68 protein-coding genes and 2 pseudogenes (1 of these 70 only partly in view) are annotated in these 53982 nt (G+C 46.6%); 16 read left to right on the top strand and 54 right to left on the bottom strand.

Going from position 1 to position 53982, the window contains the following annotated elements; translation table 11 throughout:
* From ACS5NO_RS32335 to ACS5NO_RS32310, 6 genes are all read right to left on the bottom strand, one after another.
* Positions 1–1653: the 5' portion of a TraG family conjugative transposon ATPase gene (locus ACS5NO_RS32335; RefSeq protein WP_439418938.1), read on the bottom strand. The gene continues 867 nt to the left of window position 1, outside the view; the window shows 1653 of its 2520 coding nt (coding positions 1–1653); its start codon is at positions 1651–1653; its stop codon lies off the left edge, out of view.
* Positions 1650–1952, bottom strand: coding sequence for a DUF4133 domain-containing protein (locus tag ACS5NO_RS32330; protein WP_439418937.1), 303 nt, complete (start codon positions 1950–1952; stop codon positions 1650–1652). The genes ACS5NO_RS32335 and ACS5NO_RS32330 overlap by 4 nt, the downstream gene beginning before the upstream one ends.
* Positions 1952–2365, bottom strand: a complete 414-nt coding sequence (locus tag ACS5NO_RS32325) for a hypothetical protein (protein WP_439418936.1) — start codon at positions 2363–2365, stop codon at positions 1952–1954. Before ACS5NO_RS32325 ends, ACS5NO_RS32330 begins: the two co-directional genes overlap by 1 nt.
* A gap of 3 nt (positions 2366–2368) precedes the next feature.
* The gene (locus ACS5NO_RS32320) at positions 2369–2695 is read right to left on the bottom strand and encodes a DUF4134 family protein (protein ID WP_439418935.1); all 327 of its coding nucleotides are present in this window, start codon (positions 2693–2695) and stop codon (positions 2369–2371) included.
* Positions 2696–2754: 59 nt separating this feature from the next.
* A complete protein-coding gene (locus ACS5NO_RS32315; RefSeq protein WP_439418934.1) occupies positions 2755–3066 on the bottom strand; it encodes a DUF4134 family protein in 312 nt (103 codons plus the stop codon).
* A 641-nt stretch (positions 3067–3707) separates the two neighbouring features.
* Complete coding sequence (locus tag ACS5NO_RS32310; protein WP_439418933.1) at positions 3708–3893, bottom strand: hypothetical protein; 186 nt, start codon at positions 3891–3893, stop codon at positions 3708–3710.
* A gap of 375 nt (positions 3894–4268) precedes the next feature.
* On the opposite strand from ACS5NO_RS32310, the gene ACS5NO_RS32305 reads away from it, so the two are divergent.
* The gene (locus ACS5NO_RS32305; protein WP_439418932.1) at positions 4269–5966 is read left to right on the top strand and encodes a type IV secretory system conjugative DNA transfer family protein; all 1698 of its coding nucleotides are present in this window, start codon (positions 4269–4271) and stop codon (positions 5964–5966) included.
* On the opposite strand, the gene ACS5NO_RS32300 is transcribed toward ACS5NO_RS32305, so the two are convergent.
* The 5 genes from ACS5NO_RS32300 to ACS5NO_RS32280 are packed head-to-tail and all read right to left on the bottom strand — an operon-like array spanning position 5949 to position 8392.
* On the bottom strand, positions 5949–6317 hold the full coding sequence (locus tag ACS5NO_RS32300; RefSeq protein ID WP_439418931.1) for a hypothetical protein: 369 nt from the start codon (positions 6315–6317) through the stop codon (positions 5949–5951). The two genes, ACS5NO_RS32305 and ACS5NO_RS32300, sit on opposite strands and share 18 nt — an antisense overlap.
* Positions 6292–6822 carry a M23 family metallopeptidase gene (locus ACS5NO_RS32295; RefSeq protein ID WP_439418930.1) on the bottom strand — a complete coding sequence of 177 codons (531 nt, stop codon included), beginning with the start codon at positions 6820–6822 and terminating at the stop codon, positions 6292–6294. The genes ACS5NO_RS32300 and ACS5NO_RS32295 overlap by 26 nt, the downstream gene beginning before the upstream one ends.
* Positions 6819–7013: a hypothetical protein gene (locus ACS5NO_RS32290; RefSeq protein ID WP_439418929.1), complete on the bottom strand. Its 195-nt coding sequence runs from the start codon at positions 7011–7013 to the stop codon at positions 6819–6821. Before ACS5NO_RS32290 ends, ACS5NO_RS32295 begins: the two co-directional genes overlap by 4 nt.
* On the bottom strand, positions 7010–8035 hold the full coding sequence (locus tag ACS5NO_RS32285) for a relaxase/mobilization nuclease domain-containing protein (protein WP_439418928.1): 1026 nt from the start codon (positions 8033–8035) through the stop codon (positions 7010–7012). Before ACS5NO_RS32285 ends, ACS5NO_RS32290 begins: the two co-directional genes overlap by 4 nt.
* The gene (locus tag ACS5NO_RS32280) at positions 8036–8392 is read right to left on the bottom strand and encodes a plasmid mobilization protein (protein WP_439418927.1); all 357 of its coding nucleotides are present in this window, start codon (positions 8390–8392) and stop codon (positions 8036–8038) included.
* Between the two features lie 310 nt (positions 8393–8702).
* Here ACS5NO_RS32280 and ACS5NO_RS32275 point away from each other — a divergent pair, with 310 nt between their 5' ends.
* From ACS5NO_RS32275 to ACS5NO_RS32260, 4 genes are all read left to right on the top strand, one after another.
* Positions 8703–9116, top strand: a complete 414-nt coding sequence (locus tag ACS5NO_RS32275; RefSeq protein ID WP_439418926.1) for a hypothetical protein — start codon at positions 8703–8705, stop codon at positions 9114–9116.
* Positions 9117–9188: 72 nt separating this feature from the next.
* Complete coding sequence (locus tag ACS5NO_RS32270; RefSeq protein ID WP_439418925.1) at positions 9189–9893, top strand: P-loop NTPase family protein; 705 nt, start codon at positions 9189–9191, stop codon at positions 9891–9893.
* Positions 9890–10342, top strand: coding sequence for a hypothetical protein (locus ACS5NO_RS32265; RefSeq protein WP_439418924.1), 453 nt, complete (start codon positions 9890–9892; stop codon positions 10340–10342). Before ACS5NO_RS32270 ends, ACS5NO_RS32265 begins: the two co-directional genes overlap by 4 nt.
* Positions 10343–11131: 789 nt before the next feature.
* Positions 11132–12217, top strand: a complete 1086-nt coding sequence (locus tag ACS5NO_RS32260; RefSeq protein ID WP_439418923.1) for a replication initiation protein — start codon at positions 11132–11134, stop codon at positions 12215–12217.
* Positions 12218–12897: 680 nt separating this feature from the next.
* Here ACS5NO_RS32260 and ACS5NO_RS32255 read toward each other — a convergent pair.
* From ACS5NO_RS32255 to ACS5NO_RS32225, 7 genes are all read right to left on the bottom strand, one after another.
* Positions 12898–13182 (bottom strand): hypothetical protein, encoded by a 285-nt coding sequence (locus tag ACS5NO_RS32255; protein ID WP_439418922.1) that lies wholly within the window; start codon positions 13180–13182, stop codon positions 12898–12900.
* Between the two features lie 158 nt (positions 13183–13340).
* Positions 13341–14024, bottom strand: a complete 684-nt coding sequence (locus tag ACS5NO_RS32250) for a hypothetical protein (RefSeq protein WP_439418921.1) — start codon at positions 14022–14024, stop codon at positions 13341–13343.
* Between the two features lie 24 nt (positions 14025–14048).
* Positions 14049–15071, bottom strand: coding sequence for a minor capsid protein (locus ACS5NO_RS32245; RefSeq protein ID WP_439418920.1), 1023 nt, complete (start codon positions 15069–15071; stop codon positions 14049–14051).
* Positions 15059–15259, bottom strand: a complete 201-nt coding sequence (locus ACS5NO_RS32240; RefSeq protein WP_439418919.1) for a hypothetical protein — start codon at positions 15257–15259, stop codon at positions 15059–15061. The genes ACS5NO_RS32245 and ACS5NO_RS32240 overlap by 13 nt, the downstream gene beginning before the upstream one ends.
* Positions 15259–15996 carry a DUF4055 domain-containing protein gene (locus tag ACS5NO_RS32235; RefSeq protein WP_439418918.1) on the bottom strand — a complete coding sequence of 246 codons (738 nt, stop codon included), beginning with the start codon at positions 15994–15996 and terminating at the stop codon, positions 15259–15261. The genes ACS5NO_RS32240 and ACS5NO_RS32235 overlap by 1 nt, the downstream gene beginning before the upstream one ends.
* Before the next feature lie 338 nt (positions 15997–16334).
* A complete protein-coding gene (locus ACS5NO_RS32230) occupies positions 16335–16688 on the bottom strand; it encodes a hypothetical protein (RefSeq protein ID WP_439418917.1) in 354 nt (117 codons plus the stop codon).
* Positions 16689–16703: 15 nt separating this feature from the next.
* A complete protein-coding gene (locus tag ACS5NO_RS32225; RefSeq protein WP_439418916.1) occupies positions 16704–17261 on the bottom strand; it encodes a hypothetical protein in 558 nt (185 codons plus the stop codon).
* Positions 17262–17572: 311 nt separating this feature from the next.
* Here ACS5NO_RS32225 and ACS5NO_RS32220 point away from each other — a divergent pair, with 311 nt between their 5' ends.
* Positions 17573–18007 (top strand): hypothetical protein, encoded by a 435-nt coding sequence (locus ACS5NO_RS32220; protein WP_439418915.1) that lies wholly within the window; start codon positions 17573–17575, stop codon positions 18005–18007.
* A gap of 355 nt (positions 18008–18362) precedes the next feature.
* On the opposite strand, the gene ACS5NO_RS32215 is transcribed toward ACS5NO_RS32220, so the two are convergent.
* Positions 18363–19640, bottom strand: a complete 1278-nt coding sequence (locus ACS5NO_RS32215; RefSeq protein WP_439418914.1) for a terminase large subunit domain-containing protein — start codon at positions 19638–19640, stop codon at positions 18363–18365.
* Positions 19627–20121 (bottom strand): annotated as a pseudogene (locus tag ACS5NO_RS32210) (terminase small subunit); the annotation flags it as partial. The gene ACS5NO_RS32215 and the pseudogene ACS5NO_RS32210, both read right to left, overlap by 14 nt.
* A 292-nt stretch (positions 20122–20413) precedes the next feature.
* On the opposite strand from ACS5NO_RS32210, the gene ACS5NO_RS32205 reads away from it, so the two are divergent.
* A complete protein-coding gene (locus ACS5NO_RS32205) occupies positions 20414–20953 on the top strand; it encodes a hypothetical protein (RefSeq protein WP_439418913.1) in 540 nt (179 codons plus the stop codon).
* A gap of 14 nt (positions 20954–20967) precedes the next feature.
* Here the strand turns inward: ACS5NO_RS32205 and ACS5NO_RS32200 are convergent, their stop codons facing one another.
* The 5 genes from ACS5NO_RS32200 to ACS5NO_RS32180 all read right to left on the bottom strand — a co-directional run bounded on the left by ACS5NO_RS32200 (position 20968) and on the right by ACS5NO_RS32180 (position 23606).
* On the bottom strand, positions 20968–21453 hold the full coding sequence (locus tag ACS5NO_RS32200; protein ID WP_439418912.1) for a hypothetical protein: 486 nt from the start codon (positions 21451–21453) through the stop codon (positions 20968–20970).
* A complete protein-coding gene (locus ACS5NO_RS32195; RefSeq protein WP_439418911.1) occupies positions 21450–21719 on the bottom strand; it encodes a hypothetical protein in 270 nt (89 codons plus the stop codon). The genes ACS5NO_RS32200 and ACS5NO_RS32195 overlap by 4 nt, the downstream gene beginning before the upstream one ends.
* The gene (locus tag ACS5NO_RS32190; protein ID WP_439418910.1) at positions 21670–22671 is read right to left on the bottom strand and encodes a YdaU family protein; all 1002 of its coding nucleotides are present in this window, start codon (positions 22669–22671) and stop codon (positions 21670–21672) included. The genes ACS5NO_RS32195 and ACS5NO_RS32190 overlap by 50 nt, the downstream gene beginning before the upstream one ends.
* A complete protein-coding gene (locus ACS5NO_RS32185) occupies positions 22668–23249 on the bottom strand; it encodes a hypothetical protein (RefSeq protein ID WP_439418909.1) in 582 nt (193 codons plus the stop codon). Before ACS5NO_RS32185 ends, ACS5NO_RS32190 begins: the two co-directional genes overlap by 4 nt.
* Before the next feature lie 123 nt (positions 23250–23372).
* A complete protein-coding gene (locus tag ACS5NO_RS32180; protein ID WP_439418908.1) occupies positions 23373–23606 on the bottom strand; it encodes a hypothetical protein in 234 nt (77 codons plus the stop codon).
* A gap of 312 nt (positions 23607–23918) precedes the next feature.
* Between ACS5NO_RS32180 and ACS5NO_RS32175 the strand changes: the two genes are divergently transcribed.
* Together ACS5NO_RS32175 and ACS5NO_RS32170 are read left to right on the top strand one after the other, a co-directional pair.
* Positions 23919–24392: a winged helix-turn-helix domain-containing protein gene (locus tag ACS5NO_RS32175; protein ID WP_439418907.1), complete on the top strand. Its 474-nt coding sequence runs from the start codon at positions 23919–23921 to the stop codon at positions 24390–24392.
* A 19-nt stretch (positions 24393–24411) separates the two neighbouring features.
* Positions 24412–24927 carry an IS630 family transposase gene (locus ACS5NO_RS32170; protein WP_439418906.1) on the top strand — a complete coding sequence of 172 codons (516 nt, stop codon included), beginning with the start codon at positions 24412–24414 and terminating at the stop codon, positions 24925–24927.
* Here ACS5NO_RS32170 and ACS5NO_RS32165 read toward each other — a convergent pair.
* From ACS5NO_RS32165 to ACS5NO_RS32150, 4 genes are all read right to left on the bottom strand, one after another.
* Positions 24917–25201, bottom strand: coding sequence for a hypothetical protein (locus tag ACS5NO_RS32165; RefSeq protein WP_439418905.1), 285 nt, complete (start codon positions 25199–25201; stop codon positions 24917–24919). The genes ACS5NO_RS32170 and ACS5NO_RS32165 overlap by 11 nt on opposite strands.
* Before the next feature lie 115 nt (positions 25202–25316).
* Positions 25317–25814 carry a hypothetical protein gene (locus ACS5NO_RS32160; protein ID WP_439418904.1) on the bottom strand — a complete coding sequence of 166 codons (498 nt, stop codon included), beginning with the start codon at positions 25812–25814 and terminating at the stop codon, positions 25317–25319.
* The gene (locus ACS5NO_RS32155; RefSeq protein ID WP_439418903.1) at positions 25801–26004 is read right to left on the bottom strand and encodes a hypothetical protein; all 204 of its coding nucleotides are present in this window, start codon (positions 26002–26004) and stop codon (positions 25801–25803) included. Before ACS5NO_RS32155 ends, ACS5NO_RS32160 begins: the two co-directional genes overlap by 14 nt.
* Positions 26005–26211: 207 nt before the next feature.
* Positions 26212–26889 (bottom strand): hypothetical protein, encoded by a 678-nt coding sequence (locus tag ACS5NO_RS32150; RefSeq protein WP_439418902.1) that lies wholly within the window; start codon positions 26887–26889, stop codon positions 26212–26214.
* A 257-nt stretch (positions 26890–27146) separates the two neighbouring features.
* Between ACS5NO_RS32150 and ACS5NO_RS32145 the strand changes: the two genes are divergently transcribed.
* Positions 27147–27713: a DNA polymerase III subunit beta family protein gene (locus ACS5NO_RS32145; protein ID WP_439418901.1), complete on the top strand. Its 567-nt coding sequence runs from the start codon at positions 27147–27149 to the stop codon at positions 27711–27713.
* Positions 27714–27877: 164 nt separating this feature from the next.
* Positions 27878–28450, top strand: coding sequence for a lambda exonuclease family protein (locus ACS5NO_RS32140; RefSeq protein WP_439418900.1), 573 nt, complete (start codon positions 27878–27880; stop codon positions 28448–28450).
* A gap of 7 nt (positions 28451–28457) precedes the next feature.
* On the opposite strand, the gene ACS5NO_RS32135 is transcribed toward ACS5NO_RS32140, so the two are convergent.
* From ACS5NO_RS32135 to ACS5NO_RS32045, 19 genes are all read right to left on the bottom strand, one after another.
* Positions 28458–29360 carry an IS3 family transposase gene (locus ACS5NO_RS32135; protein WP_439418899.1) on the bottom strand — a complete coding sequence of 301 codons (903 nt, stop codon included), beginning with the start codon at positions 29358–29360 and terminating at the stop codon, positions 28458–28460.
* 23 nt (positions 29361–29383) lie between these two features.
* Positions 29384–29713: a hypothetical protein gene (locus ACS5NO_RS32130; protein WP_439418898.1), complete on the bottom strand. Its 330-nt coding sequence runs from the start codon at positions 29711–29713 to the stop codon at positions 29384–29386.
* A 392-nt stretch (positions 29714–30105) separates the two neighbouring features.
* A complete protein-coding gene (locus ACS5NO_RS32125; protein WP_439418897.1) occupies positions 30106–30768 on the bottom strand; it encodes a recombinase family protein in 663 nt (220 codons plus the stop codon).
* A 538-nt stretch (positions 30769–31306) separates the two neighbouring features.
* Positions 31307–31609 carry a hypothetical protein gene (locus tag ACS5NO_RS32120; protein ID WP_439418896.1) on the bottom strand — a complete coding sequence of 101 codons (303 nt, stop codon included), beginning with the start codon at positions 31607–31609 and terminating at the stop codon, positions 31307–31309.
* The gene (locus ACS5NO_RS32115; RefSeq protein ID WP_439418895.1) at positions 31578–32243 is read right to left on the bottom strand and encodes an AAA family ATPase; all 666 of its coding nucleotides are present in this window, start codon (positions 32241–32243) and stop codon (positions 31578–31580) included. Before ACS5NO_RS32115 ends, ACS5NO_RS32120 begins: the two co-directional genes overlap by 32 nt.
* Before the next feature lie 1274 nt (positions 32244–33517).
* The gene (locus ACS5NO_RS32110) at positions 33518–34375 is read right to left on the bottom strand and encodes a zeta toxin family protein (RefSeq protein ID WP_439418894.1); all 858 of its coding nucleotides are present in this window, start codon (positions 34373–34375) and stop codon (positions 33518–33520) included.
* Positions 34375–34686, bottom strand: a complete 312-nt coding sequence (locus ACS5NO_RS32105; RefSeq protein WP_439418893.1) for a hypothetical protein — start codon at positions 34684–34686, stop codon at positions 34375–34377. The genes ACS5NO_RS32110 and ACS5NO_RS32105 overlap by 1 nt, the downstream gene beginning before the upstream one ends.
* Before the next feature lie 113 nt (positions 34687–34799).
* Positions 34800–35078 carry a hypothetical protein gene (locus ACS5NO_RS32100; protein ID WP_439418892.1) on the bottom strand — a complete coding sequence of 93 codons (279 nt, stop codon included), beginning with the start codon at positions 35076–35078 and terminating at the stop codon, positions 34800–34802.
* A gap of 393 nt (positions 35079–35471) precedes the next feature.
* Positions 35472–35822, bottom strand: a complete 351-nt coding sequence (locus ACS5NO_RS32095; protein WP_500684154.1) for a DUF6283 family protein — start codon at positions 35820–35822, stop codon at positions 35472–35474.
* 179 nt (positions 35823–36001) lie between these two features.
* Positions 36002–36889 carry a DNA/RNA non-specific endonuclease gene (locus tag ACS5NO_RS32090; RefSeq protein ID WP_439418890.1) on the bottom strand — a complete coding sequence of 296 codons (888 nt, stop codon included), beginning with the start codon at positions 36887–36889 and terminating at the stop codon, positions 36002–36004.
* A gap of 26 nt (positions 36890–36915) precedes the next feature.
* Positions 36916–37260, bottom strand: a complete 345-nt coding sequence (locus ACS5NO_RS32085; protein ID WP_439418889.1) for a hypothetical protein — start codon at positions 37258–37260, stop codon at positions 36916–36918.
* A 352-nt stretch (positions 37261–37612) separates the two neighbouring features.
* Entirely contained in the window at positions 37613–38320 is a 708-nt protein-coding gene (locus tag ACS5NO_RS32080) for a hypothetical protein (RefSeq protein WP_439418888.1), read from the bottom strand.
* Between the two features lie 53 nt (positions 38321–38373).
* Positions 38374–38619, bottom strand: coding sequence for a hypothetical protein (locus ACS5NO_RS32075; protein ID WP_439418887.1), 246 nt, complete (start codon positions 38617–38619; stop codon positions 38374–38376).
* A gap of 85 nt (positions 38620–38704) precedes the next feature.
* The gene (locus tag ACS5NO_RS32070) at positions 38705–39142 is read right to left on the bottom strand and encodes a hypothetical protein (protein ID WP_439418886.1); all 438 of its coding nucleotides are present in this window, start codon (positions 39140–39142) and stop codon (positions 38705–38707) included.
* Between the two features lie 594 nt (positions 39143–39736).
* Complete coding sequence (locus ACS5NO_RS32065) at positions 39737–40138, bottom strand: hypothetical protein (RefSeq protein WP_439418885.1); 402 nt, start codon at positions 40136–40138, stop codon at positions 39737–39739.
* A complete protein-coding gene (locus tag ACS5NO_RS32060) occupies positions 40125–40397 on the bottom strand; it encodes a hypothetical protein (protein ID WP_439418884.1) in 273 nt (90 codons plus the stop codon). The genes ACS5NO_RS32065 and ACS5NO_RS32060 overlap by 14 nt, the downstream gene beginning before the upstream one ends.
* Positions 40398–40792: 395 nt before the next feature.
* Positions 40793–41113 (bottom strand): hypothetical protein, encoded by a 321-nt coding sequence (locus ACS5NO_RS32055; protein ID WP_439418883.1) that lies wholly within the window; start codon positions 41111–41113, stop codon positions 40793–40795.
* Positions 41114–41164: 51 nt separating this feature from the next.
* On the bottom strand, positions 41165–42079 hold the full coding sequence (locus tag ACS5NO_RS32050; protein ID WP_439418882.1) for an ArdC family protein: 915 nt from the start codon (positions 42077–42079) through the stop codon (positions 41165–41167).
* A gap of 795 nt (positions 42080–42874) precedes the next feature.
* Positions 42875–43060, bottom strand: coding sequence for a hypothetical protein (locus tag ACS5NO_RS32045; RefSeq protein ID WP_439418881.1), 186 nt, complete (start codon positions 43058–43060; stop codon positions 42875–42877).
* Positions 43061–43166: 106 nt separating this feature from the next.
* Here ACS5NO_RS32045 and ACS5NO_RS32040 point away from each other — a divergent pair, with 106 nt between their 5' ends.
* Positions 43167–43556: a bifunctional nuclease family protein gene (locus ACS5NO_RS32040; RefSeq protein WP_439418880.1), complete on the top strand. Its 390-nt coding sequence runs from the start codon at positions 43167–43169 to the stop codon at positions 43554–43556.
* A 103-nt stretch (positions 43557–43659) separates the two neighbouring features.
* Here ACS5NO_RS32040 and ACS5NO_RS32035 read toward each other — a convergent pair whose 3' ends face one another.
* The 3 genes from ACS5NO_RS32035 to ACS5NO_RS32025 all read right to left on the bottom strand — a co-directional run bounded on the left by ACS5NO_RS32035 (position 43660) and on the right by ACS5NO_RS32025 (position 45560).
* Positions 43660–44349, bottom strand: a complete 690-nt coding sequence (locus tag ACS5NO_RS32035) for a GNAT family N-acetyltransferase (RefSeq protein WP_439418879.1) — start codon at positions 44347–44349, stop codon at positions 43660–43662.
* A 194-nt stretch (positions 44350–44543) separates the two neighbouring features.
* Positions 44544–44762: a hypothetical protein gene (locus ACS5NO_RS32030; RefSeq protein ID WP_439418878.1), complete on the bottom strand. Its 219-nt coding sequence runs from the start codon at positions 44760–44762 to the stop codon at positions 44544–44546.
* Between the two features lie 15 nt (positions 44763–44777).
* Positions 44778–45560 carry an XRE family transcriptional regulator gene (locus ACS5NO_RS32025; RefSeq protein ID WP_500684153.1) on the bottom strand — a complete coding sequence of 261 codons (783 nt, stop codon included), beginning with the start codon at positions 45558–45560 and terminating at the stop codon, positions 44778–44780.
* A 249-nt stretch (positions 45561–45809) separates the two neighbouring features.
* Here ACS5NO_RS32025 and dinB point away from each other — a divergent pair, with 249 nt between their 5' ends.
* The 4 genes from dinB (at position 45810) to ACS5NO_RS32005 (ending at position 50984) form a co-directional block, all read left to right on the top strand.
* Positions 45810–46988, top strand: a complete 1179-nt coding sequence (gene dinB, locus ACS5NO_RS32020; RefSeq protein ID WP_439418876.1) for a DNA polymerase IV — start codon at positions 45810–45812, stop codon at positions 46986–46988.
* 18 nt (positions 46989–47006) lie between these two features.
* Entirely contained in the window at positions 47007–47453 is a 447-nt protein-coding gene (locus ACS5NO_RS32015) for a YopX family protein (protein ID WP_439418875.1), read from the top strand.
* 20 nt (positions 47454–47473) lie between these two features.
* Positions 47474–50428 carry a DNA polymerase III subunit alpha gene (locus ACS5NO_RS32010; RefSeq protein ID WP_439418874.1) on the top strand — a complete coding sequence of 985 codons (2955 nt, stop codon included), beginning with the start codon at positions 47474–47476 and terminating at the stop codon, positions 50426–50428.
* Positions 50429–50519: 91 nt separating this feature from the next.
* Positions 50520–50984 (top strand): hypothetical protein, encoded by a 465-nt coding sequence (locus ACS5NO_RS32005; RefSeq protein WP_439418873.1) that lies wholly within the window; start codon positions 50520–50522, stop codon positions 50982–50984.
* 202 nt (positions 50985–51186) lie between these two features.
* Here the strand turns inward: ACS5NO_RS32005 and ACS5NO_RS32000 are convergent, their stop codons facing one another.
* The 3 genes and pseudogenes from ACS5NO_RS32000 to ACS5NO_RS31990 all read right to left on the bottom strand — a co-directional run bounded on the left by ACS5NO_RS32000 (position 51187) and on the right by ACS5NO_RS31990 (position 53982).
* Positions 51187–51807 (bottom strand): SOS response-associated peptidase, encoded by a 621-nt coding sequence (locus ACS5NO_RS32000; RefSeq protein ID WP_439418872.1) that lies wholly within the window; start codon positions 51805–51807, stop codon positions 51187–51189.
* Positions 51808–51922: 115 nt separating this feature from the next.
* Complete coding sequence (locus ACS5NO_RS31995; RefSeq protein WP_439418871.1) at positions 51923–52087, bottom strand: hypothetical protein; 165 nt, start codon at positions 52085–52087, stop codon at positions 51923–51925.
* Between the two features lie 664 nt (positions 52088–52751).
* Positions 52752–53982: pseudogene (locus ACS5NO_RS31990) on the bottom strand (IS3 family transposase).

The following is a 53982-nucleotide window of genomic DNA, read 5'->3' as shown; positions in this document are numbered from 1 at the left end:
AAAGTTCACCATGTTGTAAAGCGTTACTTCTTCCGCTTTGGAAACCGGATCATTTTCTTTTTTATACAGCAGAATCAGAATCTGAACAATGGTTTGTTTGAATCCTTCTTTGAGAAGCAGGGCTTGTTTTTTATCCAGTCCGTCGACATTTACGTCGGTAAAAAAAGGATTCAGGGAAATCGGGCTTTCGTCCGTATGTTCGATGTATTTTGCCCCTAAAATTTCGCCCAGGCGTTTGTAGGAATACCCAATATCGACAATACTGATGTGTGCGCCCGACTGTCTCAGGTAATAGATCAGGTTGTTATTGGCAAAGGATTTCCCGGACCCTGATGGTCCGATGATGGTAAAATTTCGATTGGCAATTAGCCCTTCTTCGCGCGGTTTAAAAAACAAATCCACAATGCGGGGGATGCCGAACCGATCGGTCAGCAGCAGCCCGTTGTTCTGATAAGGGGAATCCCGGTAATTGGTTTCCAGGCTCAGCATCGACACCGCATTGGACAGAAAGCAGGAAAGGAAATTATCGTGTCCCAACTCCTGGGCGTTGCCGGGAATACAGGACCAGAATACCTGTTCGGCAAAGGTGGTCGCGATTTTAGCCGTAAACTGCGCGTTGAAAATGGCCCCCGCCGTGATTTCCTTGTACTCCGATAATACGCTGAGTTCTTCGTGAAAAATCTGAACGTTGAAATGAGCCTTTACGACCAATTCACCGCGTTTCATCGTATCCAGCAAGCGCGTTTTCTGTTCCATCGAAAACGTATTATCCCGGCTCCACTGGGAAAAACTGTAGTGCCGTTTGATCTCTCTGGTTTTATCGTTGGTTAGCTGCTGCTGGTTGGTGATGTAAAATACCTGGTTGTAGATGTGATTGAACGGCAAATTGATACCAAACGATGCCCCAAACGAAATGGGCATCGTGGCACTACTGCTAAAGTCCCGGAACGGAACGATTGGACTCAATTCGGTCGGGAACTGATCCAGGTCATTAATGACAAAGGTGTAGGTATTTTTATTGCCGATTTTAAAATTGGCATTCTCCCGGTTTATGTCGTATAGATTGGAGTCGGTAAAAGACAGGGTAAAATAATAATTAAGCAGTCCGGGCGTTTCCCGCGTCCCGACAATCTGTTCCCGATTTAATTTGGTGAGCCGTAAGGATTTGGTTTGATTGATACCCGAAACGAACGAAGAAACTTTTTCCTGGAAACTGATCAGTACTTTTTCATCCCGTAGTCCTTTCGGGGTAATGCTGCGTTTAAAGAGTGAACTGGCTGCGGAATTTCGGTTAATCGGCTCCGAAGATGGCAGCGTGATGTAAATGAATCCTTTGTGGTTGGTGAAGGGACGATCTTTAAAATGCCGTTCATTTTCACGGATTACCGCGTCACCACTTTCATTATACGAAAAATCAGGCTTATACCGGTCTTCAATAAAAAAATCCTGTTTGTGAACTAAGTAACCTTCCCCCAATGACTTGGCGGCATTGAGAATCGAATCGACAACCGAGCCATAATTACCATCACTGGTGATGAATATTTCCGGATAGTCGATTGAAAAAAAATAACTGATATCGGCATTTTTGCTAACGACCAATCCGTCATCCGTTATTTGCAGTAATGGGAAAATATCTTCAATCCTGGCTCTCATTTTTGAATCATTTTAAAAAATTTATGATTTTGAATAATGGCGCTGGGGGCGTGGTGCGACTTATGAATATGACCAAACTTTTTATGAACAGCCATTTCATGTTTTATGTAAAAAAAACCCAGCGTTCCGATTCCGAACATAACAAAAAAGAACAGCAACGAATTGAGACCCAGGCTGTAGAACAGGAACGTAATAAGAACCAGACCGATTACCATGTAAATCAACCGGTTGAAATAGCGCCCTTTGAAGCCGATAAATTCTATTTCATCATCGGCTCCTTTAATTACTTCTGTAATCATCACAAAATAGCTTCAATGATTAAACCGAACGTAAACAGGAAAAACAGGGAAGCAACCCACCGGTAAACCAGTTCCGTTACGTCGTCACCGGAGGTATAGCGGTAATAGATATGAATAACCGCCAGAATAGCCACCACGACCCCAAGGGCAATGGCCGCGGAATGAGCATCTTTGGCAAACATCCGGGCGGCAGCTACGGGATTGTAGGTTTCAAAACTGCCCATTAGAATCAAGCCGTAAACCATCTCATTGAGCATGACCGCCAGAACCATTCCACCGATCCAGGTAAATACGAGCGGAATGACCGGTTCACCCCGATTCCATTTCTGAAAAATTCGAAACCCGGATGCAATGGCCGCTATGCCAACGCCCAGCATGGCGATTTCCTGAATGTTGTAGAATAGAAGTTCCATTTCTTATTCAAAATTGAATTCTACCCCACTAACCGGCACCGGATTCAGACCGACCCATGCTTTCAGTCCCGAAATCAGAGCCAGACATAAAACCATTCCTAAGAACCATTTTGAAATATCCGAAACGATGGTTTCACTGTTTCCTGCCTGCCAGTTGCTGTAAATCCGGTAGGCCGTTAAAAGAGATAGCAGGCCAAGAATGACAAAGGTTAGATTCACAATCAGGTTGATGTTATTGGCGATGGGTACCGTAATTAGTTTGTGTATCCATCCTTCAGATGCGGAATCGCCCAATACATCAACGGCAAGAATCGAAAGCAGATTTTTCATAAAAAAATTCTGGAAAGCGAGCGATTGAACGGAATTCAATCGCCCTTTTTTAAAGACATTTATCCGATAAACATGGCCCTGACGACCGTATTGGCAACGAGCAGAAACAACATCGCCCCAAACCAACCCATTGCACCCGACATGACATTGTCTTTTCCCTGTTGCCAGTTCGTATAGACCCGGAAAGCACCAATGACGCCGACGATGGCCGCAACCACATAAAGGACTGTCGTAACCGGGTCCAGATACGCTTCCAGATCAGTGGTCAACCGATCAAGTGCAGTAGCTCCCCTGGCAATACCATTTGTCTGCGCATACAAAACACCAATACCGATAAGGGTGAATGCGGTAGATAATCCAAGCTTTTTCATTTGGTTTGAACGATTAAAATGAATAAAATAAAAAAGAACTGACCCAAGAGCCATAAACCTATAACCGCACTTATTGGCGTGTTTTCCTTATCCTTTTCGCTGCCAGTTGGCATACGACCGATAAGCACCAAGAACGCCGACGATTGCGGTTACTATCACCATCACCGTGGATGTCTGGCTTAATTAAGTCGCCAAATCAACAGTACTATTTTTTACAGTCACGTCTTCTTTCTGATTAAAATTTGTCCGGGAATACGATCCGTTCATTCTATCCAGGCTGGATGATCACCGAACCCAACAGAATGAGGACAGAAAAGGAACCTTGTTTGCTCATGGATTTTAGTAGTTTAGTTGGAGACAAAAATAAATAAATTGGTAAAAATTGGAATATTTTATTAAAAAAGTATCTTAATTGCAATACCTCAGTAGACATTAACCATAGTTTATTGTTTTTCAGTATATTATATAATTTAAATGTAAACTTTCCACCAATTAAACCAGCTTTAGCAAACAAACATAGCTATCTATATTCTAATATAGTACCTTATAATAGAATTTTTTTTGATTACATTTCCAGTGATGACCGCAGCCTTTGCAGGAAAAAGCAGGTGTCTTAGGAAACAGTAGGAGCGAATACGGCTTTAATCCGGTTGCGGGATTTGGTCGGTCACCAACCGGATCAGAACCAATACACCAGCAAGACGCGCAACGATGAGAAGGATTGTGGTGGAAGCGTTTGCATGGCCGGTAGATAAACCGTTCTGAATATCACCTGCATGGGCCTTATTGGCCGGGCCAATAAATGGATTAAATGAAAGAATATCCATGACTGACAATACGAGTTGAATTACACCATAACGAAGAATAGAATAAAATTATGCATATTTTTGGAATAAGAAAAACAAGCAAAAATTAACATGGAAACTGCCAAAGAAAGAGAGTACTCAGCAACAATGCACTATCTGAATTTAGGTGTAACTATCTTACTATTAGCGTTACTTATATTGACCGAAGGACTTCAAAGAGATACTTTTAGTATACCATACATCGAACACTGGCTAGTTGATGTTACTCTAAAATACCCGTCAGTATTGGAAAAAAAAATCTTAACATCGCTGGCTTTTATTTCCCTTATTTTCCTGGCAATGCAAACCCCCGCAAAGCCCAATTTAAAAGCATCCAGAAAACGAGGTAATTTCTATTTGTTAGCAGGTGTACTGAGTTTTATCGGTATCCTGCTTTTAGATGTTAGCGGTACGAATACCTACCTGTTTTGCCTTTGCTTTCTGGCTGTAACGATGAGCGTCAGCATGATCAATGGCGGAATCAACTATAATTCAATGGTCTACATTCCGACAAAAGATATTTTTAATAATTACAATGAGCAATTCCCTCAAAATCAGAAACTGGTTGAAAATGAATTGAGTGTCACGTATTACCACCAGTACAAGTATAAAAATAAATGGCAGGTAGGAATCGTACCAGTCATTGCGCCGGACCGGGGGGTTCTGATCGTCGGTAGCCAGGGGTCCGGGAAAACCTTCACGCTGTTTAACCCGGCCATCTATCAGCAGCTCGAAAAAGGGTTTTCGATCAATGTGTATGATTTTGCGTATCCTGACCTGAGTTTAACCACGCTCAATGGCCTGGTGGCGGCTTTAAAATCGGATAAGTACACCTTTGGAAAGGACAAGGAGAATAAGCCGATCATACCCGAATTCAACAGCATCAATTTTGAGGATTTACGGCGTTCGAACCGGTGCAATCCTTTTGAGGAAAAGTATATGTCCACGATTGAGGAATGTAACACCAGCGTCAAAAATTTGCTGTATAATCTCAATAAAGCCTGGATTGCCAACCCCGGCGATTTTTGGTCGATCTCGGCGGTCAATCTGCTCACATCCATTCTGTGGTTTCTGCGGATCATCGAACGCAATAATCCGGATCATGCGGTTTTGTCGCAGGTCTGTACCCTCCCCCATGCCATCCAATTGCTGACGGTGGACATCAAAGAAGTCATCAACGCGATTTCCTGTGAACCGGAATTAGACGCTTATTCCAATATGTTCAAACAGGGGTTGGAAAATCAGGCGGGTTCCCAACTGGCGGGACAAATTGCGTCGACGCAGGCGGCTTTGGCTCCGCTCTCCTCTCCCAATGTCTCCTGGGTAATGGCTGCTTCTGACATGGATCTGGAAATTAACAACCCGGACAATCCCCGCATCATCACAATGGGCAATTATCCCACTAAACAGGCCGTGTACGGCGCGGCAATCTCTGTCTATAACTCGGTTATCATGAAACGTTCTTATCTATACCGCGCGCGAAAGTTTGCCTTGTTTCTCGATGAGCTGCCGACGGTCTACGTTATGGGCCTGGAAGATTACATTGCCACGATTCGCAAGCACAAGGGCTGTGTCTGGATGGGCATTCAGGATATGGAACAGTTGGTGAAGAATTACGGCAAGCAGTCGGCGGATATTATCACCAACACCGCCGGGACGGTGATGGTGGGATTGGTCAATGGCTCGACCGCTGAGCGGATCTCCAGGATGTTTGGCAAAACCGAACAGGATAATTATTCTGCCAGTTTTAACAAAGATACTTCCGTCAGCTACAGCACCCAGGCGAAGGAACTGTTACCGGCCAGCAAGATCATGAGCCTTTCACAAGGGCAGATCGTCGGCAAGTTCGCGGACCGGTTTGAGTCACCGATCGATTTAAAACTCTTTTCGGGACACATGGTTGTACCAACCATTGAGCAAACCTATAGGGAGATGCCGGTGAAAGTCGATGTGAGTCAGGAGGAAATGAATAAAATGGTGCGTGATAACGCACTCAGAATACGGAATGATATTAAAGCCGTTCGGGATTACTGTGCCTCAACTTACTACGCGTAAGGCATAAACAAAAATATTTTTATACGAATAGATGATTACACCTTCAGGGGGGGTCTCGTCGGGGACCTCCTTTTTCTGTTTATAGAAGCTTTGAAACGTCGTACCAATATCGATATTTTCCTTTTCAAAATAGGCAAACATTAATTTGATGTTCTTGAAAAGAATCACTTTGGTCTTATTGATAAAATCGTCCGGTTTCAGGCTCCAGTATTGAAAGGCAGCGGGGAACTTCTCGCTGACTTCGACCAGTATTTCGGAGTTGGCTTTGGGCGTATGGATCGGATAGAACCGTTTATTGTTCTCGTTTTTTTTTATGGTATATTTTCTAATGTGTACGAGATAGACAATCATAGAGTAACAGAATATAAAATAGCGGGTTTTGGGGTTGATCGTACCGTCTGACCTCGTAATGGATGTGCTCGCCGGTCACCACGCCGGTTGCTCCAGAACGGCCGATAACCGTCAGAATGTCTACAATCTGATCTTCCTCGACAAATATAGAGGATAAATGCCCGTAAAGTGTCGAATAGCCGTTTTGGTGGTCAATTTCGACAAAGTTACCGTATCCGGACGAATAGCCCGCACGTTTTACAACGCCGGATCCGGTAGCGACCACGTCCGCATTCTTTACCGAGATGTCGATCCCGTTATGGTGTCGGACCCCGCCGTACCTGGGGTGAGTCCTGTACCCGTATAAGGACGAAATACCCAACCGGGATAATTTGGTCGTCGGCAGAATGCAGGGTATATGCAAGGCCCGAACCTGATCACGTTTGTAAAGCGCTCGAAATTCCCGCTGAATCACAAGTTCTTCGGTTGGCCGTAAAAACAGCAGTAAAAGCAAGAGAGCATTCATTTTAACTTGAATAGTTTTTTGATTTTCTCTTCCGGCATCCCATTTGTTCCGTCAAACAATTGAATGGGCTTTATTTTGGGTTTTATTTCTGCTTTGGGCTTCTTCTTGACGTTGCTGTTGACCACAATAAAGTATAAAATAAAAAGAAGCAGGGCACAAAACATCGTGTAGCTGGCAGGTGTGAGGTTCATAATTGTTGGCCTTTTGATTGTGAAAGTTGCTTGATGGGTTTATTCTTCAATAAATGATGTTTCCCTTTCCGCTTGCGCCGGATGGCGTTTAACTCGCTCTCGCTGGAATGAATAGTAACAGGCGTAAATGGGTTTTTGCTGGTTGCCTGGGGGCCTCGATCCTCATCAGCCTGAACGGTGACCGCCGAAAAGCCCTTTCCCGGATCTGGCTTTTTCGCTTCGCGGACAACTCTATTTTTCCCTTTACTTTCTTCAAGGCCCCGGTTTTTATCCTCACGGTTAGCATGAAAGATGGCGTTTAAATCTTCCGGGCGGTATAGTTTCTTGTCGATCTTGACCCGGTCATCGTTCAGGTATTCAGGCGTCATTTTCCGGGCTTCCAGAAGCTTTGTCAAATGGTGCATGTTCCGGGCCTGTCGCAATTCCGGCAGTTCACTTTTAAGTTTCTGAATATCGGTATCTTTCCCACGAATCTCCAGAACCCCTTTCGTTAGGGCTATTTTTTTTTGATCTTTTACCAGCGTAAGCCGGTTTTTCAATGCCAGGGCAACGCCGCGTTCAATCGTTTTATTATTTAGCTTCCAGTCGTTTTCTTTTTTCATATCATTCCTGACTTTATGATAAATGATATGAACATGGTAGTTAGCCGTGTCCTTATGGGCGACGGCGATAAATTGCGTTTTCTCTAATTGGGCCAGTTTGACATAATCGTCTAATACTTTTTCAATACCTTCCTTTTTAAGTTTAGTTTCATCCTCTTTCGTAAAACTTAAAATTTGATGGCCGATCAGGGGATTTTTATTATCAGGGTTTTCCTTCAAATAATTTGACGTACGTTCGTTAAACTGGCTGATTAGCTCACCGATCCCCTCCTTGTCCTGGGGGCCGAACGGAACCAGCAAATCATCCGAATACCGTAAAACCTCCGCTTGCTTATCCGTATGGTTTTCTAATTTTCCCTCGAACGTGTAATTAATAATGCCCTCGGCAAACTTACCCGCCTTCAAATTTCTGGCCACCATCTACTGATAAGTCTTAAGTAGCTTCTTGATCTCCTGCAACAAATCACGCGCGGAACTCTCGACCGAACTAATCCCGGCAGCGTTCGCCCGAAAAGCGATCTGGTTTAAATTATTCGCCATACCCACCAATCCCCGTTTCAAGTTTAATTCCTCTTCCGTAAAGGGAGCGACAATCTGCCCGTTTGTAATAATCTGATTACAATAATCAGAGATAGTAAGCCCTGCCTCCTGGGCCTGTTTTCTGATTACTACCGCTTCGGATTCGGTTACCCAAAATCCGATCCGCTGAGACTTCTTCGTATCAGTGGATTTCTCCGGTCGTCCGTTTTTTTTGCGCTCAGGTGTCATAGTCATCATGAAATGCCTGACGGGTGCTTTCCCCGAAAGGGGAAACAAGGAGCCGCTTGCGGCTGTTTTTTCGCTCCGCAAAAACCCCCCTTGCTTCCAAACATCATTAACAAATATATCAATTCTGACCGTCTTCCGCTACCTCCAAATCGAAAAAAGAGCTAGCTAATGACTTTTGTTTCGGCACGTTACCAATTCGTTACCGTTTTGTTACAATTTTCCGCTTGAATCGGCCGGGCGTTACCAATTTGTTACAAAAAAGGAGTGAATTGTTTGTATGGACAATTTTCATTTATTTTCTTGACGGGAAAAGCATGGGATGGGAACAACAGAGAACGAAAAAGCCATAATTAAGGAAGTGATCCGGCGAAAAACGGCCAGGAAATACAAGTGGGCGTATCTTCTGGCGGAGCTGATCGAAGAGAAAAAAGCCAGTCAACGGTCCTATGGCGATCTGGCCGAGTGGCTCTCGAAAGAAGGGTTGGAAATCCGGGAAAACACACTGCGTAAATTAATGTGGGATTATCACAGAAAGGTAAAACCCATGGATCAGGGATTGAATCAACCAAAGCAATATACGATTGAAACGATCATGAAGGAACCTGAGCAAAACGGGTCAGCCGTAAAAGGGTCCGCCCCTACCCCATCATATGACCTGAACGAAGTACTGAGAAACCGGGAGCAACAGTTAAAAATCAGGAATGCAGGTTTTGATGCGTTTGATGGAATGTAAATAAGGTACCGATGAAAATAGTCACCATTTAAAACGTCGCTTTATTTTTTTGTACACACATTTATTTAAAACATGAAAAAGCAAGTTGTATTTATCGCTCAGTCCAAGGGAGGTACTGGTAAAAGCTTTATTACCTGGTTTGTAGCGAGAAACAAAAGAGAGGAACATACAGCCTTTATTGATCTGGATAAATCTACCCGAACATCGGCCCGATTGAAAAAGATAGTGGGCGAAAAACGGGTGCTGGAACTGTCTATTATTGACGAGAATCACAAACTAGACCGGGAAATGTTTCTCAACCTGTTTGAAAGCATCGCCAGGGCCAAAACCCACGAATGGTATGTTGATTTAGGTGCTCCCGAATCCGACGAATTAAAGAGTTTCTTTCAAAATGAAGTGCCAGCGGAAGAATTGAAGGAAATTCTGGAGGAGATTGGCGTGGCGTTAACCATCTGGGTCATCGTAGCCGGGGAAGATGCATTTAATGCGTCGGTGCAGTACTACCACGATTTGAATCAATTAGCCGGGGACTTTATTGCGATTGTTCCGGTTAAAAATGAAGGTACCTTTCAATCGGCTCAATCCCAGGAAGCGGGCGATAAAATCCTGGAAGAATTGGGAATTCCGGTGAAACGGGTGGGCAAAATGCCAATTGGAAATTCGTCCCGGGAAATCATGAGTCTAATTGCGGGTCAGGGGACTGAGGAAAATTTGTCGCTGGCCGGTAAACGGTCGCTTCGGAAGGTATCGGACGAAATAAAAGATGTATTATTATGAAGTCGTTCGATGCTAATGAACAGAAGTTCCGGATTGCCCAGAAATACCAGATTCCGGAGAGTGAAATTGACGAGAGCGTCCTCACGCTATATATCCTCATGGATGCCATGAACGAGGAATCGAAGCGGATTCAATCCGACCAGAAGGCAGCTCTTGTCCAAACGCTGAACGAGATCAGGGAGTTTCAGGCTAAAAAGTTTCAGGCAATTACGTATGAAGATCCAAAAACAGCTTTCTGGGGCAATGTGGGATCCAAAGGAATGATGGGAGTGGCCGTCTGTCTGACGATAATGGGAATCGCTTTGTTATTTACTTCTTGGTATGACCGTCAGAAACTGGTAAAAAATTTGGAAGTCCTTAAAAATCACGTGAAAGTACGGGAGGATGGGTATTTTATTGACCAAGCCAGTTACACGGTGGTCAAAGGTGGCGTTTTAATTAAACCGTAAAAAGGGTGAAGCGGGACTGCCGTAGTGCGGTCCCGTTCTTTGGACCAATAAACCGGATCCTACCAACTAGGACCAAATAAGTAAAATCTAGTAACTATATTTATAGTTGACGCCCCCTTTTTTAACTAAAAAGCTTGGGCAACTAGATCAAATGGTATGGCGAAAATATGATAATAAAATCATATAAAAGGGGTTTTCCTAAAATATGCTCAAATATACTATTACAATTAGTTTTAAGTGTTTGTCAAAGTTATCAAAAATTATCTATACTAGATAGATTAGGGCGCTCTTAACTATTTCATTAGTAGTTCCTTACGAGCAGCAAACCGGCATTTGTACGAAGAAAAACCGGCATCTGTACGAAATCAAACCGGCATCTGTACGAAGTAATACCGGCGTTTGTACGAAGAAAAACCGGCATCTGTACGAAAGTATATTCCGAAAACCGGCATTTGTACGAAGCAAAAATAAATTCACATTTTTATTTACAATATTCAAATTAGGGTATCTTTTATCTACTACTTATCGGGAAAGTATGCCGTTAATCGCATCAAAATGGCACTTTCTGGTTACAATGACCGAAACATAGGATCGAAAACCGGCATTTGTACGAAGAAAAACCGCCCCATTCTCAATCAAAAACCGGCATTTGTACGAAACATTTAAAGCTATACCGGCATTTGTACGAATTTATTACACTGATTATCAAAGCATTAAAATTACTGATAGCTGAAAAATCAGTTGTGAAGAATGTTTTTTACATTGCACTTGAAATAAAGCATCAACGCTATGTCAAATTCAGCGAAAAGCATTCTGGTTAGTTCCACGAAGAATCAGAAGAACAACTACCAGCCGAATTTAATCACCGAATCCCGTCAAACGTATTCAGCGTTGGAAAAGAATATTGTGGTAACGATCATCAATAAATTGACGATACTTTACTTCGAAAAAAGTTTACCCTTATTCCCTCATCAGGAAATTGACTTCTTAATACCGTATTCAGAGATCAGTAGCAGCCGGAACTACGAAGAGGTAGAACAGGCTGCCAAGTCTCTGCAGGTCAAGCAGGAAGGCTTTGCGTACACGAATGAGAAGGGTGAACGCTTTTTCAAATACATGGTCCCTTTTCCCTTTATTGAAAATGTAAAGACAAACGGCAAAATGTTCCTGAAAATTACGATGACATCCAAGGCCATTCCTTATTACACGGAAATGGGGAAACAGTGGACGAGTTATGATTTTAAAGCCATGCGGTCGTTATCGTCGGTTTACTCCAAACGGTTGTATGAAATCTTAATGAGTCATCACCGTTCCGATCGGTTTCAGTACGATGTTGATCACCTGAGGCATATCATCAATGTTCCCACGGCCTTTGACTATTATGAATTTACGCGACGTTGCCTGGATACTGCGTGTAGTGAAATTGAGAAGAAAACCGGAATTATGCTACGTTATGAGCCGGCGCGAAAAGTTGGCAAAAAAGTGGTTGCGATCCAATTTTTCAAATCAAGCCAACTGGCTGAAGCACAGGGAGAAGCCATTGCCAATCAGCATTATATTAACAACATTCCAGTTGGTGAAGCCATTTCACTGGCGTACCGCTTATTTGAGCTGTACACCTTTAATGAACTTCAGCGGAAAGCGATTGTGGATGATTCGGAGAGACTCACTACCTTTTTCCGGGTACATTCCGAAATCGTTTCCGGCCTGCGTAATGATATTGTGAATCACACGGCGTATATGGTGAAGTCCCTCAAGATTGAGAAAATTAGGGGACGTCCCAAAAAGAAGGTTGCCGAAAAGCCTGTTGGTTCTACGTCAATACCTAAATCGATTGGATCCATCTTAGGCGGAATGAGTATCGGAAAGAAATAACAGTTGTTACTAGATTAACGCCCAGTACGGTTGTTATGTGTTAAAACTGAAAATTTTCACCTTTAGAGCATAACCTAATTTACAGACATTTAAAACTGTAAAATCAGGATGGCATTTTCTACTTTTTTACCTATTTCGTCGAGACTTATAATTACATTGTGAACTACACAGGTCAGGAGCTTTAGATTTATTCCTTATCATCGAGGAATAGAAAAATGACCTCTTTTCCGCTAGCGTTCAGCATAGCTTGCAGCACAGGACTAAAATTGGTATGGATAATGCACTATTAGTATCACGCATTATTGTCTAAGGCTTCCTGAACAATATTGTTAGAGACATGAACGGGAAGTTGTGTAATGTCTGATAGTTTTGTAATAGCCACTGAGGACCTCCAAAGGATAGATTGCGAATTTTGGCCGTTTTAGTTACTGGCTTCGCATCCCGCTATCCAATCTCAAGCAACGGCAACTTAGACCGTATCACCTGACAGAGCATCCCGCTCCCGGAGAAAGACACCGATCATCCCGATCCAGTGCTGTGACACGATGATGGCATGAAACCATAACCAGTGCAAGCATAAAAAAACAGCCCAAGAAGGTCGTTCTTAGGCTGTTACGTTAATTGGGTTGGAATTGAAGACAAGGCGCGGTCTTTTGGGGAGTTGATGTTGGCAGAAATGTTTATAGCTCTTCATTTTCCAATACCGTAGCCACCACAAACATTCCCGGAATCAAATTTTTGACTTCTTTAAACTTCACTGTTTTCATAGCATTCTTAAATTTAAATGATTTTACTGTAACCGCTTTTACTACCGCTTTTTTGGCCGCTTTACTGATTTTACAAAGTATTTTACCCAAACTGGCAAACAAAAAACTGCCGACAGTCCAAACTAATGCGCCAGATGTTTCACCCAGCATTGAATTGATAAACGCGCCATCAACATACTCCCGTAAACCAAAGAACATTGGCTCCTTACGAACAAGGTAAGGGGCAACACACTACAAAGATAAGGTCTTTTGGGTAAAAAGCCCCGGTTAAGGGGCTTAAAATCACTTGGTACCAGCAGCCGCCTTAAGCTGAGCGGCCTTTGCTGGATCGGCAGCCATAATTTCCATCTGTTTGGTCAGGTTGAAGCCCTCTTTGGACCACGGATTATCTTTGGTATTGTTGCCGCCACCGCCTGGATTACCACCGCCCCCACCGCCACCATTGCCCGGAGCCGCGACGAAATACTTACACCTTCCTCGGTACCGGCCCAAGCCTTGATCTTATCGACGACCGGCAGGTTTTCGATGGTCACGATAGCCTCATCGCCTTCGTAATCGACCTTGATTTGGCTCTGGAACATGGCGCGCACGGCTTTTTGCATATATGGAGCTACATTGGCTTCGGCTAGTGCCTTGCTGATTTCGTTCTCACTGGCCAGTTTTTCAACCCGGGATTTGAAGCTGTCGCGCTCGGCGGTAACCTTATTGATCGCAGTATCTTTTTCGGCCGTCAGGCGTTTGCGTTGATCCGCCAGTTTTTGGTCGATATCACCACCACCGGCATCTTTCAGGCAATTGTATTCATCAACAATGAAATCGTCTGGCAAAGCACCGTATTTATCGGTCAGGTCGGTGACTTTGGTTTCCAGCGCCTTTTTCTCGTTTCGCACGTTAGCTAGGGAGGTTTTCAAACCCTTCACATCGGGATGATCGTCAACCTGGTCGAGGTTCAGGACGAACTTTCCGTCTTTTTCGGTATAAAACGGCTTAAGGCTTTCATCCAGACCATCGAGCGTTTCCAGTACGGACTTTAATTTCATGGGTTTTACCTTTCGGGTGTTGGGTTATCTTTCGCGCCGGGCGAGTTCCTTGAGTGTATAGACATGCCCGGATTTGTCTACAAATTTTGAAAGTGGCTGACCGGCACGGAACAGTTTAGCCCTTTCGACGCCCAAAACTTCTTCCTGAAACTCAACTGACTGCTTTTTAAGGAATTCCTCGAACGTCGTGGCGGCTGGCACCGGTCCGTATTTACTGGCCCGATTGCCTTCAGGTGGTCCGAAGTATGGCACATAGATCGACCGGCAGCGCCAGTGTGCCGGGATCGGTGGGGCTTTATCCAGCGCATAGACCTTGCCATCCCGTGACGCACATAGGACGGTCGTTTTGCTGTCCAGCACGGCGGCATACTGCACACCTGGGATAATGTCGGCATTGGCGTTGAAAACTTCCATCCGGGCGCGGTTTTGCGTGTGTCCAATGGCTGTTCGTACCACAGCCTCAGCGTCGCGCCGGGCAATCTCCAAAACGCCGTCCTGATACTGGGCGGCTTTGGTCCCACGGATGCGCCGGACAATCTGATCAGTAGTTTGACCCTCGGTTATCCCGATGCGAACGGCATCTTGTATACGTCGCACGTCAGCTTGCTCTAAACCTTGCGCCCACTCCTTAAGCAACCGCCCTTGAAACGGCTGGGATGTCACAATCGCCTTGAGCTGGGCGTTTGATGGCATAGACAGTTCAACATCGATCCCGGCATTTTCGGCCATCTTAATCTGGAAATCGGCTTCATACCTGGCAAATTCAGCCATTTCGTTGAAAAGCTGCTTACCTAAAACATCATAGACTTTAGCGCGCCGGGTGCGGATATCGTCAAGCAGGGCGTTTAACCGCTTTGTTGTGTCTTGGCCGAAGTCATAACCGCGCTTTTCGATTGTGGCCAGGCGACCGGCAATCTGCTCGATCAAATCGGCTTCACTGCGATTAAGCAGGCCAATGATCTTTTTCAGTACACCGGATTTATAGCGTTCCAGATAAACCGAATGCTTGATCTGGGCGTCGAGGATTTTCTCGTTTACAGTGGGCATGACCGGTTTTCCTTGAACCGATACCAGGCATCCAGCAACTCGTCAGATGGATGCATGGTATTTCGATAAGAAATGACGGTGTTGCGCAGTTTTGAAACGGATTTCTGCAAAGCTGGATTTTGCTTCACATCCCCGGCAATCACATTGATAATCGGGTCATACAGGAATTCGATAAAAATACCTGCCACTACGCATCACCGCTTGCCGGATCGTTCAAGCTCCCTAATGGCGGTCCATCTTCCTTAATACGGTCCTGTTCCTGTTCAAAGGTCAAATCATCCGGAAGCCATTCCGCATATTTCAGCACTTGGAAGAATGTCTCTTTCGAGACCTCACCGGCTTGGCGCGCTGCCATCCAGGCGGTCAGATCCTGTGATGTGAAGTTGACAGGAATATAATCCTTGTTTAGCTCAATCGCGACCTCACCCGTAATACCCTCCCAATCAGCCGCAAACTGCAACGCCTTTGTAATCTGACGCTCGATAACGCCAGCAATGGTGGCCAGGACAGAGTTTTCACCACCGCGCTTGATCTCATGGGTTTCGGAGGCTTCGGCCTGTTTCTTTTCCGGTGACAGCATCCGTGCGCCGAGTGCCGCCATCTGCTGTTCTTTACGATCCATCAGATTTTCAATGGTCGCAAAGCCCTCAGCTCCACATTGCAGGAAACCGGCTGTTGCTTTTTCCGGCAGGGTCAGGATGGTGGATGAGCCGAGATAGATTGGAACGGCATTGCCCTCAGCGTCGGTGCTATCAGCGCCAGCGATCCACGGAGTAGGCAAGCCGGAGATATGGGCACCGTTCTCCAGATCAGCCGAGTTCTTGTAATGCGCGATATTGAAATCTGCCAGGGATTCAATGGGTGGCTCAATGATTTCGAGCGTCGGTTTATCGGGAGCGATTGGGAAAAATGGGATTTCCAGCAAGGCAGCGTTGTTTTTCTGTGGGGTGAGGTTTCGATAGCAACCCAGCTTGCCGCATCCACGCGCCAGACGATCTGCTGATAAAAACCAGCCTGCAAAGTCAGTTGGCGGATCTGTTTCTGTTCTTTGCCTTCCGCATCTTTGTAGGTTTCAGATAGCCATACGTCGGAAAGGATATAGCGGTTATTGATCCGTGAATATTCCCAATTAATAATGCTTTCCGTTTTGTAATAGACGAAATAAGGACGAGAGCCGAGTGCATCTTTTTCAGCAACGGTCAACGGGCCATCTGGTAATTTGGGTTGCTCAACAAGGATGCCGCCACGGCCAACGGTCAGGTTTTACTTAACGAGTGTTTGGGCAAACTCAGTCAGGCTTTCATCGGACAGCGGTATGTCCTCAAGCCACGGATCAATAGTGGTCGGCACCTTTTTGGTGATCGGTTTACGAAACACCATCCCAAGCATGGCTTCGACTGTGCGGCCAGTCGCATTGAAATAGTTAGCGCGGTCTAAATAGGCGTCGTAAGCACTAATCGTCTCACCGTTAGCCAGTTTGGTTTCTTGGCCTGCCAGTTGTCGGAGATAAAGCTTGCCACCCTTTTTGATCGCCCGTTGGCCCGCCGATGCGTCCCGGCATTTCTGCCAAACAGAGATATAATCGTTGTAATCTGGGTGCTTATCATCTGGGTTCATTTAAGCCTGCTTTGATTACTGGAATACCTGGAGCTGGTTGAGACCCTGAGCAGCATGGGTAAGGCGAGCGCCGGCAGAGTTATGGTAGAAGAACAGGGAAACATAATCGGTTGTGCCATTCAAGTAATACTTGCCGGAAACCGGCAGACCGATACCGCCCGTTAATGTGGCATTAATAACCTGGCCGCTGTACGATCTAAGCTCTACACCGTTCTTACGCAAGGTAACAACCGGCAGGGCCACAACGTCGGCTGTCACGGTACGGACGATGCCATAAAACGTATACCAACCGGCCTTGTTCGGGGTAAAGCGACCGTTTGCCGGGTTATACCAGTTGTTAGGGTCGGAGACTTCGACATCATGGATAACCTCGGTATGAGCATTGAGCGGAAAACTTTGCTGGCTTGTGCTGCGCTCGACGCTGCAAACCAGTTTCTCGCCAACATAATCTTTTACCTGTTCAGCCGTGGCCTTTTTATTCTCATCGTCGCCAGTTTTGCGGATGCCGAATAAATCAGCAGCGTCAACATCATCAGCAGGATCTAAACCGGGGATTGTTTTATTATCAGGCATTTCATTAATCCTTATACAAAGCGTAGCCGCCGTTATCATTCACTAGTTCATAACCACCGGAGTCATTTACCAGGCTATTGATTCCGGTCGGGCCATAAATGTGCTTTTTGATGAGCCGGCGCTGTAGTTCAATGATCCAGAATAGACGTGATCGTTTGCCTTTAGCCATTCCGCGCCCTTGTGTGCTGATGAGGCAGGATAGCGGAAAATCGAAAACTTGCAAATTATTTAATTGAGATATTTATTAATATCTTTGTAAAAAAGAATTAAATGAATAAATTTTCAAACAAATAAACAAAAATAACAAAGATATGAATACTAAAGGCACAAGTGACGAAGCGCGGGACTACAGCGCCCAGGTTCGCGACCGGTTTATCCAGTTCTTTACAGAAAGAGGTATGAAGGCCGTATCTGACAAAACGGGTTGCAATGAGCAAGTTTTCCGCAACTGTCTCAATGGAACAAGGCCCGCTGTAGATACACTGTGTCAAGTTAAACTGGGTTATGGCGAAGAATTTGATATTAACTATCTATTTACGGGAATAAAGTCCGAACCAGCCGAAATTCCAACCCCGGCTGACAATTCGCAATTTGAAGCCATAATAGAAAATCTCAAGAAGCAATTGGGTGTGTCTCAGGAAAAAATAGGTGAAAAAGACGATTTAATTAAATCATTGAAAGAAGACAAGGTGCATCTCCAAAACGATAAACAGCTTTTGGCAGATATAATCCGGAAGGCAGCATAGTCGGAATAATGAAGGGCTCAGGCCCTTTTTTTATGCCCATACCCTAAGCACATAGAAATCAAAAAACCACTGTGTCAGGAACTTATAGCGCTACTACAATCGTTTTCCTTTCATAAATCTGCCAGACATGGACTTTACCCAAGTCAAAGATATTACTTCTTTTCTTAACGACTCTGGCGGGTTGATAAGTCTTCTTGTAGCGTCATCACCATTTTTATCAAAAATATTTCAAAAGATTTTTTTAAAAATGGAAAAAAAGTCTTACCTCTGTGCCCCCGTTCTGGACTAAGGTCATTGTTATTGATGTAACTATGTGATTTTCAGATAGATATGGCCTATTTATCGGTAAGATAAATTAAACCCCAGCCATCCTAGCACGACCAATCACCCGCTTAACAATCGGCCATTTCTTACAAATGAAATACCCCTGCGCATCATTCGGGTGATCTAAACCATTTTCCTTATCAGGTTCCCCGTTTTTGTCGTAAGCCTGTTGCTCGAGCGTTTCGGTCAGGCGCGGGCAAAGTTTCGTATTGACCAACCACCGGCGCTCACCCTTGGCATTGAGGATCATGGCATTGACCGCATTGACACGATCTTTAACAGCCGGGTTTGTGCTATCAACCACAACCGTGAAACTATTTTGCCGCAGGATCGACAGGTCACTTTCCGACGCATTGACCGATTTATGGGCCTGGCCACTGGCATCAGGATAGATACGGATCGCACGGCCTGGTTGCTTGTAACGCTCGTTCAGCATCCGCGCCATGGTCGGTGTATCCCGCACACCGGTCAATTCCGCAACCGTCCGTGGCTTGCCGTTCCGGATTACGTTAATAATGGCCGTCATGTTCATGACGTTGAAATCCATCCCGATTTCCAGATCCTCGCCATCGTTCATGGTTTCGTTGGTATGGCTCAGGAAGCGGTCGAAGTTTGGATAGACGCTGCCGGCCGTCAGGTTGACGAACTGGCCACGCAAATAGGCATCGATCAGTTGGGATGGGTAAGTCTGGAAAAGGGAGAAAATGTAATCGTCTGGTAGGTTGGCTTCATTTTCGTAAGTGCTGGCCTGCACCATTCCATATAGATCAGCCAGTGATGGTTTTTCCCTAGGGTTTTTGACCAGCAGTTCATAGGCAAACTTGAATCCTTCCGGGGTTGTGGTGATGTCAATCCCGTTTTTCAGGCCCGGCACATTGTAGCGCATACGGGCAATGATCTTTCGCCAGGCTTGTTGAGCCTTTTCGGCTTCCATCACATCGATCTCATCGACATGAGCCTTGCCGATCTTGAAACCAACGATATTCGACGGATTGTCCATCGTCCGGCAAATGATGGTGCCACGGTACTGTCGGCCGGAATACAGGCTGACTTCCTTATCCGTAACCTTGATCCTCGTTTTCAGGCCCCAGTCAAAGGCTACCTCCTCAATGGTCGGAAAGAAAATATCCTTGATCTGGGGATAGGTCGGGGCGAAATAGCCAGAATTGACCTTGGGGAACTCCCAGTGATGCTGACACAAGGCCGCACAGCCCACCCAGGTCTTGCCCGTACCGAAACCACCGATGAAGCCCCGGAACTTCTGTGGCATGGCCAGAAACCGCGCCTGGGGGACGTTAAGCGTCGGCATCTGATTTTTTCTTACTGGCATCGATGACTTCGACGACCACTTTCACCGGTACTGGTTCGTCATCGCCTGGCAAACTATCGGCTCCAAATAGCTTCAGGTGCCGACCAAGTTTGTCCAGAGCGGACAGCTTATCGATTAGTTTAACCTTTTTGGCTGTACCGAACTGGCCGGGCTTAAAACTGATCTCGGAAATGATAGCCGCGTCGTCATCGGATAACACGGAACTATCACGCAGACTAACACCGCCATCGTTCCAATCCATCACTTGCCGGGGATCTGCAAAGGCAATCCGTGCTAGTTCACGAATTACCATATCAGCGGTAACCTGAGTGCGTTGGGAACGTTTTCCCATGAGTTCCTGAATATATTCCTGTATTTCAGGTTTGCTCAGGTTTTCATTACCAATCGAATAGGCTGTTTTTGGGCTATATCCAGATCGTATGGCAGCTTGTGTAGCATTCAGATCAACGATGTATTCCTGACAGAACCGCTTCTACTTATCTTTCAGGGTGCCTTTATCGGGTTTCTTCGCCATGTGGCCAGATTACCACACGTTAAGTAGAGCTAGCAAGCGGGTTTTTATACAGTCCTAAAACGATAAAATTTTATGGATTGCCATAGCAGGAGGTTCGGGTTTTTGGCTTTGAAGCCAGATTAGCATGGTAATCAATAGACCGGAAAGGCTTATATATAGGATTTTAAGTATATTTAGTTCGCACTTAGTAAGCTAAGTAAATGAAGGGTGACTTTCTGGCTTTTAAATCGGGGAAATCATGTTTGGAATAGGCTATAATATCAAGACGGTAGAAGTAGTTATTGGCAATATAACTGAGAAGAGAAGAATGGGTATAGTCGATGATTACGACCAGTTAACCCGCTTTTTAAAGGGGTATAAAAACTATCGACATTGGTGCACTTGGATGACCGTTCCTGATGATGTTATCGCAGATTACCTTAAATGGAGAGACTTGAAAGATCAGGAATGGAAAGAATACAATGCAAAAGACGATGCATTCATTAAAAATAAAAATCAAAAACTCTTGCTTACTGTTGCAAAAGCAGCTGGAAATGCTTTACATCTTAATAAGATAGGCCTTGCAAGGAATGCATATACAGCAATTTCAACGTTAAGAGAACATGGTCCTGCTAAGCCTAATATGTCTGGACTTTATGGTCTTATGAAAGAAAGGTACTTATTTTATGAACTTAAAATAAGTTACAATGGCTTTACAGGCAAAAGGTCGGTTCTTGGTCTTGGTGTAAGTGATGGAAGCCATAGTAGGGAACTGATAAAGAAACATTTAAGGTTTTAACCTTTACCTGAGAGTCAAACATTCCGCGTATCATACCCCGCCCGATCCATATGCCAGCACAGGATTTTGGCCAGCATTGGGATCAGCTCAAACGGTGTCCGAGCTGCGACGGCATAATGCGGGATTGCCATTGGTTTAGCGATCGTATCCCGGAAAATGACCTGATTGTCTGAAAGAAGATGATCGGCCGCAATGGACGCTTTACCAACCTTCAACTCGACCATGATGATCAATTGCGGCTTACCCGGCGCGCTGATCAGGAAGGTGCTATCAGTCCATCCGGCCTGCACAATACCCAAAGCTTTCTCAACCCAGGTCTGCGGAGCATCGCGCTTGCCCTCGTTTTTCATATGGAAGTGTAGGATCGGAACACCGGAACGTCGCAACGTATATTGTACCCAGTTATGCACAGCCTTCGACAGTTCGTATTCATGTTTTTTAGCCAAGTCGGTCCTCCTGACCTTTCGCATGAACAGCCATCGTTTTACCAGCCGGATCATGATTGCTCAACCGTGTGGGCGAAGAACTCGAAGGTGTCGGCGATATATTCCGCCCAATCCCGTACAGCTTTGAGGATTTCACCGGTTTCCGGAAAACCACGCCGTACGTTCTCGGTCCGCACATCATCAATGCCGTGCCAGATGGCCAGGTAAGGGTACTGGCTGAGGTCGCTGGTGAGCTGTTGCAGCCGGTAGGTGATCTGGGCTTCATCGGCATCAAAGAACGGTTTCTCCGCCATCAGCTGGGCCAGCAGGACCGTGATCAATGGTTTGCCCGCCGGCCGTATCGCTGAGATCAGGAAGTTGCGCCAGGCTTCCGGGGTTTCGCCATTGGGTAAGTCGTAGACTATCGGACGTGTCCAGAACCCTTTCGGATAATCCGGGTGGTCCGTTTTGAACACCTCCAGCACCTTCCTGCAAGATTTTAGCCGTCGCAGACTGGAGAGCACTAAACTGGCTACCCCATGCGTTAGGGGCTCCTGGTGCGGCAGACTGGCGCTTTGTAATTCCGCTGATGTCATCTTCCCACCTGCAGCCGTTAAGCCACGTTGCAGGATGGGGGATATACTGGCCTGGGGTTCCGGCTGCTTTGTGAGCGGCTGCAAATTGGCCAGAGCGGTCGAGAAGGAATTCATGGGTAAGCTCCTTGTGGGTTTTCAGGGCGTTCAGGTAGGCTTTGTTCGCATTGCCTTTGCCGGTCTTGTTCGGGTAGGTCTGCCAGAATTGCTCGAACTCAGGAGAATATTCGGAACGGGCTTTGGGGGATATAGGGGGAGATAATACGTTAGTATTATCTAATGTGGTTGTGGATGTGGTTGTGTGTGCATTTGATGGTGCATTTGCACCCCTTTTTGCACCTGCACTTGCAAGGTTTTTTAGCCTAATCCGTTCTCTTTCAGCCTGGGCATCACGTCTTAAGTCACTGATTTTGGCCTTTTTGCCTATTTCCTCGTCGGCTCGCTCATTAGTCCATCCTACATCCTTAAGGATAAAGAATTCCTGCACAACGGTCTGCACGGCCTGTTGCTCATCGGGTGCAATCGCCTTGCAAATCCGGTGCATTTGCACCCAGTCATCGGGAAGGGGCTTGGCGTTGCTGTAGTACCAGTCCATGAGCAAGGCATAGGCTCCGTGCTGGACCAGGGACAGGTGCGCGGTCTTCCGGGCATAGTCGCCAGGATAGCGCGGATACCAGTGACGGTCAGATTTAGCGGTCATGTGCGACCATACAGTGCACGGTCACGCGCAGCATTGAGATCTGACATGGCTTGGTGACTACCACCATTATCGGGGTGACGATCACGAGCCAGCCGTTTATAATTGGCATTTATAACCTCAATACTGGCATCCGAAAGGACCTCAAGCACATCCCACCACGCCGGCTCCTTAGTTGGAGCCGGCAGGGGCGTGAAACCTCGGAAAGCTTGTTCCACCATTTTGGACGATCCCCAGCGTTCAATACCGCGCAGAGCTTCAATCGTTTTAGCGATGGCCTGCATATTATCCTTGACTAGATCCCAGCGATCACAGGCAAAGCATTTCTGTTCACCGTTCAGCATGAAATAAACCGCCACGCCTGGATCATCGAGCATGGTTTGACGGGTGTATGGCAATCCATCACGGCGGATTTGGATATTGGTACTAATGACCAGGTTTTGACCACCGAGGCGTTGTACCTCATTGACTATTTCCCGCTGGGCCTTGTCCTGCGTTACAACAAAACGTGAGCGGGCACGCTTCCAGCTTGATGTAGTTGGCCAGCCTGTAGGCCATTGCAAAGGGTATGCTTGTGTCACTTTATCCTCTCGGTTTCTCTCCCGGACGGAAAGAGCGGGCGGCTCCAGCCGAGAGTCTGGACATTGCAGGAGCTACCTGACCGCCACGAAAGACAGCATATGAGAGAAAAGTACCGTTGTCAATTATCTATTTGAATTTTCAAGGTCGGCTATCCGCCTTTCAAAATCCTTGTTTTCTTCTTTTAGTTTACTAATGTTTTCCCCATGTATTAGGTATTCTCGTGCAATAGATAGATCATTTACTTTAGGTAATAAAGCTTTAGCATTAGCTTCCAGATCTACTATTTTGGCCTTATTTAATGAAATACGATGGTGATAATATGTGATTTCATTTTGTTGTCGATCGGTAAGGGCCATATAGATAAAAAATTAAAGCTGTCCTTTACGTAGATTGATGGCAGTGATGATAGTAAGATTTATTATATAGAAAACGGAAAAGTACAAATATCGCTTCACTATAACAGGTAGTGATTTTTTGTACTTTTCCAATTTGTAATTATTACTAATCTCTTCCTTTCCATCTATAGCAGTTACCATACCACCAGCTGCAAAGACATCCCCCAAGGCAATAAGTACTATCTGTACAATAAGGACAATCTATTTTCTGAATATCATCTATTGTATTATTGATACGTGAGTAAGTTTGTTATGTAAGTTACTTTTGCTTTCATGGCAAACTATAAACAATCCGATTACGAAGCTCTAAGACGACGATGTGTTGAACTTAGTCAGGCTGGTTGGCAGCAGTTGGCGATTGCCCAGGCGTTTGGCTTAACTCAACCTTGGGTAAGTCGAACCCTGAAGAAATACCGAGAGCAAGGAGTGACAGCCTTACAGGAAGGTAAACGAACAGGAGCACCAGCCCGTTTATCGGTCGAACAACTCAGCCAACTAGTAACCGAGCTCCATAAGGGAGCCGAACACCATGGTTTTAACGGGGCAGTCTGGACGCGCCCACGGGTCAATGAAGTGGTTAAAAAGCTATTTGGCATCAGTTATGACCCTTCCCAAATCGGTCGTATTCTAAAGAAGGTCGGCTGGAGTCGGCAGAAACCACAGCGGAAAGCCCGCCAGCAAGACCCGCAGGCCGTTGCACACTGGCGGGAAGAGCGCTTACCCGCACTCAAAAAAAGCCAAGGATGAAGGGCGGGTCATTCTATACGTGGACGAGTCGGCGTGCTATCTACTGCCTTTATTAGCTCACACCTGGGCACCTGGTGGGCAGACCCCGGTAGTAGTGGAGCAAGCGGGCCGCACTCATTTGAGCTTGATTGCCGCCATTGCGCCTAACGGCCGGATCTATGTAGCCGGTCAGGACCAGTCATTTACCAGTGAGGACATCGTGTGGTTTCTGAATAAACTGTGTGGGCGTTATCGGAAACGAGATATGGTTATTATCTGGGATGGGGCAGCGATCCATCGCAGCGAAGTGGTAAAAGCTTTTTTGAAAGAGCGTCCAGGCAGGATTCATTTGGAACGTTTACCCGCCTATAGTCCCCAACTGAATCCGGTCGAGTTGGTTTGGAGCCAGTTGAAGCGTAGTTTAAAGAACCAAGTTTTTACGGATCTGGAAGAACTTACGGTAGCGGTTATGGAGCAAGTCAACTGCTTGGAGAGAGATCCAAAGCTAGTACAGGCCTTCTTCAACAAAAAAGAGATCGCCTTCATTACGGACTAATGCACAGGTCAATAACAATTTGTTTGCCATCAACAGTCTCCAATTCTATACCAAATGGAATAAATTTAAAAGCCTCACAAGTTTGACCACGCTTTACTGTCTCTTTGAACCCTATGTTCTCTACTACAACAACTTTAAATTCAAGAATACCAGCCTCTGGATCAGGGACTAAAAAAAAGCCAACTCCATTTGAGTCCTTATTCTCACTTTTTAAAAGAAATTTGCTAACCGTTTTCGAGGTTTGATTCTTTTGATTGTTATTACAATTACACATGTCTATTGATGTTTAGGATGAGATAATAATTACTCAAAATTTTGCTAAACATCAAAATTATTGCTGGCTATTGCACTTATACGGTTGCAAAGAATTAAATCTTGATAAGAGAAGGCTATTCAATTCTAGGAGAATTAATCCGTCTTAAATTCTCAATATCATCCAGATCCTTTTGCCGCCCAGTAGCCTGCTTGTCCTGGATCAGGTCTTCAAGACTGATAAACACAATCTCAGTGCCGTCGGATTTGAACGCTTGCCGCCGTTCATAAGCCTGCCAGAATCTTAAGGGAGTTTTTAGTTTCGGCAGCAGGTCAAGGGTGTATTCTTTAAATTCAAAGCGTAGGAACGGTGCCAGGTCGATGACTTCGGCATTCCGATGCTCTGTTACATCCTTTCCAAGCTGCTCCATAGCATTAAGCAAATTGGCGTGGTTTTGAGGTGTAGTCCTGTACCAAAGATCTAAATCTGCCTTCTCGGTGGGCTGGCCATTCTTGCCAATAGTCTGTCTCTGGTAACCATGAAGGGCAACAGCCGTGCCGCCAACTATCATGTAGTGAACAGCATTTTCATTGAATGTGCGGCAAACGTTGCGGATGATACTAAGATAATCCATGTACAGCAGCCCTGCCTACGAATTTGTTATTCTCTGAGGAGGTTTTGGATTGGATATATTCGTTTCGCAAAACGGTCATGGCTTCGGCAAACTGCACATAGCGTTCAGCCGCCACGGTAGGGTCTTGCTCTACCGCTGTTGAACTGTCTTTCAGTTCGTCAAAGCTGCTATATCGTGTTTGTTCGGCCATGAGAAAAAGTACCCTTTCGGTATAATAACACAGAAAGATACAAATGTGGTGCAAAAAGTCAAAGAATATTGTTTAATTATTTGATTGTGAGGTGTTTGTGGCAAATTAAGTACAATTGCTTGTAGGCCCTATGAATTGTAAAAGGCAAATTAAATACTTGGCGGCCGTGTCAGTGATGGGAAAAGTGTAATAGTGGGAACTGCCCATCTACTTACCTTGTATTGTCGCTGTAACTATAGGTTCAGATGTGTCTTGACCGGACTGAAACTGATGAACCAGAATTACTTTTTTATTGTATTCGGCTAACCGTTGAACTCTTCTAAATGAAACAAAATTCTGCCAAGTTTTTTCGCGAGAGCTATAATCATAAAAATCATCATTAACATACCGATTATCCCTCACATTATCATTTATTCTCAAATCAACTTCATAGGTATCAGTATCAATGTATGACTTTCTTACACTTAAAAATTCTATTTTTAAGAATTTATGACGTGTACCGCCATGATTGGCTTCTGTACAAAATTCTCTATAATCTTGCTCTAATTGTTTTACTATCCCAGGTTCTGTAGTAGCGATTGTAGGATCATGAGGCTCTTTATACCCTGTATCTTCAGTAAGGAGATTTTTAAAGAACCAAAAGAGAAATATTAAAACGATTAGCTGAATTATTCTTAGTGTCCAACTTACGGGTTTGTATTTCTCTGTTTCATGTTGAGCTTTGATCCGAATATCATCAATATTGTTTTTTATGTCATTTATCTCACGGTTCGTCTGATGTATTAAGTCATAATTTAAATCATTTTGATAACCTTCCAGCTCTTTCTTTTTCCAAAAAAGATCCATCTCATAATCGCGGATTTTCTGCTCTTGTTCTGGTTTCATGGCTATGGAGTAATAATTTGTTAAATCAATAATAATAAAATTTTTCGTCAATTGATGTAAAAAAGATGTTGACAGGCTGTAAGGGTTGTGCTATAACTGGTATCAGGAACAACGATAGGAGCCACAGATGATGTTTAACAACGTCTACATTTCGATCCCCACACAAATCCGCCGTTACTATCACGGTCGGAAACACAAGAAACTGAGCGATCAAATGATTGCTTTCCTCAAATCCCTTTAATTCACAGGAGTAATGAATGTTCACAATCGAACCTAAAGACCTAGCCGCTACGGTACTGGCCGCCAGCAAAGAAGAAACCCGTTATTATTTGTGCGGTGTATATTTCCATGCCATCGACGGCAAAATTGCATTAGCCGGCACAGACGGTTATTCAATTATCCAGATTGTAACAGGCGCAGATGCTCCGGAAGAACTTGAACCATTTATTTTAGGTACAGATGACATTAAAATTATCTTGTCAATGGTCAAAATGGAGTGTAAGACTCACGGAAATGTTGTGCCGATTGAATTGCAGTTCCAAAAAGGAATTGTGAAAATCGGCCCGAGCTTAAAAGAATATCGCTTCACACCAATTGATGGAACATATCCAGATTATCAGCAAGTTATTCCTTCGGCAGAACCTGCACCTATTACCGAAATCGGATTTAATGGGAATCTTTTCGGTGTGATGCAAAAGGCTGCTAACCTGCATTCTGATAGCAAAAACTCAGGGTTAAGAGCGGTATTTATCGATAAGACCAGCCCTATTCGTGTTTACAGTTCAAAGGGCTTTACCGGCGTTGTAATGCCGTATCGTATTTAACCCAGGCTATGGCCGTTTGCGCGGCCACCCTTTCTCTATGTTAGCTGTCTTCCTGTAATGCTGGCAGCTAACTTATGGACAGGGCCAGAGGTAAAAATAGCCGGTAAAGAATACTAGTAGCACACCACACCGGCCCCTGTCCTTCAACTTTATAGGAGATTGTATTGACCATTAAATATTACGAAAACATTGTCCAGGGCAGCGATGAATGGTTTGAGCTGCGTCGGGGTATCTTGACGGCCAGCGAGATGAAACATATCGTTACGCCAACATTCAAAACCGCTGACAATGAAAAGACCCGTACCCACCTCTATGAATTGCTGGCTCAGCGGATCAGTGGGTATGTAGAACCGTCCTATGTCAGCGATGATATGATGCGCGGTAATGAAGAAGAAGTTCTGGCACGGATCAAGTATTCAGAAGGTTTTGAGGTGCCAGTCAAGGATATGGGCTTTATCACAAATGACCGCTGGGGTTTTATGCTTGGTTATTCGCCTGATGGTTTAGTCAGTGAAGATGGCCAGATCGAATGTAAATCACGACGTCAGAAATACCAAGTCGAAACCATTCTGACCAATGAAATGCCGGTAGATTATCTATTGCAAGTTCAGACCGGCTTACTTGTTACAGGACGCGCCTGGTGTGATTTTGTCTCCTATTCAGGCGGTTTGCCAATGCTGACGAAACGCATCTATCCGTATAAAAAAATCCAGGACGCAATCATCGTATGCTACTGAAATAGGTTTACAAAGGGGAAGAAAAGGGCTTATCTACCTGATAGTGCACATTTCCGTACCGCACTTTTTTATACGGGTACCATTTTAAACGATGATACCCCTTTCTCTGATGCGCTTGATTGGGAGGCAAATTATTTAACGACCCATGAGGGCGTAACGAATTATATGTACCAATCGCCTGCTCCACGGCGGTTTGAGCCGCCGCAAAACTCGGAAACCCACGCAACTGAAAATCATCCTTCAGACACCGAAAGACCCGCTCCGCTAGGGCATTTTCGTTCGGGTCACCTGACTCGGTCATGCTGATAGCAATACTAGCCTTTTTTAGCCGGTCTACATAAGCCCCCGAGCAATATTGGACTCCTCGATCTGAGTGATGAACCAACTCCTGCTCGCTTTCGCCACGCTCGGTTAAAGCCATCTCCAAAGCCGCTAAGGGCCCTTTTGCTTCCAAGGTTTTATGAAATGACCAGCCCACGATTTTTCGCGAATACCCGTCCATGATCACCGATAAATAAGCAAAGCCAGGACCTACCGGGAGGTACGTCAGGTCACTTACCCAGAGCCGATTGGGCCGCTCTGGCTTAAGGTCTTTGACCTGATTAGGATACTTATAGAAGCCGTGGCTGGAGTCTGTCGTCTTCACCCTGGGACGTTTTCGGTGCACCAGTAAATTATTCTCTCTTAGTAAGTTATGAAGTTTATCCCGTCCCAGCTTGATGGTATGACGAGTCAAAAAGTCGTCCATCACCACATAAAGCTTAGTCGTTCCTAAGCCGGGAATCAACTTCCGTAACCGCTTGACTTCCTGGAGAACCAGATCGGTCTGAAAGCCCTTTTTCTCTTCACGCCGGGTAGCCGCATACCAAGCCTGCCTTGTCAAACCAAACAATCCACATAACTGCTCCATGCCCACCAGGGGATAGCGACGAGTCAGTTGCTGGAGGGTTTGGTGCCAGACTTTTTTAGGATTGGAATCTGCAACTGTTCTTCGGCAATTTGAATAGCCGTCTGGTAGGCTTCGGCTTTGAGTTTAAGCAATTTATTTTCTTCTTCGGTAGCCGCTAAGCGCCGTTCCAGGGCTTTAACATAGGCATCTTGGTTTTGCTTCTTCATGGCTTTGTAGGCTTTATGAGGATACAGATAGGGGGCTAATCGGTGTTTAAAATACCATCGGTTTAGCTGGCGCAGCTCAGTAAGGGAAATGTGTAGATAGCGTTGAATGTCGGCAGGCTGAGCTATTTCAGCTCGATAGACTTCCACGATCCGTCGCTTAAAGATAAGCGAATTTCTATTTTTCTTATTTCGTTGTAATCTCTTAATATACATCAGCTTACGGGTTTACTGTACACAGAAACCAGTAGCATACGCGATGTTTGATAACCATTTATATGTTAACTAATAAAACATAGTGTAATTAAACCGTCAATTATTTTTCATCTACGGAAAATACAATAAACTTATTTATGGAGTCTAAGTCAAAATACCTGATTAACGATTTTTAAGCTACGTCAGAATTTCGTGCTTATCGTCAATTTCAAGCATTGCCAGCATCTTATCCTACACCTTTGATATTAGTCTTGAAATTGTGTTTCAAGGTGAGTTACCATTTATTTAAGGCTAGACTCTAATTTGTGCAAAATTACTTTAAATGGTTATTTGAAAAGATACCTTTTCAACAATCGCGCTACCGACATTGGGAAAAATAATTTACCACGCCGGGTTCGATACCCATTCTCATTGAGTTTTGCCGTGATTTCCCGAAATGTCAGGTCTTTCTGGCGATACAATTGAATCAGTTCTCCCGCCTGGCGATTGGCTAAATGCTGGATAGCATTCTGAATCCGAATTTCCTGGCCGCGAATACGGGCTGTGGCCGTGAGGTTCTCCGGTTTACCCAGCTGAAATCCTCGTATTTTTTTCTGGGCCAGCGCAGCTCGTGTTCGCTTGGAAATCTGCTCGGCTTCGTGTTGGGCAAAGCTGGCCATGATGCCAATGGTTAACGTATTCGCATCAGGTAGATCACAGGCGACGAAATCCACTTCGGTATCCCGAAGCGTCATCACAAAGGATGCATTCCGGCCAAGCCGATCCAGTTTGGCGATCAATAGTCGGGCGCGGTGTTGCTTGGCCGCATCGATGGCCGCTAGTAGCTGTGGCCGTTCCTTTTTTTTCCCGGACTCAATTTCCGTGAACTCGCCGGCTAGCTCCTCCCCTACCCTGAGAAACCGCCGGACCATGTCTCGCTGATCGTCGAGCCCGAGTCCGGAACGGCCCTGCTTCTGGGTGGATACGCGGTAATAGGCAATGTACTTCATGGTGCAAATCGGAGTGAGTAAAGGTAAAACGAATTTGTAACATTTCACAAACGGTCGTTTGTAAAATGTTACAAAAGGTATTCGGACAACTTTCCCACCAATTTTCCATCGTTGTGGTATGCCACTTTGGCAGGTAGGCCCTCCCATTGCCTTTGGATTCCCGGAATTGTATCCAATCAAGATCTACTGAGGTTCACCGGTAATTCTTAGAAAGCAGTAATCTCTTCTATTCTGCGGAATCAGGAAATGATCGCTTGATTCCAATCTCCTATCAAGGTGTTGAAAATCAACACTCGTCAATTTGGAGTGTGTGGTAAAAACAAGCCGTGTTCAGTAAGAAATGGATTTGAACAAAAACTGAGTGATGTTCACCCCGCGACAGATGCGAAGTCCTTTGTCTACTCGGTTTGTCGTAGTGAGACTGTTTGAACAAAATTTGGTGCTGCGGGAAGCAAAGCTGGGAAGGCACTCGATCATAATATCCGTATGAATGTTATGATCGAGTGCACCCAACCTTTCGGTTTTTAGGCCTCCGCCTTTAGCTATCCTTGTGTTTGCGTTTCTCCCGCTCTAATTTTTCAAGTACCGCCTCCACAATCCAGTCATGGGTCGAAATACCCAACTTGGGAGAACCGGGTTTTCGGGGCCGTTTGGCTCGCATCTTGTCGATTGTGTTAAAGATACCGACCGTAAGCCGCAAGTTAAAAAACTTGGCTTTATCTGGATCGTCGGCGGCTACCGCTTTCGGTTCGGCGGCAATGGCCCCTCCACGATTGATCATGGCCTCGATCTCGGCCTCGGTCGGTTTTTTAGGTGTTTTGGGTGGTGGTGTGACCGGCATATACAATAGCGTTAAAAAGTACTTCCATTTCGGCGACGGCCTTTTTATCAGGTTCCTCCATCTCAAACACAGCCAGGCCGATGGCTGCGGAATTGGCAAACGCTTTGCGGTTTACCAGCGGGAACGGTAAAAAGGTCAGGCTTTCGTAACTTTGCAAAACCTCACTTACCTGGCGATTATCCTGGCTTTTGACGTCGGCACGGTTAATAAAGCTATACGCCAGCATTGGAGCCGGCCGCATCGATTGAACTTCATCAACCAATTCGGATACCTTGGTAACGGTCCACAGGTCATAACTGCGCGGATTAAACGGGCTCAGGAATACATCACAAACAAACAGGGCCGCGCGTTGGCTGGTGGTATCCCTCCCACCGGTATCAACGACAATGTGGTCGTATTTCGATTTCAGGGATTCGATCTGTTTGCGAACCAGTGAACCCGTAATCTGGACCAATGTAAAACCGGTAGCACCGCGCGTCTGTTCGCGATAGGCGCTGAAATCCGATGCACTCCCCTGGTCGTCAGCGTCGACCAGTAGGGTTTCCGCTCCTTTGGAAACGAGCCAGGCGGCCAGGTTGGTAGCGATGGTGGTTTTACCCACCCCACCCTTTTGAGAACCGACAACAATCACCATTTTCGTAGGTTTTTAGGTACTGCAATTAGTATAAAAATACTATAAAAACAAGTATTTTTTTAAATTATGTAAATAGTTTGCTATTCAGTACAGCATTTAGTATGCAAATTAGTATAATTTTCATGAGAATAAAACTCAGGTCTACAATACTAAAAGTTTACTGAAATTAGTATATTTTCTTACATTAAAAATTAGCCATAATCAATACTGTATTTAGTAAGTAAAATAGTATCTTTTTATACATTAATAAAATTTTATTTATTATACTTATAATAGTACTAAAAATAGTATGTTTTTTTTATCATAATCTATTCATATACAAATTGTTAAGAATACAATTAAATAGTCATTGACTTCAAATATGGTATTCAACAAATTAGATTTTACTAATTCAAGCGACAAGCAATATCATGAATTTTTTTGAAATACCAGCCTAATGCTCCCTAGAATTACTTGTAAACGTAGTGTATTACTTTGAAATAGTGAAGACGAGCAGTGTGAAGGGTATTGCCATCGAACCTTTGTAATCTTTCATTACCCCTCTTAAAGTACCCCTCATTCAGTACTCTTAAAGGTTACGATTTAAGTTATGCCATATCAGGATTGCATTATTCGAGACGTATTACTTTAGTCATACAAAAAGAGGTTGGTCTGGTCATTACCGATCCTCTGTAAAGGTGCCTTCGCATTATTCGAAGTCAACTTGTCAAATCTAAGTAGTAGGGTAGGGGAGGATATTTCGTAATGTTATCCTGTTGAATCCAATCGTATTATTTAGCATCTCGATTAGGTACCCTGGCCATAAGGTGAGATTTCCTATCCCAAAGAGTCACCTAAACAGAGCCCTCCGGAAAATTTCCTGCCCAAATTTCGAAATACGAATCCTCAGGCTGATGAGGAAGGAAGAATATTAACGTATAGAGCAATTAGAACAAATCATATCGAATCGAGAACGACTATGTTTAATCAGCTCCTAAACCGACGCAGTAGGATCCATTCTCTCCTGTACGTTGGAGCTTCATGCCAACGATTTTCTGATCCTCACTTTTAAATATCATTTTTTATACAGAAACCAGTATGTTTTTTAAATGTATAAGAGGAAACAAAGACATACTTAAAATAGTATAATAATTAGTATGTATTTATCACCATAATAGGCTAATGGATAATGAGTTACTAACAATACATCCCTAAATAAATTCTTAAACAATTTACAAACCTTATATCATATAGTTTTGCTAATAGACATACAACATACATTTCTAAAACTTAATTTATTTCGATAATCCTTTCTGCTGCTGGTGGTTGCTCAGAAGGTCGCTAAAATCCTTTTTAAACGCATTGATTTGATCGGGTGGGGCTTTCCTCCCTTCCATATGAGATAATACGTCCTGCGCCACTTTTTTATAATAATCCTGCTCCTGGGGCTTTAGGCTCCGAGTCCGCTCCGTTAGAAAGTCCTGCACAGGTTCTTTCGGGTTTTTCTGCCAGATAGTTACGCTGGATCTCTGGTCAGCTACCCTACGTCGATACAGCGTAATCGAATCGGCCGCGTTGTTATTGACACAGTAGGAGAGAGCGTTTACGTTTTTCTTAGCGCGGTCGTAATGAATCTCCTTGTCTACCAAACGTCCTACGGAACCTTGCTGCTGGCCAATCTCATACCGTGACAAGGTAGACAGGTACGAAATCTTAGGGTTCACCGCCAATACGTGTAACTCCGTCTTAAAACCGTTCCGCTTGGCTTCGGCCAGTGTCTGTTCGGTTTTCGGCCCATCGTGGAAAGTCGTTTCGAGGGCATAAGATTTTTTATGCTTGTGGGCATACTGTTTTAGATGGTCAAGCAACTCATACACAAACGGCTGTGTCTTGTGGGGCATGTTATCAGGGTCACTCCTGGCAATCGATTCATAATTGGGATGGAGCTTGCGGTATTCATCCCCATCTAGAACCGCAATGTTCGGATATTCATTTATCAAATGACCCTTGATACCAGATTTTCCGGCTCCGGGCTGCGCTCCGTAAATGATAGCTAACGGTTGGCCTTGATCGGTAGGGGAGCGGTGAAAAGATTTGTCTTTAACAAAATCAAAAACCTTACGATTATACGGATCTTTCAGAAACTCACTCATCAACAAGCAACCTCTAATGTCCCGATTTGATAAACCTTGCTTTTATTCTGTTTGGCATATCTGGCAATCAATTCTTGTAGGTCCTCATAAGGGATGCGGCCAACTTTCAAGTAGTCGGAATGAAAGTAATCATACGCTAGATCGTTTACCTCTTTGGTTATCAACTCATGGTACCAAGCTCTAAAGCAATTGGCCTTTGCTTCGGCTATTTCCTCGTAAGCCACATCTAAAATACCATCGGCAAAGGTATAGAGAGGGGCTTGATTGATTAATTCGTCACTTTTCGCGGGGGTCTGTGGGGTGTGAACCATCTTGATTAACAGGTTGATCGTATGATTAAAGATACCACTTTTTGTGGTATTCGACAAATGATCGGCGTGGCCACCTGACGCGCGGATCCGGAGCCTGAATAATTGTCTACGATTCAGCCGGTCGGTGGCCGTTGGAGCTGCGGATCTTCAGCAAGGATTGTAGACATTTCTATCCTTTCCGAATATTCTTTGGTAGTAGCCTGAAAAAATGATGCCGGCATGACGTCGACGGCCCCCGATCTGGCGCAGCGCCGGGCGGTCGATCTGGCTTTTTCGGTGCGGCTACCAAATTTTCTACGGTTTTCAATTATAATCCGTCCATTTTGTAGAAATACCTTGACCTGGAACAAGGTTGCATTTAGCAATTCCTTCACCATCAGCGTGACAATCATTATCAATTTTCGTCCAAACAGCAGACACCAGAGCCATTCTTCCCGTGCCCAAGACCTTGTATGAATTTAATCTATTACTTGAAGACGAACAGGCTAATTACCTGTGGGATGCAGGTATATGTTTATCATTTCGGGAAGAATCCGAATGCACCCATATTCTGTATTCCCTGGATAGCTTTTTTGTCGAAGTCGTTTACCACCAATCTAACATCGAAATCCTTTATCTGCGTTCTTTTCGAAGTACTGACCCGCTTTTGCCTTATATTCAACAGATTAACTTACGGGATTTGTATTGAGAAAGCCTTCTGAAAACAACACTCGTTACGGAATCGATTCACTGAATACCGATGCGATCTCCTGCCGGTTAGCAAAACCGACAGTATCAGTGGTTTTTTATTCATTATCAACGTTGCCCAGACCGGTTTGCCTGACTGAAAAGTGATGCAGAATTACCTCATCTGGTGTATTGAAAACCAATTCCCTTCCCGTTAGCTCAAGTCGAAACCCCAGACGGGTCGCCAGTTGGACAAACAAATTTTCATTGCTCTTGAGCAACATGTGCCCGGCGCATTGGAGCATCTTTTCATTGGGCAAATGCTGCGTCTGGTGACACGTGTGGGCGTCACTGGCTACGATTTGGGCCATTCGGTCGCCCAATGCACTCAGTGATGGGGACGTTTTACGAAATGGGCATGACCTACAAGGGTGCTTCCGGTATGGGAGTTGGTCACTTCGCTTTGTCATGAACAATCAATGATGGGGTTGTTTTATTGACGACGAGACCGCCGGGGCGCTCCGCTAAGGAATTTTGATCTGTTTTACGGACCTTGGCAATCGGCTTGATGGGTATGTTGTTTCAATGAAGCCGTGACGAATTTGGACCCTTTTTTAATTATACCCAGAAATGTACCAAAACCCAATCCTCACCAACCATGATTTGGATAAACATACACGGCCTGCACCGTCACCTTATCCGACTGCCCCTCGATCACCCGCTCCACCGCATCCGGAACAGTGGAAAGGAGGTCATACCCCGTTCGGCTTTCGATCTCATCGATACTTACCCGGTAGTCAATCCAGGGTTGTTCACCAACCGCATTGATGTTGGGCATCCAAACCGCTACCACCCGGGTTTTAGCATCGATCCTTCTAAGGTCATTGTTTCCCACGGGAAGTAAAACGATCACCTTCCACAGTACGGATGGAACGGTTACTTTTCCGTCCGCAATGGATTCGAACGCTCCGTTGTCACCAATTCCCCGCCGTCCGTATGTTCCACAAATAATGTAGGCTTCGTTACCATCGGCAATAAGTTTCCGAGTATAACCCTCGAGCAAATTCCAGCTTTCGCGGTTGTGGCGGGGAGCCTGGGGAACGATGTTGGTCATCAAAAACGTGGTGCGGTTTTCTTCCGCCGTCGAGTCCCGGTCATCCGACGGGCAAAGGTGGCCACGGTCGTAGCCGGTGTTGGTGTAATCAGCATGCCGTACCGGGTACCATCCGACCGGCAGAGTCTGATCCGGAATGAAGTCACCGGAATAGCGGGTGGCTGACCCTTTCCAGGCTGACGACAAATGCCATGAACACCAATTGGCAATACCGGTGCTGCGGTTGTAGCTGAGGGTATAGGTGGATCGCTCGATGAGGTAATTGTTTTCCTGAGTACCTGCATTACTGGGATTGCCCAGGGCCAGGTGAGCATCACGGGTGGGTACTGAAATGTTAGGTCCTGGCGGCTCAACTCTTTTACAAGCCGTCTGAATAAGGAGCAGGATGGAGGGAAAAAAAAGGCGAATGGCTATTCTATTCATTATGACGGACTTTTTTGTCAGGTTAGTCAATCCACAGGTATCCTGATGGATCGGTCACGATGCTGAAAGGCCAGCAATACGCCCGCTAAATAGTTGCCCCGCGATCTCAACAAATCTTGAGCGGCATTCCAGCCGGAGATGAATTCCGGCGAATTGACCTCAGGGTAAACAGACCAGTTGAATTCTCCGGATGCGATCTTTCCAGGGGCTTTTGCCATCATTTCATCGGCTAGCCTTTTGGCGGTCGCTTTGCGTTTGTGGCTGCTGCACCGTCGGCCGGTTAGATAATCTGAAACCGCGAATTCGCCCTGGTCGCCTTCGTGCAGAACCAGGATTCTGCCCGATGATTCCCACTGATCGATTATGGCCATTTCGGTTATCCCATCAGCAGTTATAACGTAAAAAGGCGGCACAATAGGAGCATGTATTGTCATCTGACAAACCTATTTTTTTTAGATTAAAAATACCACTTTTTCCGGCATTCGACAAATGCGTGGCAGGACCAATAGCCCTAAAAAAAGCAGAGATGCTTGTTGGTAATAATTAAGCCTAGCCACGCCGACAGTGCCGAACCGGTGGGATGAATGGGTTAGCAAAGCATGCTTCTTTTCTGATTGCCTGTAATGGACATTGCAGGCCACCACTGGAAAAATAAGGTCTGGCAAGTTAAGTTTACTATAATAGTAAACTTAACTTGCCAGACAATCACCATTGCTGACGAAATCACTTAACATACAGCGTAAAGCGGGGGAACTCGAATTGCTCAGGAAACTCAGCGAGGTATTTCGTGATCTGCTTATTGTCGTGACTCGTGGGCGTTGACAGGCCTTCAGGGTCGACAAAAACAACATTGGTGCGCTCAATGGTGACTTCATTCTTGCGGTTGGTGGTGTGCTTGATCAAATGGGTTGATGCCGTTTCAACGCCTTGAAAGGACAAGTAATTATAGGCGATATAGTCGTACCGGTAGAATTTGTAATAATTGCTGATCGCAAACGATTTGTGGTGGATCTGTTTGATCCACCCTTTCAGTTGAGAAAGTTTCTGGTGGGCATTGATGCTGTCCGGGTTCTCACGTAACTTTTCTTCCAGGGTGTCTATTTCGGTGAACAAATACCCTTTGATTTCATCAAGCGCAGGTTTTTTATCGAGAAAGTACTTGTGCTTTTCGTAGTAATGAATCCGGATCGCTGGGCGCGCGAAATTGATCAATTTAATGAGTCGGCAGTCAAAATCCGACAAGGCGTGAAACAAAGCCATTTCGTCAGCCCCTACCAATTGAACCTGAACCAAAGGACCCGGATTTCCGAACACCTGCAGCGTTGCCTGATCAAGTTCGGGTGGTGTTATCTGGGCCAATAGCTGGCGTAGCTGGTTCGTCTTTTCGGCATATTCCTGCCTGTCATATACTTTACGCTGGCGCTTTTCCATTGAAATAAAGTTTACTATAAAGGTAAACTTTATTTCATAAAGTACGAATTCCATTAATTTCTTGAAAAATGAGACCGGTGTAAAAGGTTGGCAATCATGAAAATATGGGTAGCAACCTGGCTGGTATCCGGAATGTGTCCTTTTGCCCAATCTTCGATCTGAGCGGGGGGGTGTCCAATCGCGATCATAGAGCGGATTGCCGCCACCAGCTCCGGATTGGTTTCCTGATAATGTTCATAAATAACCTCTTCCGCCCAATATTTCAGGGGTTCCAGGCTTGGGTCTTCCTGAGGTTCCATTGAATTGTCCGGTGCTTGTATGATTTATTTCCGATCACCATTGAGAAGTTCGACAACCATTTTCATAAAACGCAAAAAAACGAGTTCAAAGACTTTTGATCGTCTCTACAATGTGAGAAATTCGTTCTACCTCTGTCTGGCTCCACAGGCGGGGGTCCTTCTGCTTCCGGTAAAAACTTGAGGTGTCTGTACCTAACTTTTTGCACAGAAACGTTATGGGAATTTCAGCATCTTCCAGGCCCTGATTAATGCAGCCAGCGATCTGCTTGCCTAACTCAACAGCTTCGGTATGCTTTTGTGTAAGTATATCATTATCAACTAATCGGGAAAGGGCGTTAACTTCGTCAATCGAAATATTCTGAGGATAGTTAAGGCGCTGGTAGTACATCGATGCTGTTATTCCTAAACCCTCCTGAACTCTTTTTAAACTGGACTTGGCCCGTACCTGGGCTTTAATGGTTTGGGCAAACTCACTTAATTTGCTCTGGTAGGCATTAAAAGCGTCTAAAATGGGAGTGTTCATTCGGACGATTAAATTACTGGAAATGAATCTTGTGTTTCACACCTAGGGCAAATGCCAGTGACCAGAATCGGCGACCATTGGTGACCGCAATTATTACACTGGCGCTTCCCCGTATTGACTGCGAAGCCTAGTCGTTCTAGTGATGGTGGGCCAGTGAACTTTCCACCACGGCGGTACATGACCCGTTTATTTCTATATTTTTCCATATCGGACGTTTTTTTTACTGTTTCCAAAATTGTTGATTAACTTTTTTGCACACCTGGCAGCGCCATTTCGTTCCAATGACTCTGCCAGAAGGGTGTGAGTACATTTTCGATACAGTGTGCGTCTGCATGGTCTGACACGAGCCGCACCAACTTGACTTTGCCATTCGGAGGATTATTGGATCAAGAGTTTATCAATTAGCGCAATGGCTTCTTTATATCCAACTGCCATACCATCAAGATATCTCGTTTCCAACGTATCCTCCACTTCCCCATAAATTCTTTTTTGTTGATCGCATAAGCTATCGGAATGGCCTTTTACTTGTTAAAGATTAAAAGCCAATACTTCTCTAATTTTTTTTACATCAGACTTTTTCATGTATTCGGAGGATTATTGGATTGAGTGCTCTGGTAATGTTTTTCGGGGGCGACAAGCCAACGACGCGAAATTTTCATCTTCTACTTTGTGAGCGATACTCGCCCAAAATGGCAGCTTATTAATTCGTTCGTAAGCTCGGTGAGTGTATAATACAAGGCTCGGGTTGGGATCAAGGTAGTTCGGATAGAGAAAAACCCAAAAAGTGTCCACATTCAGGTTGTCATCGCCTTCAATTTTATAGTCGCAATCAGAAAAGCCCTCCATGACACTAGCCATTTGATCGACATAAAATTGCCTTAAATCTTCAGGGATTTGGTCGTATTCGTCCCTGAGGGACGCCCATTGCTTGAGTGCCCATTCCAGTGCCACTCTTAGATTTTGATCGTGGTCAACATCTTTGTTAATCTTTTCCATATCGACGGTGTAGTAAAAAGTAAGGCTTGAAAAAATCAAGCTCAAAATCTATTAAGACCTCTTTCCAAGAGGTGAATTGATAGCGCAAAGGGGTCGTACAGATAAACTCGGCTTGCTCTGGGGAACAATGGCAGCAAGCCCCGTTTTCTGCAATCCAGACAAAGCGGTTCGTATCCAGCAGCAATGCACTTATGTTTTTTCCATCCTGTGAAATTCGGGCGAGGTCGCCAACGCTCCAAACGTGGGATTGTATTTTCATGAAATAGTAGTGAGAAACCCTGAGCCTTCAGGCTGGGGAGGAAAGCGACCGGCGCAAGCCGAACTTCCCGATGAAACATAAGTTTTCAATATAAGCCAACCTATTGCCGTACTGAGTGTCAAAAATACCATCATTTGATCAAACGGTAGGGTGCTTGCTTTGGGGTTTCCCGGCGAAGCCGGGTCGCTCAGAAAACCATTACCCAATTATCAGACAAGTTTCAATGATATAGAAAACCCAGCCTATATCATTTCCGGGGTCAGTCCAGTACACTACCCGGCCATTGCTTTCGCCTTTGTATTCGCAATATAATTCTAAGGTGGCCCCTTACGGGTGTCCGCAATTTCTATAACTTGGAACTTTACCGGTGTTAACTTCTCCATGTTCGTACCTGATTAGAATAGCGTTAATTGCGTCTGGTTACCAATGAGTTTATGAAAAGCCTTTATTAATTCTGCCGCGTGGTCTTGGGGGTAGGTTCTCAATTCTTCCGCTAATTTTACTAGTGCCTCAGACAAAGCTATTACTTCTGAATTGTAGCCTTTCCCGCTCAAGGAACGGCCACCGTATTGACACCAGAAAAATAAACTAAATACCCATGTTCCGGTAGGCTCCTGAAAAGTGTTAATGTCTGCTGAATCGATTCCCTTGCCTGAGATTTCCCAAACGTTGGTATTTTGGCAGTTTCCGCGCTCATTAAAAACAAACTCTTTCATGGCAAAAAAAGGAAGGAAGGCCCACGACGCTGGGGCCTTCGGTGGGGCATTTTAAATGGTTTCGGGTTGCAAATCGCTCAGGCAGGGAGCGATGAACTGAACGGCTTTTTGCGCTTCTTTAGCGGCCCAGAAAATAAACTTTTTATCTTCTTTAAGGGGTTTTAACCAGCCTTTTAAATAAGCGGCTGAATTGTCTATAAGAGTATTATTGGAGATACCCGTTAACAAATTCAAATACGCGGCACCTAATTCAGCAACTAATTCTTCTTTACTGTAATTGGTCGAACCAAACCGGCAAAGCTGGGTTACACCTTCCCGGTTTAACCGGCTTTCGTGTCCGGTACTGTGGGTGAGTTCGTGGAACAAAGTACTGTAATAGGCTTCGGAGCTGGCAAACTGCCCCATGTCCGGCATATTGACGTAATCAGAATATGGGCTATAATAGGCACCGCTTTTATTGGTGTGCTGAATGCGGGGGGCTTTCGGCATAGTAGCTACCAGCGATTCACAAACCTTTATAGGTTCGTTGGGGTTGGCTGCTGGCTCTGGTAATTTAAAATCAATGCCTTCAACGTCGCGGATGTTAAAGACGTTGTAATACTTGATGAAAGCCTTTTTCTTGGGCTGCTCGCTCCCGTCCGGCCCAATAACCGTTTCCGTTTTACTTTCAATAAAGTTCCAGTAGATAACCGGTAAGGATTTCGCGCCTTTGCGGATCGTGCCGCCGTGCTCCTTGGCTTGATTGAACGTGCAAAAAAAAGGAACATCGAACGGGGTCAGGGATAAAAGGAATAAGTTAATGCCCTGGTATGTATTTTTATTAAAATAGTTCTGGGGGATTACACCAACTGTTGACCATGTTTTAACCCAAGGATTGACACCATTTTCGATCTTTTCAACAAAAAGGTCGGTTACTTTTTGAAATACATCAATTTCGCTGGCGGAAGTGAATTTTTTGCCTTTCATGACCGATATTGTTTAAATACTTAACTAATTGATTATTATATAAATATACACATTTATTTCATATAATAAAACGTTTAATAAATCTTTTTTTGGTATATTTTTTTATATTTTTCCCCCTAATAGCCCATAAAAAAAACGCCATTTAGCGTTTTTAATCCAGAAAACAGTTGCTAACTAACCCGCCCTAGATGCCTTTTTTTGCCGGGTCGGCAAGCCGCCTTTTGTGCGTAAGGGCGAAGCGGTTGATTTTTGAAATCGATAGAAAAAACGCAGATCGGCCCACCGACAGCGCAGACCGGCCTGGCCCCTTAGCAGTACGCTAAACCGAGCACGATTGGCGGGTGGTCTGTGGGTTAGCCTGCGCGACGCCAAACGCGCACAGGTTTAGCGGGATGCTAAGGGGAGCGGGACCGGCAAGCTGGCGAACTGCGCGCTTCAACCAAACCGCCTGGCTGGAAGCTGCGACCGGGGTTCCATTCTCCAACATCAGTCTATTTTGTGGTTATTAAAATCATGAGGGATGCAGGTCGGCTGATTCTTGCCCGGTAGGGCGTGAATCAGCCAACCGGTACTAAACGCCATCAAAGCTTGGAAAATCGGTGAGCACCCGGTCGGCAAGCGGTTAGTGGCCAGTAGGCCGCCACCGCTTGCCGATGGGGTGCGGTGACAGGAATAATAAAGTGATTCAGACAATCCGGATCAGGGTAGATTGGTATACTAAGGGTTCAATAATTACCTGGTTTTGGTATTTAAGCGGGTAATCATCAAAAATTAGCCTGACAATGTTTAGACGTATTAGGGTTGTTGAAAATTAGGAGGGATGCAGGTCGCCGGATTTTTGCCCGGTAGGGCGTGAATCCGCCGACCGGTGCTAAACGCCATCAAAGCCCGGAAATTCGGTGAGCACCCGGTCGGCAACCCGAAGGGCCTGGCGGTTTGTGGCCGGTAGGCCGCTACCGCTTGCCGATGGAGTGCGGTCATTGGAGTGATTAGGGCGTTAGAATTACCAGGTTGCTTTACCAATCAATTGATATTTTATGTCTTACTTGCCGGTGATATTTTCTCTGATGTACCTGATGTCATTTCCATGAAAAAAATAAGATTGAACATTTTGAATCTGACGGTCAGTCACACCCATCCCGGTTTATTCGAGTTAATCCTGAAGGAAGTCAATCACGACCGGCAATTGGTGTTAAAAATTGGAATTCATGAAGCGCAGGCCATCCTGATCGAGCAGGAAAAGATTGTACCCAGCCGGCCCATGACCCATGACCTTTTTAAATCCTTTCTGGAAAATACAGATTATACCATTCTTGAAATCGTCATTACCCGGAAACAGGAAGAAACGTATTTCGCTGAAATCGCCTGCGCGGATGGTTCACACGAGTTTCGCATCGATGCCCGTCCGTCAGATGCCATCGCCATCGGATTACGGGTGAACACGCCGTTTTATGCCAACGAATCTTTATTCTTGTAAATTGAACTATTTTTATCTGTCAAGGCTCCTGGGGAATAGTAAGGCCCGCTTCGATCTGGTGGTCTTTCCTCTCTGGTAAATCCATCATTACTATCTTGAACTACTAGACGATTTTCTCGGAGTCTTCCAGCGAAATCTGATCTAGTTTTCGATTGACATGGATCATGTTCAGGTAATGCCAATCGCTGTTTGGAAGCTCCCGGAACCCGACCGATTGGTAAAAGGCGTTTAACTTCTTCTGTGAGCTTCGCTGATTTTTAGACAAATTAGCCAGAAGAAGTTGCTGCGTCCAGAGATCGGTTTGTTCCAGAATTCCCCACTCAAACTGGAGCTGGAAAGACTTGAGAACCCCCAGCCCGAAGCAACCGGTAAAGCGCCAGATGATATCTTTCAGTATTTTTTTTCCGATCCCCCGCCCGCGCCACTGGGGCAGCAGTGCCAGATTTCGAATATACAATACATTAAATTGATCAATTTCCCGACCATTTTTAATCGCCTCGATAAACTCTTCATCCTCATCGTAAAGTTCCTCGAAGAGATTGATGTACTCTACGCTGTGGTCGAATATATCGAAGGTAGATTGGTCATTATTATGCCCCAGTTCAACGAGAAATAAACTGACGCTGGCCCGGCCGATTTCAACGGATTCCACTCGGTCGCCTGACTCACCCGGAAAGTATTGATCCAGGTAGATTCGAATGGCGTATTCGTTGATGTAACGCAGGCTCTCCGTAATTCCGGTTTCGTATTGAAAACCATATTCCAGGCGGATGATGCCAAAAAAATCATTCATTGTACGCTAAAATGGGTTAAATTAAATTCCTGTCGATAGGGCTGTAACGAGCCCATGCATTGAAAAGCGCGAATGTACAGGATTCCATTCGTTTTTAGGACTGTCAACGAATTCGGGTCGTGTCACAGTTGAGAAATATCCCGCCGACTGGTCGACGCCTGGCAGCAATCAAGTACCCCCCTAAGTACTCATTTCTACACACTGGGCGCATGTTCGGGAATCGCGATTCGTAATGAACGAAACACCTGATCCCGGACGTCCGCATCGGAGAGCAGCGCGGCAACCGGCCCCGAGACATTCAGCTTCTGGCAAAACAGCAGCGCTTCGTTGCCCCTCATGGCCGAATTCGCCACCACCGTATAGCGGCAGCCGGGAAGCATTAAAGCCAGGTGTTCGCCGGAAATGATGAGCATGTTGATCGCTGAATCCTATTGGGTGCGCTTCAATAATTCCTCCTGTCCGCTTCGCAACCGGCGAAGCTCGGAGACCACCAGATCAAAGGACGGCTCCGAATCCGGGAAAATGTCGGACATCACCAGCGTGAATTTCCAGATTTCACGGACTTCACTGACCGGAACGTGGTAGGGCTTATAAACCGGGTTGAGGGAGTGCAATTCGAACCGGCGGTGTTCGCTCAGCTCATTGACCGCTTTTTTGAAGACGATGCCGTCCTGCAACACGAAGATATACCCCATGCCGTTTCGGACCGAATACCAGTCCTGCAGATACTCCCCCAGCACGTACGAACCGTGGGCAATAGGCAGCATGGAATCCCCCGTGGCGGGAAATAACCGGTACAGCCGGTCCGGACTGATGTTGGGTAAGGGGAGGCTGAATTTAGGCAGCTTCTCCATAAACTCTTTGCTTTCCCAGCCCCCCTGCGAGTAGCCCATGGCTGCTGGAACGGGGACCAGATCGATCAATTCCTGATTGTTCTGATCAACCGTGTGAACGACTTCCCGGACGTGCAGCGAACGCCCGCGGAAAAGCGGGTCCGGGGTGGCCAGCAGTTGCTCCAGTTGTTTTCGGGATAATTTACGTAGTGGCTGGAAATACAGCACGTCCAGCGAAACTTTATAATACGTCGCCAGCCGGGCTGCCACATCCATCGGGGGCACGGTTTCTCCTTTTTCGTACTTGGCCAGGGTGGGATGGGTCACATCAGCCATACCCGCCACAATCATTAACGGCATCCCATAGTAAGATCGCAAAAGCGTCAGATTATCAGCTAGATACATGGCCTTCATTTGATAATCAAAAATAGGGAATTTCTGCGGAGTTCCCATGAAAAATGTAAGAAAATTTACAATTGTAAATAGGCCACATAATAAAAAAGCACCCTATTGATCACTAAGGTTATTTATTTGTAAGAATAGTTACTTGCAAATGTTATTTTTATTACAATATCTTTGTAAGAATACTTACATTGTAAAAAAGAAGCTATTGCGCTCACCCTGACGATGTTTGCGGCAACGGATCGAAATATCCTTCATATTGACCTGGACACTTTCTTCGTGTCCGTCGAGCGGTTGCGGCAACCCCAGTTGGTGGGCAAACCGGTTGTCGTGGGCGGGGCCGGGGACCGGGGCGTCGTGTCAGCGGCCAGTTACGAAGTGCGTCGATTCGGGGTTTTTTCGGGTATGCCGATGCGGCTGGCCCGCCAGCGCTGTCCCGATGCGCTGGTGATCAGGGGGGATTACCAAGCCTACACGGACTATTCCAAAACCGTGACGGACCTCATTTCCGAACGCGCGCCGGTCGTCGAGAAAGCCAGCATCGATGAGTTTTACGTGGACATGACGGGCATGGAACGCTTTGTCGGTTGTGTGCAGTGGTCGACGGAACTCAAGAAAACGATTACCAAAGAAACCGGTCTGTCGGTGAGCTGGGGACTGTCCAACACGAAAGTCGTTTCGAAAGTCGCGGCCAACGAAGGCAAGCCCAACGGGGCGTTGCACATCGCGCCCGCCGAAGTTCAGCCGTTTCTGTGGAAGCTGGACGTGGGCAAACTGCCCGGTGTGGGCGAGAAGATGGCGCATACGCTCCGCTGCATGGGAGTGACGAAGCTAGGAACCCTGGCACAGATACCCCGAAAACTCATGGAAAAAACATTTGGTAAAACCGGGCTTTTTTTGTGGGACCGCGCCAACGGCATCGACCCCACGCCGGTGGTGCCCAGCCACAAACAGAAATCGATGTCGAAGGAGCTGACGTTCCAGACCGATACCACCGACGTCCAGTTGCTGCAGGCCACGCTGAGCCGCATGGTCGAGGGGCTGGCCTACGAGTTGCGCAAAGACCGGTGGTGTGCGGGCAAGGTCACGGTGAAAATCCGCTACAGTGATTTTCAAACCTATACCCGGCAGATCACCATTCCGGCCACCTCGTCGGATCACCAGCTCACGCTGGCGGCCATCAAGCTCTTCAACGCGCTTTACAACCGGCGGTTGCTGGTTCGGCTGGTGGGGGTCGGTTTCAGCAAACTGGTGCGGGGCACCGAGCAGCTCAGTCTGTTCGACGCCAGCGGAGAAGTGGTTAAAACCCGGCTGCCTAACCTCTACCAGAAAACCGATTTCATCAAATCAAAACACGGTGAAAACCGCATCGGCCACGCCAACAGCTATCATTTGGGAATTTAACCTACAACCTGTACCACCATGTCTTTTGCCCTACACTGCCGCGTCTGGGATGCCCAGAACCAAACCATGCACTACCTGTCTTCCCTGCTGGCGCAGACGGAGGACTTCCAGGTCGTTTTGCTGGAGGATGCGATGGTCCTCATCAACACGTTTAATTCCACCCAGAAACGCTTGTACGAGGCCGGAACGCCCTGGCGGCTGATGCTGTCGGTGGGTCAGCCCGACCGGGACGGAACCCCGATTTATGACTATGACATCGTGGAAAGTGAGGGCTATTTATGGGTCGTCCAGAACCACCCGGACCGGTGCGGCTACAGCCTGTTCATGCCCAATTGCCTGGGGCTGCCTCCTTATCTGATCCTCGACCGCATCATGGCCAGTGAGGTGAAGGTAATGGGTAACTTTTTTGAAGACCCGCATTTGATCCTGGACTTTCCGGATTCGTCCTACCGCCAGGCGGCTTGATAAGCCCGTTTCCCAATGACATGTACCTCAACGCCCACAGCTATTATTCCCTCCGCTACGGCACGCTTTCGCCCGAAAAGCTGGTGACGATGGCGGTGGAGAAGGGGGTGACGACGCTGGCGCTGACGGACATCAATACCGTCTCGGGTGTTTTCGAGTTTGTTAAGCTGTGCCGGGAGAGCGGCATCCGGCCGGTGGTTGGTGTGGAGTTCCGGAACCAGCAGGATCTGGCCTACGTCGTTCTGGCGCGCAACACCGACGGCTTTACCGAAATCAACCGGCACCTCTCGGACTACCTACTGTCCGGCAAGGACTTCCCGCTACGCGCGCCCCATTTCGATCAGTCCTGGGTGGTGTATCCGCTAGGCCAACTGGACCGGCTGGGGGAACTGGCCGAGGGTGAATTCGTCGGCGTTCGGCCCCAGGAGGTCACCCAGCTCTGGCGGTACCGCTCTAAGCTGAAACCCGGTCAGGTGGTGCTGTTGCAGCCCGTTTCGTACGCGACCAAAACCGATTTCAGCCTGCACCGGCTGCTACGCTGCATCGCCCACAATTGTCTGCTCTCGAAGCTGGCTGAGTACGAAGTCATTCGCGAGGAGGAGTATTTCATCGACCCCCAGCAACTGAAAACGGCTTTCGCCGACTGGCCAGAAGCCGTTGAAAACACGCAGCGGCTGCTGGCCACCTGCTCCTTTGATTTTGATTTCACCACACCCAAGAACAAAAAGCTCTACACCCCCAGCCGCATCGATGACACGGCGCTGCTGCGCAAGCTGGCCTTTTCGGGCCTGCGGAACCGGTACGGGGAGCAGGACGCGGTGGCCACCAAGCGGGTCGAGAGCGAACTGCAGGTCATCGAAGAACTGGATTTCACGAGCTATTTCCTCATTACCTGGGACATTGTGCGGTACGCGCACAGCCAGGGCTATTTTCACATCGGCCGGGGGAGCGGGGCCAACAGCATCGTGGCCTATTGCCTGGGCATCACGGATGTTGATCCGATCGCGCTGGATCTGTATTTCGAGCGGTTTATCAATCCGCACCGGACCAGTCCTCCCGATTTCGACCTGGACTTTAGCTGGACCGACCGCGACGAGCTGACGGATTACATCTTCAAGAAGTGGGGTCGGGAGCATGTCTGTCTGATGGCCACCTATGTGACGTTCCGCGACCGGGCCGCCTACCGGGAACTGGGCAAAGTCTTCGGGCTGCCTAAGGCCGAAATCGATGCGCTGGTGAAAGATCCCACGGCGGTGGTCGGCGGGGAGTACGCAAAGTACATTTTCCGGTATGCGCCCCTGCTGGAAGATTTTCCGAATTATTTATCGGTTCACGCGGGCGGTATTCTGATTTCGGAATTGCCCCTTTACCACTATACGGCGTTGCTGCTGCCACCGAAGGGCTACCCGCTGTGCCAGTGGGATATGTACGTGGCCGAGGACATCGGGTTTGCCAAGTGGGACGTGTTGTCACAGCGCGGTCTGGGCCACATCAAGGACGCGGTGGACCTGGTGCGGGAAAACCGGCAGATCAGCGTCGATATTCACCGGATTCAGGAATTTGTAAAGGACCCCAAAATCCGCGGGCAACTCCTGCGCCACGAGACGATGGGTTGTTTTTACATCGAGAGTCCGGCCATGCGGCAACTGATCTGGAAGCTGCAGTGCGCCGATTACCCCACGCTGGTGGCGGCTTCGTCGATCATCCGCCCGGGCGTGGCCTCCAGTGGCATGATGGCGGAATTCATCCGGCGGCATCACAATCCGTCGGATTACGTGGCGGTTCATCCGTTGATGCAACAGATCATGGCCGATACGTACGGGGTGATGATCTACCAGGAAGACGTGCTCAAGGTCGCCCACTTCTTCGCCGGGCTGGATCTGGCGGAGGCCGATGTACTGCGCCGGGGGATGAGCGGCAAGTCGCGGTCGAAAAAAGAGTTTGAACGCATCCAGGCGAAATTCTTTGCCAACTGCCGGGAGCGGGATTATCCCGATGCCATCGCGGGCGAAGTCTGGCGGCAGATTGCGTCGTTTGCGGGCTACAGCTTCAGCAAAGCCCACTCGGCCTCGTTTGCCGTGGAAAGCTACCAGAGCCTGTACCTGAAGACGTATTTCCCGCTCGAGTTCATGACGGGGGTGCTCAACAATTTCGGCGGTTTTTACCGCACCGAGTTCTACGTGCACGAAGCCCGGCGGTACGGGGCCCTGATCGAAGCGCCCGATCTCCACCAGAGCCAGTACCTGGCGCGCATCGAGGGCAACACGATCTGGCTGGGGTTCATTCTGATCAAGGGACTGGAGAAAAATGTGGTGCAGGAATTGTTGCATCAGCGCAGTATTCAGCCCTTCGAGAGTCTGGAGGACTTCACCCGGCGCGTTCCTGCCGGACTGGAGCAACTGATCCTGCTGATCCGCACCGGCGTTTTTCGTTCGTTGGGCCGCAGCAAAAAGGAACTGCTCTGGCACGCCCACGCGCTGGTGAACAGCTTTGTGCAGCACGAAGCGGTGCCGGAGATTTTTGAGCTGGAGGAAATGAGCTGGCAGTTGCCGCCCCTCTGGCAGGACGAAATCGAAGACAGTTACGACGAAATGGAATTGCTGGGGTTTCCGCTGCGCTCGCCGTTTGAGTTGTTGCCGGATGCGGTTGAGGGCGTGACCGCCCGGACGCTGAGCGAACACGAGGGGCGCATCGTGGTCATCACCGGCTACCTGCTGACGGCGAAAGCCATTCGCACCAAAACCGGCCAGCGGATGGTGTTTGGGTATTTCCTGGATCGGGAGGGGGAATATTTTGATACCACGCATTTCCCGCAGAGCCTGCAGAAATACCCGTACCGGGGCCTGGGGATGTATAGGCTGGAAGGGAAAGTCGTGGTCGATTTTGGCTGCCCCTCGCTGGAAGTGCGGACGATGGTGAAACTGCCCTTCAAGCCCGATCCGCGCGGTGGAGGAAGCGGTTTGTTTCTGAACTGATTCGGGCCGGTTTCCTAACGTATAGAGATCAGGGATTGCTAAAGTCGATGATTTTAAGTAGGTTAGAAAAGTTAAATCTAACCAATCTCTTATGAAAGCTACATTTACCTTTCTGTTCCTGTTGTTCTTCGTTGCTGGTGGTGCTTTCGGACAAACACCCGATGAGACCGCGATCAAAGCTACGATTCGACGCGAAACCCTGTCTTATTTTGCCGCTGATGCGAAGGCCTGGCGCGATTGCTGGGCAGCACTTCCGGAATCGAATAACTTGTATTACAGCGAACAATCGCATAAAGTGGGACAGACTTCGATGGCTACACCTGATCTAACCATTGTAGCCAACCGCAAACCCACTCAGATTAAAATTGAGACCAGCCGTGAGCAGTTTCGGATTAATGGCAATACCGCTTTTGTACAGTACGATCAGCATGCAACCCGCGAAGACGGGGCGCAGGATTACTCCCACCAAACACGCTACTTGGAAAAGGTAAACGGAGCCTGGAAGATCATTCATGTGGGGTCTGTTTCCTACAAATTTGAAGCGGGTACCAAATAATCACCATTTAGGTACGATGGTCATCAGGGACACGCTGCCTTGTAGAACCGGTTTTCAGAATCCGATCACTATCGTCACAGGAACTGAAGGTAAACGAATGAAGGGGTTAGATACGGTCACCTAAAGTGGGACAAAAGGAATAATAGCATCATCATTATTATTGAGATGATGAACGATCCGAAAAGTCACACGAACGAACGGATTATTTTTCAATGACTACCGTACTCATCAGCGATTCGTCGAGCGGCTGCATGAGCTCTTTGATTTCGGCTTTAGTCAGCTCCGGGTCGATCCAGCGACGCTGCTCTTCGTGACTCAGCATGAGCGGCATGCGCTTTTTGGTGTTGTGGATGTATTCCATGATCGGGTTGGCCGCCGTTGTCACAATGGAGAACGTCGGCTGTCCTTTCCAGACCGAATAGATACAGCCCAGTGCCAACGGTTTTTGGTCCGTCAGGGTGATGTAATACGGGATTTTCGCTTTCCCTTCGTGCCGCCATTCGTAGAAACCGTCGATGAGCAGCAGGCAGCGGTGGTTCACGATGCTGTCTTTGAAGGACGGTTTTTCAAAGATGGTATCCTCGCGGGCGTTTAGTGTCATTTTCGCCAGTTCGGCGGCTTTGTCTTCTTTGGCCCAGACCGGGATCAGGCCCCACTTGAAAAGCTGGATGGTTTTGGGATCGTCTTTGGTGATGACCGGCAACAGCGGATGAGCAAACCCGGACACGCGGCCGGGCGGGGTGTAGTCGTCGGGGGGCTGAGCGGCCCGGACTTGCTCAACCAGTTCCGCGAGCGGGGTTTTGGCGTTGACGGTGTAGCACATTGTATGAGTGGTTTAGTCAGTAGAATAACTGGAAATTAAACGAAGTGTTGCCGCCGTTCTTCGCCTGGACCCGTGCAACGGTTGCCTGGGCTGCCTTCTGGCCAGCGTAACAGACCTAGGCCCTGCCCCGGTAGCGAAAGATCAGCCGGTCATCGGTTTCCTCCACGAACTTAAAATTCAGGTGGCCGTCAAAATTGGATGTAGCAAACGGGATGCTGTAATCCTGCCAGCCCTCCTTGTAGGCAGTGCCGGTTTCGTTGTGGATGTGGAGTTGCAGCACTTGCAGGATCAAGTTACCGGCGACCCGGCCAAAATCACCGGTGACGATGTTCTGATTCTGAATCGCGACAATTTTTATGTACGGCGAGCTTTTCTAACCCATAAAAGAGAAAAGTAATTACAAACCCGACCTATGGACTTGCTACATTTGACTGGAGACGGATTTTAGGCAGCGCTTACCGGACAGTGTTTTTGATAGTTGTTTCCACTATGTATTAGCACATTGTTCCGAGGCCGGTTTAGTCAATGGGCGCATCCAGGCCACTGATTCAGCTTATGCGGATGCCAATGCATCTTTAGATACCTGATATAAATATGATTCTCTGACAATTTTTGTGGAGCCTATATTAAAGCCTTATACGAAAAGCTCAACAAAGCCTAAATTTGATGTTTTTTTACGTTCGTAAAACTACCCCAAACGCCTTCGCCACAGAAATTGTCAGAGAACCAATATCTCTCTTCTCTTTTCACCGTGACGGTGGCCCGCCCGGCCACCTCTGTCCATTTTCATTTGACGACCTATAGTACGACCTATAAATAAATGAGACCATAGTTAAAATCCAAAATTTATTAATTTACGGTGATCTAAATTAACGAATACTATTTGCCATCTCTTAACAAGCTAATCAAGATTTACAGTGAGGTCTGCCCAATTTCTGGACCGCTCAAAGATTGAGGATCGGACGTTCATTTGTTTTTCTTTTTCCTTCTATTCCGACCTCATTTGGCGTCAATCCGCCTAGTGAACTGTGAGGCCGAAATGAATTGTATTCTTGTCGCCAATGCTTGATTTTTTCACGGGCATCTTCTAGTGACAAGAACCAATGGGCGTTTAAACATTCATCCGCGACGGCGGCCCGGCCGGAAACTACCGTTGAATGACTCGATGAACGGATTATCAGTCGGTTTACCAGGCCGAGAAAAGTCCAGTGTTACCCCGTTATCATATGCCCACAAGTCTAACGCTTTTGAAATAAATTCGCTACCATTATCTACTTGAATCCTTTCTAGTACCCCCTTATTTTGTACCCGCAGACGGTCCATCACGGCTACCACATCTTCCCCTTTCAACGCCTGCCCGACATGGATGGCCACGCATTGGCGACTAAAATTATCGACCACAGTTAAGGCCCGAATTTTACGGCCATCGAATAGCTGATCGGCCCGCGCGGCGTCCGCACGAAATCCATACCGCAACGGCGGACCGTTCCAGCACTGATGAATACTAGATAGCTCAGGCCGATCCAATCGGTGAGCTGTTGATCGCTTGCGTCGAGGCCGCTTACTACGCAGATTAAGCCCTTCCAGACGATACAGGCGATGTACCCGCTTGTGCCGGGGTGCCGGTGCACTTGTCTCGCCAGCCTTCTCGTCGAAGCAAGGTGAAGATGCGTTGACAACCATACCGTACTCGGGTCTCTGCTATTTCCCGAATTCGTTTTCTAAGCACTGAATCATTCCGGGATCGGGCTTTATAGAACCAAGTTGAACGACGTAATTGTACGACTTCGCAGGCTCTACGGTTTGACACCCGGTAGTCTTCCATCAAGCTCCGGGCCAGTCCCTTTTTTTGAACTGGCCCGCTCGGGCGGCCCCGTCAGAGCTTTTTTTTGATGACGTCCTGCAACATCTGTTTGTCTAAACTTAGATCGGCCACTAACTGCTTTAATTGTTGGTTTTCTTCGGCACCGGCCGCCCGGCTCGAGTTGACGAAGTCGCCGGAGTTCGGGAACGCCTAAACCGCCATACTTCTTCCGCGCGGGCGGCCCCGTTCCAATTGTAAAAAGTAGCCTCACTGATCCCCATCTTGCGGCATACCTCAGCGACAACAGTTCCTGTTTCAGCTTGGCGAAGCGCAAATACGATTTGTGCTTCAGTAAATTTGGTCTTCTTCAT

Source organism: Larkinella fluvii (genome assembly GCF_051857545.1).
Classification (GTDB): domain Bacteria; phylum Bacteroidota; class Bacteroidia; order Cytophagales; family Spirosomataceae; genus Larkinella.
This window is presented reverse-complemented; position numbering and strand designations above follow the sequence as displayed.

Bases quoted from the DNA above. Each gene is read 5' to 3' on its own strand.
- ACS5NO_RS32295 (WP_439418930.1), bottom strand. From the start codon at position 6,822: ATGAATGCTCTCTTGCTTTTACTGCTGTTTTTACGGCCAACCGAAGAA.
- ACS5NO_RS32275 (WP_439418926.1), top strand. From the start codon at position 8,703: ATGGGAACAACAGAGAACGAAAAAGCCATAATTAAGGAAGTGATCCGG.
- ACS5NO_RS32150 (WP_439418902.1), bottom strand. From the start codon at position 26,889: ATGAAACCAGAACAAGAGCAGAAAATCCGCGATTATGAGATGGATCTT.
- ACS5NO_RS32115 (WP_439418895.1), bottom strand. From the start codon at position 32,243: ATGGTGATTGTTGTCGGTTCTCAAAAGGGTGGGGTGGGTAAAACCACC.
- ACS5NO_RS32085 (WP_439418889.1), bottom strand. From the start codon at position 37,260: ATGGCCATAATCGATCAGTGGGAATCATCGGGCAGAATCCTGGTTCTG.
- ACS5NO_RS32230 (WP_439418917.1), bottom strand. From the start codon at position 16,688: ATGAACCCAGATGATAAGCACCCAGATTACAACGATTATATCTCTGTT.
- ACS5NO_RS32040 (WP_439418880.1), top strand. From the start codon at position 43,167: ATGAAAAAAATAAGATTGAACATTTTGAATCTGACGGTCAGTCACACC.
- ACS5NO_RS32030 (WP_439418878.1), bottom strand. From the start codon at position 44,762: ATGCTCATCATTTCCGGCGAACACCTGGCTTTAATGCTTCCCGGCTGC.
- ACS5NO_RS32125 (WP_439418897.1), bottom strand. From the start codon at position 30,768: ATGAAGTACATTGCCTATTACCGCGTATCCACCCAGAAGCAGGGCCGT.
- ACS5NO_RS32105 (WP_439418893.1), bottom strand. From the start codon at position 34,686: ATGGTTCACACCCCACAGACCCCCGCGAAAAGTGACGAATTAATCAAT.
- ACS5NO_RS32010 (WP_439418874.1), top strand. From the start codon at position 47,474: ATGTACCTCAACGCCCACAGCTATTATTCCCTCCGCTACGGCACGCTT.
- ACS5NO_RS32205 (WP_439418913.1), top strand. From the start codon at position 20,414: ATGTTTGGAATAGGCTATAATATCAAGACGGTAGAAGTAGTTATTGGC.
- ACS5NO_RS32080 (WP_439418888.1), bottom strand. From the start codon at position 38,320: ATGGAAAAGCGCCAGCGTAAAGTATATGACAGGCAGGAATATGCCGAA.
- ACS5NO_RS32015 (WP_439418875.1), top strand. From the start codon at position 47,007: ATGTCTTTTGCCCTACACTGCCGCGTCTGGGATGCCCAGAACCAAACC.
- ACS5NO_RS32255 (WP_439418922.1), bottom strand. From the start codon at position 13,182: ATGTTCTTTGGTTTACGGGAGTATGTTGATGGCGCGTTTATCAATTCA.
- ACS5NO_RS32135 (WP_439418899.1), bottom strand. From the start codon at position 29,360: ATGGAGCAGTTATGTGGATTGTTTGGTTTGACAAGGCAGGCTTGGTAT.
- ACS5NO_RS32165 (WP_439418905.1), bottom strand. From the start codon at position 25,201: ATGTGTAATTGTAATAACAATCAAAAGAATCAAACCTCGAAAACGGTT.
- ACS5NO_RS32325 (WP_439418936.1), bottom strand. From the start codon at position 2,365: ATGGAACTTCTATTCTACAACATTCAGGAAATCGCCATGCTGGGCGTT.
- ACS5NO_RS32290 (WP_439418929.1), bottom strand. From the start codon at position 7,013: ATGAACCTCACACCTGCCAGCTACACGATGTTTTGTGCCCTGCTTCTT.
- ACS5NO_RS32215 (WP_439418914.1), bottom strand. From the start codon at position 19,640: ATGCCGACGCTTAACGTCCCCCAGGCGCGGTTTCTGGCCATGCCACAG.
- ACS5NO_RS32270 (WP_439418925.1), top strand. From the start codon at position 9,189: ATGAAAAAGCAAGTTGTATTTATCGCTCAGTCCAAGGGAGGTACTGGT.
- ACS5NO_RS32060 (WP_439418884.1), bottom strand. From the start codon at position 40,397: ATGAAAATACAATCCCACGTTTGGAGCGTTGGCGACCTCGCCCGAATT.
- ACS5NO_RS32265 (WP_439418924.1), top strand. From the start codon at position 9,890: ATGAAGTCGTTCGATGCTAATGAACAGAAGTTCCGGATTGCCCAGAAA.
- ACS5NO_RS32050 (WP_439418882.1), bottom strand. From the start codon at position 42,079: ATGAAAGGCAAAAAATTCACTTCCGCCAGCGAAATTGATGTATTTCAA.
- ACS5NO_RS32145 (WP_439418901.1), top strand. From the start codon at position 27,147: ATGTTCACAATCGAACCTAAAGACCTAGCCGCTACGGTACTGGCCGCC.
- ACS5NO_RS32245 (WP_439418920.1), bottom strand. From the start codon at position 15,071: ATGCCCACTGTAAACGAGAAAATCCTCGACGCCCAGATCAAGCATTCG.
- ACS5NO_RS32070 (WP_439418886.1), bottom strand. From the start codon at position 39,142: ATGAACACTCCCATTTTAGACGCTTTTAATGCCTACCAGAGCAAATTA.
- ACS5NO_RS32330 (WP_439418937.1), bottom strand. From the start codon at position 1,952: ATGATTACAGAAGTAATTAAAGGAGCCGATGATGAAATAGAATTTATC.
- ACS5NO_RS32285 (WP_439418928.1), bottom strand. From the start codon at position 8,035: ATGGTGGCCAGAAATTTGAAGGCGGGTAAGTTTGCCGAGGGCATTATT.
- ACS5NO_RS32090 (WP_439418890.1), bottom strand. From the start codon at position 36,889: ATGAATAGAATAGCCATTCGCCTTTTTTTTCCCTCCATCCTGCTCCTT.
- ACS5NO_RS32300 (WP_439418931.1), bottom strand. From the start codon at position 6,317: ATGATTGTCTATCTCGTACACATTAGAAAATATACCATAAAAAAAAAC.
- ACS5NO_RS32045 (WP_439418881.1), bottom strand. From the start codon at position 43,060: ATGACCGCACTCCATCGGCAAGCGGTAGCGGCCTACCGGCCACAAACC.
- ACS5NO_RS32000 (WP_439418872.1), bottom strand. From the start codon at position 51,807: ATGTGCTACACCGTCAACGCCAAAACCCCGCTCGCGGAACTGGTTGAG.
- ACS5NO_RS32175 (WP_439418907.1), top strand. From the start codon at position 23,919: ATGGCAAACTATAAACAATCCGATTACGAAGCTCTAAGACGACGATGT.
- ACS5NO_RS32055 (WP_439418883.1), bottom strand. From the start codon at position 41,113: ATGAAAGAGTTTGTTTTTAATGAGCGCGGAAACTGCCAAAATACCAAC.
- ACS5NO_RS32180 (WP_439418908.1), bottom strand. From the start codon at position 23,606: ATGGCCCTTACCGATCGACAACAAAATGAAATCACATATTATCACCAT.
- ACS5NO_RS32160 (WP_439418904.1), bottom strand. From the start codon at position 25,814: ATGGATTATCTTAGTATCATCCGCAACGTTTGCCGCACATTCAATGAA.
- ACS5NO_RS32200 (WP_439418912.1), bottom strand. From the start codon at position 21,453: ATGATCCGGCTGGTAAAACGATGGCTGTTCATGCGAAAGGTCAGGAGG.
- ACS5NO_RS32220 (WP_439418915.1), top strand. From the start codon at position 17,573: ATGAATACTAAAGGCACAAGTGACGAAGCGCGGGACTACAGCGCCCAG.
- ACS5NO_RS32310 (WP_439418933.1), bottom strand. From the start codon at position 3,893: ATGGATATTCTTTCATTTAATCCATTTATTGGCCCGGCCAATAAGGCC.
- ACS5NO_RS32250 (WP_439418921.1), bottom strand. From the start codon at position 14,024: ATGAAATTAAAGTCCGTACTGGAAACGCTCGATGGTCTGGATGAAAGC.
- dinB (WP_439418876.1), top strand. From the start codon at position 45,810: ATGTTTGCGGCAACGGATCGAAATATCCTTCATATTGACCTGGACACT.
- ACS5NO_RS32035 (WP_439418879.1), bottom strand. From the start codon at position 44,349: ATGAATGATTTTTTTGGCATCATCCGCCTGGAATATGGTTTTCAATAC.
- ACS5NO_RS32155 (WP_439418903.1), bottom strand. From the start codon at position 26,004: ATGGCCGAACAAACACGATATAGCAGCTTTGACGAACTGAAAGACAGT.
- ACS5NO_RS32260 (WP_439418923.1), top strand. From the start codon at position 11,132: ATGTCAAATTCAGCGAAAAGCATTCTGGTTAGTTCCACGAAGAATCAG.
- ACS5NO_RS32095 (WP_500684154.1), bottom strand. From the start codon at position 35,822: ATGACAAAGCGAAGTGACCAACTCCCATACCGGAAGCACCCTTGTAGG.
- ACS5NO_RS32190 (WP_439418910.1), bottom strand. From the start codon at position 22,671: ATGACCGCTAAATCTGACCGTCACTGGTATCCGCGCTATCCTGGCGAC.
- ACS5NO_RS32315 (WP_439418934.1), bottom strand. From the start codon at position 3,066: ATGAAAAAGCTTGGATTATCTACCGCATTCACCCTTATCGGTATTGGT.
- ACS5NO_RS32225 (WP_439418916.1), bottom strand. From the start codon at position 17,261: ATGCCTGATAATAAAACAATCCCCGGTTTAGATCCTGCTGATGATGTT.
- ACS5NO_RS32075 (WP_439418887.1), bottom strand. From the start codon at position 38,619: ATGGAACCTCAGGAAGACCCAAGCCTGGAACCCCTGAAATATTGGGCG.
- ACS5NO_RS32065 (WP_439418885.1), bottom strand. From the start codon at position 40,138: ATGGAAAAGATTAACAAAGATGTTGACCACGATCAAAATCTAAGAGTG.
- ACS5NO_RS32120 (WP_439418896.1), bottom strand. From the start codon at position 31,609: ATGCCGGTCACACCACCACCCAAAACACCTAAAAAACCGACCGAGGCC.
- ACS5NO_RS32280 (WP_439418927.1), bottom strand. From the start codon at position 8,392: ATGATGACTATGACACCTGAGCGCAAAAAAAACGGACGACCGGAGAAA.
- ACS5NO_RS32110 (WP_439418894.1), bottom strand. From the start codon at position 34,375: ATGAGTGAGTTTCTGAAAGATCCGTATAATCGTAAGGTTTTTGATTTT.
- ACS5NO_RS32005 (WP_439418873.1), top strand. From the start codon at position 50,520: ATGAAAGCTACATTTACCTTTCTGTTCCTGTTGTTCTTCGTTGCTGGT.
- ACS5NO_RS32100 (WP_439418892.1), bottom strand. From the start codon at position 35,078: ATGATTGTCACGCTGATGGTGAAGGAATTGCTAAATGCAACCTTGTTC.
- ACS5NO_RS32320 (WP_439418935.1), bottom strand. From the start codon at position 2,695: ATGAAAAATCTGCTTTCGATTCTTGCCGTTGATGTATTGGGCGATTCC.